General features: G+C 44.4%; 49 protein-coding genes (2 of these 49 running past the window's edge). 18 read left to right on the forward strand and 31 right to left on the reverse strand.

The window, feature by feature from the left end; all coding sequences use genetic code 11:
• Positions 1-849: the 5' portion of an endopeptidase La gene (lon, locus tag D0T92_RS08550; protein WP_404821648.1), read on the reverse strand. 1605 nt of this gene lie to the left of the window's left edge; only the first 849 of its 2454 coding nucleotides appear in the window; its start codon is at positions 847-849; its stop codon lies off the left edge, out of view.
• Positions 850-1053: 204 nt separating this feature from the next.
• On the opposite strand from lon, the gene D0T92_RS08555 reads away from it, so the two are divergent.
• From D0T92_RS08555 to D0T92_RS08580, 6 genes are all read left to right on the forward strand, one after another.
• On the forward strand, positions 1054-1323 hold the full coding sequence (locus D0T92_RS08555; protein WP_404821649.1) for an HP0495 family protein: 270 nt from the start codon (positions 1054-1056) through the stop codon (positions 1321-1323).
• 2 nt (positions 1324-1325) lie between these two features.
• A complete protein-coding gene (lipB, locus tag D0T92_RS08560) occupies positions 1326-1946 on the forward strand; it encodes a lipoyl(octanoyl) transferase LipB (protein ID WP_151051989.1) in 621 nt (206 codons plus the stop codon).
• A complete protein-coding gene (gene lipA, locus D0T92_RS08565; protein ID WP_151051991.1) occupies positions 1943-2917 on the forward strand; it encodes a lipoyl synthase in 975 nt (324 codons plus the stop codon). Before lipB ends, lipA begins: the two co-directional genes overlap by 4 nt.
• A 131-nt stretch (positions 2918-3048) precedes the next feature.
• Positions 3049-4077, forward strand: coding sequence for a nuclease-related domain-containing protein (locus tag D0T92_RS08570; protein WP_151051993.1), 1029 nt, complete (start codon positions 3049-3051; stop codon positions 4075-4077).
• Positions 4078-4200: 123 nt separating this feature from the next.
• Positions 4201-4956 (forward strand): hypothetical protein, encoded by a 756-nt coding sequence (locus tag D0T92_RS08575; RefSeq protein WP_151051995.1) that lies wholly within the window; start codon positions 4201-4203, stop codon positions 4954-4956.
• Between the two features lie 369 nt (positions 4957-5325).
• On the forward strand, positions 5326-5958 hold the full coding sequence (locus D0T92_RS08580) for a glutathione S-transferase family protein (RefSeq protein ID WP_225315094.1): 633 nt from the start codon (positions 5326-5328) through the stop codon (positions 5956-5958).
• Between the two features lie 101 nt (positions 5959-6059).
• On the opposite strand, the gene D0T92_RS08585 is transcribed toward D0T92_RS08580, so the two are convergent.
• The 10 genes from D0T92_RS08585 to D0T92_RS08630 all read right to left on the reverse strand — a co-directional run bounded on the left by D0T92_RS08585 (position 6060) and on the right by D0T92_RS08630 (position 18093).
• Positions 6060-6920, reverse strand: coding sequence for an IS3 family transposase (locus D0T92_RS08585; RefSeq protein WP_151050639.1), 861 nt, complete (start codon positions 6918-6920; stop codon positions 6060-6062).
• Positions 6860-7207, reverse strand: a complete 348-nt coding sequence (locus D0T92_RS08590) for a helix-turn-helix domain-containing protein (protein ID WP_151049971.1) — start codon at positions 7205-7207, stop codon at positions 6860-6862. Before D0T92_RS08590 ends, D0T92_RS08585 begins: the two co-directional genes overlap by 61 nt.
• Positions 7208-7322: 115 nt before the next feature.
• Positions 7323-8468: an iron-containing alcohol dehydrogenase gene (locus D0T92_RS08595; RefSeq protein ID WP_151051997.1), complete on the reverse strand. Its 1146-nt coding sequence runs from the start codon at positions 8466-8468 to the stop codon at positions 7323-7325.
• A 341-nt stretch (positions 8469-8809) separates the two neighbouring features.
• Positions 8810-10117 carry an aminopeptidase P N-terminal domain-containing protein gene (locus tag D0T92_RS08600; RefSeq protein ID WP_225315095.1) on the reverse strand — a complete coding sequence of 436 codons (1308 nt, stop codon included), beginning with the start codon at positions 10115-10117 and terminating at the stop codon, positions 8810-8812.
• 173 nt (positions 10118-10290) lie between these two features.
• Entirely contained in the window at positions 10291-10689 is a 399-nt protein-coding gene (locus tag D0T92_RS08605; RefSeq protein ID WP_151051999.1) for a VanZ family protein, read from the reverse strand.
• Complete coding sequence (locus D0T92_RS08610) at positions 10686-10892, reverse strand: dioxygenase (protein ID WP_151052001.1); 207 nt, start codon at positions 10890-10892, stop codon at positions 10686-10688. The genes D0T92_RS08605 and D0T92_RS08610 overlap by 4 nt, the downstream gene beginning before the upstream one ends.
• A gap of 1077 nt (positions 10893-11969) precedes the next feature.
• Entirely contained in the window at positions 11970-13307 is a 1338-nt protein-coding gene (locus tag D0T92_RS08615; protein ID WP_151052003.1) for a GTPase/DUF3482 domain-containing protein, read from the reverse strand.
• Between the two features lie 49 nt (positions 13308-13356).
• On the reverse strand, positions 13357-15438 hold the full coding sequence (locus D0T92_RS08620; protein ID WP_151052005.1) for a KAP family P-loop NTPase fold protein: 2082 nt from the start codon (positions 15436-15438) through the stop codon (positions 13357-13359).
• A gap of 220 nt (positions 15439-15658) precedes the next feature.
• On the reverse strand, positions 15659-16693 hold the full coding sequence (locus D0T92_RS11420; RefSeq protein WP_225315096.1) for a restriction endonuclease: 1035 nt from the start codon (positions 16691-16693) through the stop codon (positions 15659-15661).
• 50 nt (positions 16694-16743) lie between these two features.
• Entirely contained in the window at positions 16744-18093 is a 1350-nt protein-coding gene (locus D0T92_RS08630) for a DUF2868 domain-containing protein (RefSeq protein ID WP_151052007.1), read from the reverse strand.
• Positions 18094-18222: 129 nt separating this feature from the next.
• On the opposite strand from D0T92_RS08630, the gene D0T92_RS08635 reads away from it, so the two are divergent.
• From D0T92_RS08635 to upp, 3 genes are all read left to right on the forward strand, one after another.
• The gene (locus D0T92_RS08635) at positions 18223-19233 is read left to right on the forward strand and encodes a hypothetical protein (protein ID WP_225315097.1); all 1011 of its coding nucleotides are present in this window, start codon (positions 18223-18225) and stop codon (positions 19231-19233) included.
• Positions 19234-19430: 197 nt separating this feature from the next.
• Entirely contained in the window at positions 19431-20780 is a 1350-nt protein-coding gene (gene gshA / locus D0T92_RS08640) for a glutamate--cysteine ligase (RefSeq protein ID WP_151052009.1), read from the forward strand.
• Positions 20781-20849: 69 nt separating this feature from the next.
• Positions 20850-21476 (forward strand): uracil phosphoribosyltransferase, encoded by a 627-nt coding sequence (gene upp / locus D0T92_RS08645; protein WP_151052011.1) that lies wholly within the window; start codon positions 20850-20852, stop codon positions 21474-21476.
• A gap of 82 nt (positions 21477-21558) precedes the next feature.
• Here the strand turns inward: upp and D0T92_RS08650 are convergent, their stop codons facing one another.
• The 13 genes from D0T92_RS08650 to hppD all read right to left on the reverse strand — a co-directional run bounded on the left by D0T92_RS08650 (position 21559) and on the right by hppD (position 34351).
• The gene (locus tag D0T92_RS08650) at positions 21559-22920 is read right to left on the reverse strand and encodes a PFL family protein (RefSeq protein ID WP_151052013.1); all 1362 of its coding nucleotides are present in this window, start codon (positions 22918-22920) and stop codon (positions 21559-21561) included.
• Between the two features lie 277 nt (positions 22921-23197).
• The gene (locus tag D0T92_RS08655; RefSeq protein ID WP_151052015.1) at positions 23198-23470 is read right to left on the reverse strand and encodes an ACT domain-containing protein; all 273 of its coding nucleotides are present in this window, start codon (positions 23468-23470) and stop codon (positions 23198-23200) included.
• A gap of 140 nt (positions 23471-23610) precedes the next feature.
• A complete protein-coding gene (gene acpS, locus D0T92_RS08660) occupies positions 23611-23988 on the reverse strand; it encodes a holo-ACP synthase (protein WP_151052017.1) in 378 nt (125 codons plus the stop codon).
• 41 nt (positions 23989-24029) lie between these two features.
• On the reverse strand, positions 24030-24761 hold the full coding sequence (pdxJ, locus tag D0T92_RS08665) for a pyridoxine 5'-phosphate synthase (protein WP_151052019.1): 732 nt from the start codon (positions 24759-24761) through the stop codon (positions 24030-24032).
• A 57-nt stretch (positions 24762-24818) separates the two neighbouring features.
• Entirely contained in the window at positions 24819-25565 is a 747-nt protein-coding gene (gene recO, locus D0T92_RS08670) for a DNA repair protein RecO (protein ID WP_151052021.1), read from the reverse strand.
• A 120-nt stretch (positions 25566-25685) separates the two neighbouring features.
• On the reverse strand, positions 25686-26870 hold the full coding sequence (locus tag D0T92_RS08675) for an acetyl-CoA C-acetyltransferase (RefSeq protein ID WP_151052023.1): 1185 nt from the start codon (positions 26868-26870) through the stop codon (positions 25686-25688).
• A gap of 110 nt (positions 26871-26980) precedes the next feature.
• The gene (locus tag D0T92_RS08680; RefSeq protein WP_151052025.1) at positions 26981-27610 is read right to left on the reverse strand and encodes a 3-oxoacid CoA-transferase subunit B; all 630 of its coding nucleotides are present in this window, start codon (positions 27608-27610) and stop codon (positions 26981-26983) included.
• Positions 27611-27612: 2 nt separating this feature from the next.
• The gene (locus D0T92_RS08685; protein ID WP_151052027.1) at positions 27613-28311 is read right to left on the reverse strand and encodes a CoA transferase subunit A; all 699 of its coding nucleotides are present in this window, start codon (positions 28309-28311) and stop codon (positions 27613-27615) included.
• Positions 28312-28480: 169 nt separating this feature from the next.
• Positions 28481-29866: a Na+/H+ antiporter NhaC gene (gene nhaC, locus D0T92_RS08690; protein WP_151052029.1), complete on the reverse strand. Its 1386-nt coding sequence runs from the start codon at positions 29864-29866 to the stop codon at positions 28481-28483.
• Positions 29867-30040: 174 nt separating this feature from the next.
• A complete protein-coding gene (locus D0T92_RS08695; RefSeq protein WP_151052031.1) occupies positions 30041-31042 on the reverse strand; it encodes a fumarylacetoacetate hydrolase family protein in 1002 nt (333 codons plus the stop codon).
• Positions 31043-31160: 118 nt separating this feature from the next.
• Positions 31161-31706, reverse strand: a complete 546-nt coding sequence (locus D0T92_RS08700) for a VOC family protein (protein ID WP_151052033.1) — start codon at positions 31704-31706, stop codon at positions 31161-31163.
• Between the two features lie 52 nt (positions 31707-31758).
• Positions 31759-32985 (reverse strand): MFS transporter, encoded by a 1227-nt coding sequence (locus D0T92_RS08705; RefSeq protein WP_263641681.1) that lies wholly within the window; start codon positions 32983-32985, stop codon positions 31759-31761.
• Positions 32986-33271: 286 nt separating this feature from the next.
• The gene (gene hppD, locus D0T92_RS08710; protein WP_151052037.1) at positions 33272-34351 is read right to left on the reverse strand and encodes a 4-hydroxyphenylpyruvate dioxygenase; all 1080 of its coding nucleotides are present in this window, start codon (positions 34349-34351) and stop codon (positions 33272-33274) included.
• A 182-nt stretch (positions 34352-34533) separates the two neighbouring features.
• Between hppD and D0T92_RS08715 the strand changes: the two genes are divergently transcribed.
• The 3 genes from D0T92_RS08715 to D0T92_RS08725 all read left to right on the forward strand — a co-directional run bounded on the left by D0T92_RS08715 (position 34534) and on the right by D0T92_RS08725 (position 43790).
• A complete protein-coding gene (locus tag D0T92_RS08715) occupies positions 34534-35439 on the forward strand; it encodes a LysR family transcriptional regulator (protein ID WP_151052039.1) in 906 nt (301 codons plus the stop codon).
• Positions 35440-35728: 289 nt separating this feature from the next.
• Positions 35729-39406, forward strand: a complete 3678-nt coding sequence (locus D0T92_RS08720; protein WP_151052042.1) for a nitrate reductase subunit alpha — start codon at positions 35729-35731, stop codon at positions 39404-39406.
• Between the two features lie 199 nt (positions 39407-39605).
• On the forward strand, positions 39606-43790 hold the full coding sequence (locus tag D0T92_RS08725; RefSeq protein ID WP_151052044.1) for an NACHT domain-containing protein: 4185 nt from the start codon (positions 39606-39608) through the stop codon (positions 43788-43790).
• Positions 43791-43894: 104 nt separating this feature from the next.
• Here the strand turns inward: D0T92_RS08725 and D0T92_RS08730 are convergent, their stop codons facing one another.
• The 5 genes from D0T92_RS08730 to argB form a co-directional block, all read right to left on the reverse strand.
• Positions 43895-44416: a PqiC family protein gene (locus D0T92_RS08730; RefSeq protein ID WP_151052046.1), complete on the reverse strand. Its 522-nt coding sequence runs from the start codon at positions 44414-44416 to the stop codon at positions 43895-43897.
• Complete coding sequence (pqiB, locus tag D0T92_RS08735; protein WP_151052048.1) at positions 44416-46074, reverse strand: intermembrane transport protein PqiB; 1659 nt, start codon at positions 46072-46074, stop codon at positions 44416-44418. The genes D0T92_RS08730 and pqiB overlap by 1 nt, the downstream gene beginning before the upstream one ends.
• Positions 46067-47392 carry a paraquat-inducible protein A gene (locus D0T92_RS08740; protein WP_225315098.1) on the reverse strand — a complete coding sequence of 442 codons (1326 nt, stop codon included), beginning with the start codon at positions 47390-47392 and terminating at the stop codon, positions 46067-46069. Before D0T92_RS08740 ends, pqiB begins: the two co-directional genes overlap by 8 nt.
• Before the next feature lie 261 nt (positions 47393-47653).
• Positions 47654-48334 (reverse strand): SIR2 family NAD-dependent protein deacylase, encoded by a 681-nt coding sequence (locus tag D0T92_RS08745; protein WP_151052052.1) that lies wholly within the window; start codon positions 48332-48334, stop codon positions 47654-47656.
• Positions 48335-48457: 123 nt separating this feature from the next.
• Positions 48458-49345, reverse strand: coding sequence for an acetylglutamate kinase (argB, locus tag D0T92_RS08750; RefSeq protein ID WP_151052054.1), 888 nt, complete (start codon positions 49343-49345; stop codon positions 48458-48460).
• Positions 49346-49605: 260 nt separating this feature from the next.
• Between argB and D0T92_RS08755 the strand changes: the two genes are divergently transcribed.
• Complete coding sequence (locus D0T92_RS08755) at positions 49606-51012, forward strand: SLC13 family permease (protein WP_151052056.1); 1407 nt, start codon at positions 49606-49608, stop codon at positions 51010-51012.
• Between the two features lie 211 nt (positions 51013-51223).
• Here D0T92_RS08755 and D0T92_RS08760 read toward each other — a convergent pair whose 3' ends face one another.
• Together D0T92_RS08760 and D0T92_RS08765 are read right to left on the reverse strand one after the other, a co-directional pair.
• A complete protein-coding gene (locus D0T92_RS08760; protein WP_151052058.1) occupies positions 51224-52501 on the reverse strand; it encodes a hypothetical protein in 1278 nt (425 codons plus the stop codon).
• Between the two features lie 257 nt (positions 52502-52758).
• Positions 52759-53661 (reverse strand): LysR family transcriptional regulator, encoded by a 903-nt coding sequence (locus D0T92_RS08765; RefSeq protein WP_151052060.1) that lies wholly within the window; start codon positions 53659-53661, stop codon positions 52759-52761.
• Positions 53662-53970: 309 nt separating this feature from the next.
• Here D0T92_RS08765 and D0T92_RS08770 point away from each other — a divergent pair, with 309 nt between their 5' ends.
• The 5 genes from D0T92_RS08770 to folC form a co-directional block, all read left to right on the forward strand.
• A complete protein-coding gene (locus D0T92_RS08770) occupies positions 53971-54285 on the forward strand; it encodes a DUF485 domain-containing protein (protein WP_151052062.1) in 315 nt (104 codons plus the stop codon).
• 2 nt (positions 54286-54287) lie between these two features.
• Positions 54288-55967: a cation acetate symporter gene (locus D0T92_RS08775; protein ID WP_151052064.1), complete on the forward strand. Its 1680-nt coding sequence runs from the start codon at positions 54288-54290 to the stop codon at positions 55965-55967.
• Between the two features lie 103 nt (positions 55968-56070).
• The gene (locus D0T92_RS08780; RefSeq protein WP_151052066.1) at positions 56071-56430 is read left to right on the forward strand and encodes a hypothetical protein; all 360 of its coding nucleotides are present in this window, start codon (positions 56071-56073) and stop codon (positions 56428-56430) included.
• 2 nt (positions 56431-56432) lie between these two features.
• Positions 56433-56870 carry a protein YgfX gene (locus D0T92_RS08785; protein ID WP_151052068.1) on the forward strand — a complete coding sequence of 146 codons (438 nt, stop codon included), beginning with the start codon at positions 56433-56435 and terminating at the stop codon, positions 56868-56870.
• Positions 56871-56945: 75 nt separating this feature from the next.
• Positions 56946-57671 carry the 5' portion of a bifunctional tetrahydrofolate synthase/dihydrofolate synthase gene (folC, locus tag D0T92_RS08790; RefSeq protein WP_151052070.1) on the forward strand. The gene runs 564 nt beyond the window's last position, so 726 of the gene's 1290 nt are visible here — the first part of the coding sequence; it begins with the start codon at positions 56946-56948; its stop codon lies off the right edge, out of view.

Raw genomic sequence — 57671 nt, forward strand, 5'->3', positions numbered from 1 at the left:
CGGCATCATTTTCAGTTTTTTCAATTCTGAAAGGCATTTCTCTTCCGCCTCTTTGCTCATACCGGCATCGAGAATTTGCTTTTCCAAAGCTTCCAACTCACCGCGCTCGTCTTCTTCGCCCAATTCTTTCTGAATGGCCTTAACCTGCTCGTTCAGATAGTATTCGCGCTGCGATTTTTCCATCTGACGTTTCACACGGCCGCGGATACGTTTTTCCACCTGCATAATATCCAACTCGGCTTCAAGCTGACCCAACAGATATTCCATACGCTCGGCAATGCTGACGGTATCCAGAATTTCCTGACGTTGTTCCAATTTCAATTGCAAATGGGCAGCCACGGTATCCACCAAGCGGCTATTATCATTAATCGCATGAATGGTGCTGACTACTTCGGCAGGAATCTTTTTATTCAGTTTGGCAAACTGATCGAATTGCGAAAGCAGGGTACGGCGCAATGCCTCCATATCGTTGCTGTCCGAATCAATATCTTCGACCATTTCAACATGGGAAAGGAAAAACTCGCCGGTATCTTCAACTTTCAATGCCTGCGCACGGCTGATACCTTCAACCAAAACCTTCACCGTGCCATCCGGCAGTTTCAATACTTGTAAAACCTGTGCTACCGTGCCCATAGTGTGCAAGTCTTCCGGTGCCGGATCCTCATCATTCGGATCATGCTGGGCGAGCAAAAACACACGTTCGTCTTTTTCCATCGCCATATCCAATGCGGCAATAGATTTCGGCCTGCCGACAAACAAGGGCAGTACCATGTGCGGATAAACCACGACATCACGCAGCGGCAAGGTTGCCAATGCGAAATATTCCTTTAAATTTTTATCTGTTGCCATTATTTCATCTCTACTGTTTTAGTCATCGTTGCGTGCTAAGTTGGGCTGAACCATTTTATTTCAAGCCTCGATAACTGCTTTACGGAACACAGCTTTAAGCCCAGGTGCAACAAGGCTGTGTTTGCGTTAGAATAGCGTCTATATTAACAGGCCGAAGGCCGTCTGAATACCTTTCAGACGGCCTCGTTCAAGAAAGAAATTCTTATGTCTGAAGAAAAAAAAACACTGATTGTGTTCCCTTGCCACTTCCCTTTGAAAGTGATGGGGGCGCAACACCCCGAATTTGAAAGTGCCATTTTAAAGGCCGTTCAAACACACGCACCCGATACCCAGCAACACCACATTACCATCCGCCCCAGCAGCAAGGGCAACTATATCGGTGCCACAGTAAAAGTTTATGTAAACGACCAAAAACAACTTGATAATATTTATCAAGCCCTAACTAACCATGAATTAGTTAAAGTTGTGTTTTAACCATGAAAACCGTACAACTAGGGCTGGCCGAATACGAACCGGTTTTTGAAGCCATGAAAGCATTCAATGCCGCCCGAACCGATAACACCGAAGACGAACTATGGATTGTCGAGCATCACCCCGTATTCACACAAGGGCTGGCCGGCAAACCCGAACACCTACTGATTAAAGACGATATCCCCGTCGTACAAATCGACCGCGGCGGGCAGATTACCTACCACGGCCCCGGCCAGCTCGTGGTTTATACCCTTATCGACTTTAAAAGACGCAAAACCAGCGTGCGCCGGATTGTGAGCGCATTGGAAGACAGCATTATCGCCACTTTGGCCGAATACGGCATCGAAGCGGCGGCCGATCCCGCCCGCCCCGGCGTTTATGTTGAAGGCCGTAAAATCGCCTCGCTCGGTTTACGCATTAAAAACGGCTCGGTTTATCACGGCCTCGCACTCAATATCAATATGGATTTAAGCCCGTTTACCCATATTAACCCCTGCGGCTATGCCGGCATGGAAATGGTTCAGATGGCCGACTTCCTCGACCCCTGCCCCACGCTGGCCGAAGTAGCCGAAAAACTAACCGCACACCTTACCAAACAACTTGCTCAGAAAGACAGCGCATCATGAGTGAAATCAAACTAGACAATGCACAAGGCGTAAAACACAAAGGCGCAGCCAAAACCGCCCGTATTCCCATCAAAGTCGTTCCACTCGAAGAAAAGCTTAAAAAGCCCGAATGGATTCGCGCCAAACTGCCCAGCGGCAAGAAATTTTTTGAAATCAAAAATATTCTTCGCGATCAAAAAATGCATACCGTATGCGAAGAAGCCTCCTGCCCCAATATCGGCGAATGCTTCAGCAAAGGCACGGCCACCTTTATGATTATGGGCGATATCTGTACCCGCCGCTGCCCGTTTTGCGACGTAGGCCACGGCCGCCCTAACCCGCTTGATCCCGACGAACCCAAAAATCTGGCCGACTCCGTCGCCGCCATGAATTTGCGTTATGTCGTGATTACCTCCGTTGACCGCGACGACTTGCGCGACGGCGGCGCCCAACACTTTGCCGACTGTATCACCGCCATCCGCGAACGCAGCCCGCAAACCAAAATCGAAATCCTCGTTCCCGACTTTCGCGGCCGCCTTGATATCGCCTTAGATATTTTGGCCAAAACACCGCCCGATGTGATGAACCACAACCTCGAAACCCACCCGCGCCTATACAAACAGGCCCGCCCCGGTTCCGACTACAAACACTCACTCGAGCTCTTGCGCCGTTATAAAGAAATGCAACCCGATATCCCCACCAAATCCGGCATTATGGTCGGCTTAGGCGAAACCGACGAAGAAATACGCGAAATCATGCGGGATATGCGTGCGCATAATATCGAAATGATTACCGTCGGCCAATATCTGCAACCTTCAGACGGCCACCTGCCCGTATTGCGTTATGTTACACCGGCTCAGTTCAAAGCATTCGAACAAGAAGCATATGCCATGGGCTTTACCAACGCCGCCATCGGCGCCATGGTACGCAGCAGCTACCACGCCGACGAACAGGCCACCCATGCCTTACAGGAAAATGTTTTAAACGGATAAATCATCTATTATCAATTATTTAAAATACATAGGCCGTCTGAAAACTTTTCAGACGGCCTATTTACTTTGTAAAAATATTTGATATGATTATAGATTGATAAATAATAAACAAACTAGATTATAAATATATTATGATTATCAAACAGTCTGAAAATCGTACTCACGATATTGAAGTGTTGAATTCCCTATTGGCCTTGCCCGACATCAGCACCACAACCCAAAACCAAATTATCCGTGAAATTAAAAATATTCAATCAGGTGTCAACGGCGAAAAAGAAACTGCCTATCAAATGGCTTTTCATTATGGCGAAACCAAAAACTGGATGGTAATTCACGATTTAAGATTGGAATATAACGGCCAAGTAGCTCAAATCGACCACCTGCTGATTAATCGTTTTTTAGAAATTTATGTTTGCGAAAGCAAGCGCTTTAACGAAGGTATTTCCATTAACGAATACGGCGAATTCTCAGCGTATTATAAAGGACGGCCTTACGGCATCCCCTCACCCATAGAGCAAAACAACCAACATATCCGCTTACTGGAAAAAATACTGGATAGCGACCATATCGAACTACCCACTCGCTTGGGCTTTAAGCTAAAACCCAAATTAATCAGCCTGATTCTGGTAGCCAATTCGGCACGCATTTCACGCCCGAAAAATGCCAAAAAGATTCAAGGTTTAGAGCGAATTATTAAAAATGAGCAGCTATACCAACAAATTAACCGTGATCTCGATCAAGAAAATATAGTCAGTATGGCTACCTCTGTAACCAAAGTAATTTCCAGTGAAACCTTACAAACATTTGCCCAATCATTGGCCGCACTTCACCGCCCTTTAACTATGAATTGGAAAGCCCGCTTCGGTATTACAGATAAACCCGAAGCTACTACACCTGATTCGGAATCAATACAAGTAAACAACGAATCACAACCTACTCCTGAACCTAAAATAATTGTTTCTGAACAGATATCAGACGAAACAACATCACAATCCAAACCTCATACAACCGCAAATACTACTACCACACCTAAGCGGTTATTTTGTGCTGCCTGTAAAAAAACAGTAAGCCCCAAAGTGGCTCATTTTTGTTGGAATAATAAGGCACGGTTTCAGGGTAAGGTTTATTGTTTTGATTGTCAGAAGGATGTTAAAAAATAAATAAATTTATAATTATTTATAAATTTATTTAAAATTGAAAGTTACTCGATGATATAACCATTTATATTTGTGCTTATCTAGTAAATTAGCCAATTAAATACATTTAATTTATATGGTAATTTTATGAAAAATATAACATATGATTTTGAAGGTGACTGGATACAACATGTGAAATCCCAAATTAAAAGTTGGGGATTTCAAGTGAATCAATTTCCTTCTGATGTTAGAGATATTCTGTATCTATATCATAGTATTAAACGGCGGTTAGTTTCTATACAAAAAAGGGAAGTTATTAAATCAGCGAATTTTTTATGTCCTGAAAAAGTTAAGCTAGGATATTTACAATTTTGTGAAGATTGCACACAAGGAAGAGATTTAAATAAATATTTGAGTAAATCTATTCAAGATTTATATACAAATGATGCAATGTTAAATGATTGGGGAATCCACCATTTTCATCTTGGAGAAAAAGAAGATAGTAAAAACACTCATTTTATAGCGCGTACAAAAGAATTACTTTTTGCTATTATTACAAATTCAAAAATTTACTGCATTGGAATATTTAAACATGAGGATTGGACCGACCAATCTATTCTTGATATTATTGAAAATAATTGGCCTTTCCTTATTGAGGCACATAAAATTAAAGGAGAAAATATTACTTTAGCATGGAAACCCAATGATAATGATTTACGTAAGTTGAGAAAAAACAATATAAATACACCTGCACAAACCAGTAATGGAAATGTTTATATTACTCCTGGTGGTGGCATTAATGCATCAGGAGGCTCAACTCAAGCATTCATGCGCAGTGACTATGATATAAGAACAATTAAAGAGGCCAAAAAATATTTAATAAAGAATTGCCTAAATATTTGAATAATATTAATCAATACGCAACTTTTCATTTAGAAATAACACCTATTCAAATACAAGCTTATTCAAAAGAATTAAACATACGCATTCCTTTACTAGAAAAATCTCCTAAAACTATCTTTTTCTTAATTAATAATTTATTTGAAGCACAATTAAATAATAAATAATCTATTATTTTCTTATTATGTCCGTCTGAAAACTATTTAACCATAGACAACAGCCTTATATTCCATCACTAGCAATCAAAAATAAGCATTATTTTTAACAAAACTCTACCCTTGTATTTCTCCCCAAACATCCCCATAAACATCTTAATAATTCAATCCCGCCGACCAACGGCATACCGATTAACCAAAAAATAAAGGTAATATTATGATTAAACTCTATATTCTTCCCGGTGCCTGCTCTTTTGTTCCCCATACTGCGCTGGAATGGGCGAAAGCCGATTATGAACTGAATATTATGCCTCGCGATGAGTTAAAGTCCGAAGCTTATTTAAGTATTAACCCTCAAGGTTCGGTGCCTGCTATTGTGGATGGTGATACGGTGGTTTCTCAAAATATCGCCGTGCAAATGTATATTAATGCGCTTTATCCGAAAGCCAATATTTTCGGCGGCGACAATTCACCCAAACATATCGGTGAAATTATGCACTGGCTAGCTTTTTTAAATTCCGATGTACATAAAGCTTTTGGTTTGATCTTTGCACCGGATAAGTTGGTTTCTGATGAAAAAGCGGTCGCAGAATTAACAGAAAATGCCCGTAATAATATTGTGAAAATGTTGAAACATGCTGATGACCAATTGAGCAAACAAGATTATCTCACCGGCCAAATCAGTACTGCCGATTTGTATCTGTATATTATTTTGCGCTGGTCTAAAAGCTTTGCATTGGATCTATCTGCTTATAAGAGCTTTAATCCGTTTATCAGCCGTGTTGAAGCTGATGCAGGTGTTCAAGAGGCTTTGCGTCAAGAAGGCTTGGAAAAAATTGTATCTTTATAATGCAATAAATACTTTTTAAAATAAGCATATTGCTCATAAATAAGGAGGCCGTCTGAAAAAGTGATCTGACCCCCAAATCTTGGACAAACATAAAAGCCTTTTCAGGCTGCCTTTTCGAGCTGGGTTCTGTATGCCACAGGACTCAGCTTTTTCAATTTCAAACTACATCTGTCATGATTGTAGTATCGTATATAGTCATCTATTGTCTGCATCAGCTCTGTTGTCGAAACTTTGCCTTCCTGATAAAAGCATTCCGTCTTCAGTATCGCAAAGAAGCTTTCCATCGGTGCATTGTCCCAACAATTGCCTTTACGCGACATACTTTTCACTATGCCGTGTTCTGCCAACGTGCGGCGGTAGGCTTCCGTACGGTACAGCACACCTTGATCGGAATGCAGCAGCACTTTATCTGCCTTTGTCAGTTTGCAGACCGCATCATTCAGCATTCTTTCCACCATCTCGCTGTTCGGGCGGCGGCTCATCGCATAAGCGACGATTTCGCGGTTAAATACATCCAATATCGGTGACAGATACAGTTTGCCATTGCTGCACTTGAATTCGGTGGCATCCGTCAGCCATTTCTCATTGGGCTTTTGCGCCTCAAAGCGGCGGTTCAGAATATTATCCGACGGTTCGCCCATTGCCGGATGGCGGTAGGCTTTTTTCGGACGCACTTTGGCTTTCAATTGCAACAGTTTCATCAAACGGATAACCTTTTTCTTATTCCATGACAAAGTGGCGGCAATCCGCCTGTATCCGTAACGCCCTTGATGGCGGGCATAAACTTCGGCAACGGCGGCTTTGTCCTGTTCGTCCGGGTCGGGACGGCCGTGGTGGTAATAAAAGCTGCTTTTGGGCAGTGCAGCACTGTGCAGCAGGTATTTAAGCGGATGTTTTGCCCTCAGTGCTTGGACGGCTTCGCTTTTTTGGCGACCGCTTCTTTCTGCCTGAGGGCTTTTAATTCCTTTAGATAGTCGTTCTCCGCCCGCATATAGCGCAACTCTTCGATTAGTTCCGCCTGTGTTTTTTCGTGGTCGGGTTTATCGACGATAAAGGGGTTTTTGCGTTTGATGATCATAATGGCCTGCGGATGCTCAAGTGCGCGGATGCCGCCTTGGTTGTATGCGGCTATCCAACGGCGTAAATGGGTACGGGAAATATTAAAGTGATCGGCAGTACGCTGTTGGCTGCGTACGCGCTGATAATATTGCACGGCTTGGTATTTAAAGTCTAATGTATATTTGCTCATAAGAAAACTGCACCTTAATGGGTTGGAGGAGTGTCCAACTTTTGGGGTGCAGTTCAAAGTTTCAGACGGCCTGTTATTTATTGCAAAATAAAATATTGCTATTTTTTATCAAGCATTAAGCAGGATCAAAAGCAGCTTCAAAGATGCCGATAATCTGCTCTTTGCTGGCTTGAACCGGATTGGTAAAACCGCAAACATCTTTTAATGCATTATCTGCCAGCGTACCAAAGTCTTCTTGTTTTACACCTAACTCTTTAAGTGATTTCGGAATACCGACAATACCGGCTAATTTGGTAATAGCCGCAATCACATCCAAGCCTGCTAAATCGGGATTGTTTTGGTTTAAGATTTTGCCGACTTCATCCAAGCGTTCCCGTGCGGCATCTTGGTTGAAACGTTCTACATGCGGCAATAATAGTGCATTACATACACCATGCGGTAAATCATAAACCCCACCCAACTGGTGTGCCATGGCGTGCACATAGCCCAAAGAAGCATTATTAAATGCCATACCGGCTAAAAATTGCGCATAGGCCATTTGCTCGCGAGCCTCTTTATTTTTCGGCTCTTTCACCGCAGTGGGCAGATAGCGGGCAATCAATTCAATGGCTTTAACGGCACAGGTATCGGTTATCGGGCTGGCAGCGGTAGAAACATAAGCCTCTACTGCATGGGTCAACGCATCCATCCCTGTAGCAGCCGTCAGCGGTGCCGGCATATTTTCCATTAATGCCGGATCATTCACCGATAAAAGCGGGGTCACGTTTTTATCGACAATCGCCATTTTCACATGGCGGGTTTCATCGGTAATAATGGTGAAACGGGTCATTTCCGAAGCCGTACCGGCCGTAGTATTAATGGCCACCAGCGGCAACTGTGGTTTTTTAGATTTATCCAGTCCTTCATAATCTTCGATTTTGCCGCCGTTTGCCGCCACAATGGCAATACCTTTGGCCGCATCATGCGAAGAGCCGCCACCCAAAGAAATCACAAAATCGGCACCTGCTTCTTTCAATGCAGCCAATCCGTCATTTACATTACCTACCGTCGGATTCGGTTGAACACCGCTAAACACGGCATAGTCCATACCTTTTTCTTTCAACAATCCACCGATCTGGTCGGCCATACCCATTTTAGCCAGCCCGCTATCGGTAACAATCAGTGCCTTTTTCAAATCCAATGCTGCAATAATTTCTATAGCTTGATTCAGTGCACCTTCTCCTAAAACATTTTGTACTGGCATAAAGAATTGCGTAGTCATGATCATATTCCTTTCTTGTAGATTATTTTATAAATTATGATATATACAAATACCGGCACATTACTTTATTAATAATTCACCGGAAAAATTAAATTGCCACAATACAAAAGAAGCGGCAAGCCTTGACATATATTACAACAAAAATTTTACACCAATTTACCAACAAACAACCAATACTATCTTTTCTATAAATTTTTTAAAGTGATTAATCTTGATAGCATGGCTCAAATTTAATCATAAAAATAAATTTCAATAAATAATTAAAAGTCATTAATATAATAAAAAAGGTGCTTTTAAAAAGCACCTTTCAACAATCATTGCCAACTGCTTTCCATTCAAAATCAGCCGCGCATAATCTCTTCAATCCCCGCAACACTTTTCGGCACCGAAGCGGTATAAACCTTACCTCCCGTTTCGGTTACATACACATTGTCTTCGATACGGATACCGATATTGTGGAAAGCTTCGGGAATATCGTCGGCGGCGTTCACATAAATACCCGGCTCAATCGTGGTACACATCCCCGGTTGCAGCAATATCGGTTCGCCGTTTTGCCAGCGGCCGCCCACATCGTGCACATCTAAGCCGACCCAATGCCCCAAGCCGTGCATATAGTAGCGCTGATAAGCTAAAGACTCGATATTACCGTCTACCGTGCCCTGTAATAATTTAAAATCCACCATACCCTGCACCAAGATACGCAAAGTCATCTGATGCAAATCACGCCAGTCGGCACCGGGTTTCACGGCGGCAATAGCAGCTTCATTGGCGGCCAACACCACTTCGTAAAGGTCTTTTTGGGCGGGATTGAATTTGCCATTTACCGGAAACGTGCGGCTGATATCGCCTGCATAACCCTGATATTCCGCGCCCGCGTCAATCAGCAATAAATCGCCGTCGTTCAACACATCTTTATTTTCAACATAATGCAGACAGCAGGCGTTTTTACCACTGGCAACAATGCTGTTATAAGCAGGAAAACGGGCACCATGCCGCATAAACTCATGCAATAATTCCGCTTCGATTTGCAATTCGCTCACACCCGGCCGTGTTTTCTGCATGGCTCGGATATGCGCTTTCGCGCTGATCTCACCGGCTTCTTCCAACAATGCCAACTCATGCCCGTCTTTCACCAAACGCATGGCATCCAGAATTTCTGACACATCACCCAAACTATCGGGTGCATAAGTATTCAACTGAATACGCTGCCCCGCATATTGCCGCACCTTGCTCCATGCCTGCATCAATAAGCGGTCTTGTTCGGGATATACGCCCCATAAGGCATATAAACGGCTTTTATTCAGCAGCAGTTTTTCTAAATCTTCATGCCAACGGCTGATGCTGTATGCCGCATCCAAACCAAATGCCTCATGTGCGGCTTCAGGGCCATAGCGAAAGCCGTCCCATGTTTCGCGCAGCGGATCTTTATCACGGCAATAAAGCGTGGCTGTTTGCGCCGCACCGTCCAACACCAATACCGATTCCGTTTCCGGAAAGCCGGTTAAATAATGAAAATAACTGTCTTGGCGAAACGGGAAAGTGGTGTCATTGCTGCGCCGTTGTTCAGGCGCGGCAAACAATATGGCAATGCCGTCGTTGCCTATTTGTTGAAGTAGTTTGCGGCGACGTTCTATAAAAGGAGTCATCATTTTTAATCTTCTCTCAATCTTTATTTTATTGTTTTACAAACTTCAGGCCGTCTGAAACTAACAGCCATTGATAAGCATGCAGGGCAGAATCAAAATCTTTCAGACGGCCTCATATATGCTTTCTATCATGAGGGCTGTTACTCTGATTATCAAATCCGGCACAGTTTATGGCATTAAGCACCATCATCCGCACGCACCTTCACCAAACCCTTAGCCTTAGCCACCTTATTGGCCAACCATAAGGCTGCCGCCGTTCCCAACATATCAGCAACCGCATCACCCACACTACCCTCACGCGTTTTTGTGAGCAAAGCCTGCTCCACCTCACTGCATACCGCAAAAAATACGGCAAACACCACCAGCGAACGATAAGGAATCGGGCGGTTTTCCACCATAAAGGCTTTGGCACACAACCAGATTTGTGCAAAAAACAAAGCAAAATGCACCACCTTATCGAAATGGGCAAACGGCGGCACACTTCCGTCGGCCTCGCGCAGTAATAAAGCATAGCAGCCACCGAGAAACCAAATCACGGCCGCCCATGCAAAACGGTTTAGCGGTATGGTTTTCATAAACCCTCTTCATCCAGCCATGTTTGGCACACTTCGGCCAAGCGGATAAACTTTCCACCTCTGGCTACCAAAGCCGCCCGCCATTCGGCCACTTCCGCCGCATCGGGCGCTTCGTCCAAGCTGCATTCGTATAAAAAGAAATCCAAAGTTTCCGCCACTGTTCCCGGGGATTCGGTACGGATTAATTCTAAAATCGCAGACATAAGCCACCGATTCCATCGTTTTAAAGTGCTTATTCTATCGCAAAGCACACCTGTCATACAGGCCGCTCATTATCTGCCGATTCAAATAACCGACAACCATTCACAACATAATCAAACAGGCCGTCTGAAAATTTTCAGACAGCCTGTTTGGTTTCTTGCTTCGTTTTATTTATGATTGGCATGATTTATACAAATTTATTGTCATTATATTCCCCGCCCTCAGTATTTATTTTTTCAGACGGCCTTTCAGACGGCCTTTTCAACCCTCATGCAAAGCGAATTTTTCTAAATAGAAATAAAACGAATAAAAAATTATTCGATTTTATACAAAACGAACTTTTAACATAAAAAATCCAAAAAAAATGCACACAATTTAAAAAATTGTGTGCCAAGTCTACAAAGGAGAAATAGAGGAGAAACTATTAACTGAATACTTAACCAGCTAACGGAGCGAATTATGCCCAAGCTTAAAACATCAGTCAATACCTTTATTCATAATGTTTTCCTAAAACATCAATTAGTATTTTTTATGCAACATAATTTAACCAAGCAGATATTTATTTGCTAAAAATTCTCAGGGTAAATGGAAAAATATAGAATGTTCATTTCGCATTCGAAACCGAATATTTAGAAAAATAATTCCATCAGACCAAAATATCAAATCATGTCTACTTCATCCGGCCAGTCGGCCATATGATTCAAGGCCACTTTAATTTTATTGATAAAATTCTTTTTTATTTTCAAAAATTTATTTAACAGATAAAAAAATGCGCACACCCGATAAGGGTATGCGCCAAGTCTACAAAGGAGAAATAGAGGAGAAACTTCAAACTGCACTAAGCAACTTGAAGAAAACAATTATGCACTGAAACATCTAAGCCGTCAAACCTAAAACACTATTTTGTTTATTTATAGTGATAAAAACAACACAAACGCAATATACCTGCTTTCTATTGTGTTTTATTCAGTTTCTTTATTGGTTCAGACAGCATTTTTTATAAACGTTTTAGGCCGTCTGAAACCTTTTCAGACGGCCTAAACTTTAACCAAACCCTATGGCAGCCGCTTTGCTAAGGATTACCCGCCAAGCCGACCCGATAAAGACCGCGCGGCTTCCGAACGCTCGCGGCGGCTGGATTCCGGCGAATGGGTATTCAGCGACGACCATTTGGCCTGACTGCGTGCCTTATTCAATTCGGGCGGCAATTTGGCCGGCTGCCAAGGCGTTTTGCCGCTTAGCATTTCAATCTGCGCCTGCGCCGCATGGCCGCGTTTTTGCAGGGCGTGCAATAAATCCAAAGCGCGGGCGGCCAATAAGGTAACGGTTTCGGGGTCGATATGCAGGGTTTGCCTGCCCGATAATTTATCGCTGATGGTCTGCATATTCGGCAGCACCCCGCCCAATACGCTGCCGATGGCCGTGCCCAAACCGAGCGAACCGCCCAGCGTCATCATATCCACCCCCATGCCGATTAAAGCGCCGGTGGCCGCGCCCGTGCCGATGCGGATACCGTATTCTTTCAGCAATTCCCCATCAAACGGATCCTGATGAAACGCTTTCAGCGCCCAATCGCCCGTGTCGATTTCGCTATGATAAAAACGATAGGTTTGAAACAACTGCCGCTGAAGTTGGCGCTCAAGCTGGCGAACCGAAGCCTGCATGGTTTGCAAAACCGGTTCGGGGTTGTCGTGTTCGTCGATTTCCTGACGGTATGCCGCCACATCAATCAGAAAATGGGCGATATCCAAACGCGCATCGCGGTCGAGTTTCTGCCATTCGCGGCGGCGCATGCCCATTAAATCGTCTAAAATGCCGCGATCGGGCAGCATAGTAGCCAGATTATCCCAAAGCCTGATTTCACCCTCGAAATCAAACGCCACCGTATCGAAACCGCTATGCACATGCAAACCGCGCCGTGCCAGCATGGTTGCCCATTCGTTTAAATCCTGCCCGCCGATAAAATTAAACACCGGCATCACCGGCTTGGCACACCACGATAAAACGGTTAATTCGTCTTTATATTTATTCAACACCGGCTCGCGGGCATCAATCACATACAAAGCCATATCGCTTTGCAATAATTGGCGCAAAACTTTCGCTTCCTGATTAAAATCACCGGCCGCTTCGGGGCTGTCGAGAAACTGCTGCAAACGCTCGACACCGTCCGCACGGTTGGAAGTATGGTCTTCCAGCCAATCCAACACCCCGCCCGCATCTTCCAAACCGGGCGTATCGTATAAACAAACCAAAGCACGGCTGCCGTCGCTAATCACCGCTTCTTCGACATGGCGCGTTGTCGCCGCCGCGTTTTTGACTTCGCCGAACTGACTGTCACGCAACAGCGTACGCAGCAATGAGGTTTTGCCGGTATTGGTGTGGCCGACTACGGCTAGGGATAGAGGTTTCTTTTGCATATTATTTTTTAAAAGTTTTAATTGGCTATTTGTTTAATATGAAATTGGCTTATTTGTACCTTGATGCCCGGTAAGCATAATCATCATCACGCCAACCATTCCGATATTTATTGGCTAATTTCATAATAGGTTCATTTTTAAAAGTATCATCGGAATTTAATAAATCTATCATTTCATGCAAATTATTCTCAGATTTATATAGCTGAATAAGCTGCTCCCAAAATAAATACTCTTTTCTATATGTATAATAACTTCCTGCAATACGGCCCAAGCTTTCAGACTTAGCAAAATTTAATAACTTAAAAAAGATATTTTTAGATTTTAAAATTGGCAGCTCAATATCGGGTATCTTACTTCTTAACCAACTTAATAGAAGTAATAATTCCAACTCATTAACAAGCTCATTCTCACTTGCCCTTTGAATATCTCGATATAATTCTTCTTTTAGTATGTTAACTTTATTTTCGTCTAAAAGTTTATACGCTGATGTTTCTCTATAACTAACTATATTAATAATTTCCAATCTTCCTGACAGATTGGTTTTTTTCATAAGCTCTTTAATTATGTTTAATCTATTATGTTCTGGTATAGAACGAATAAGTCTAAAAACCAATTGCCTTACAATATCTTTAGAGCTAATACCCATAAATGTTCTTGGCCTATCGGGAATCTTTTTTATTATTTCATATAAATAAGGTATTGTTGCTAAGGCATGTTGCTCAGTAAACTCATCTTCAAAACTAATTAAATTATTGATAATATCTTCTAAGTTTTCTTTAGGTACCTCTGCCAAACTATTTTTAAAACGAATCTCATCTGCCATTGTCAACAAAATACGCTGAGCTTGATTGTAATTAGATAGATTTATACTTTCCTGCATCTCAAAATAGAAATCAAAAAATATGCTATCAACTAAGCGCTTTTCTTTTTTACATTTAGAATAAAACTCGGGTGAATAACGCGCTCCTCCTTGTAAATATTGTTCAGACATTGGAAATATATTTTTAATGATTGCATTACATTGCTTATCGTCTTCAACGAATTCTTTGATCCTTAAAGTATTTGTATCAGTTTGCAAATCAACAGTAGTTAATAAATCCCTTAATTCATAGATTTGATGAAATTTATCTGGTCTGAATAAACGAATAGCTTCCAAAGCTAAAATATCTACTGCTTCTATTTTATTTTTTATTTCTTTAAATGCTATACTAACGGCAAGTGCATAACGATTCACATCACGCATATTGTTAATATTTGGCAAAATAATCTCATATAGAATATTTCCCCATCGTTTTTCATCGAATTGGATAGGCAATGCACTTAATACATTATCTAAAGCACTTATTAACTTTTCTTGTATCTGGTTTCGTGAAACTTTAGGAATATCAAAACTAAGCTGCAAAATCTTTTCTAAATATGCCTTACCGTCAATTTGCCCTTGCTCGGATAAAGCCTGTTCAACGCGAAGCTTATCGAATGCCATTAAATAAATCATATTGGGAAAACTGGCCGTTAAGCGCACCAACTTAAAAATTTCCTTGATTTCTTGAGAAGACAGCCTATCCACATCATCTAATATCACAACTATTGGCTTATCTAATTTCTTTAATTCCTGCGTTAGTTTATTGCGAAGACCTGATAAACCTCCCTCTTTAACCGACCAGATAAAAGCAACACTATTCAAGAAAAAAGAAATGCCTTTTCCCAAATTGCCAATAAATGGAATAGCATCAAGCTTATCAAACAAACCTCCATACTTTTTGAATTTTCGGCTTATCTTATGATGGTTTAGTATTCTCAATTGAATCGTTAATTCGGAAAAAAAGCTTTCAACCAAATTATCAACGCTTGAAAACATCCAAGGGTTAAACTCAATAATTTCAGCGTGTTTCAAAATTTCTTCACGCATCATATTGATATAGGAAGTTTTCCCGCTTCCCCACTCCCCTAAAACACCAACCACCAAGCCTTCGCTTGCATCAATATCGAAAATACTGGATGCAAACTGTTTGGCACTCTTATGGCGATTTAAAGCATCGTTTTCAGCGCTTTTAATAGGATTATCAATACTTAACTTTAAAGCTGCGTTTTCAGCACTTTTCATCGAATTGTTATTTTCTCGCTGCTCCATTTTTCCCTCTAACTCCTAAAAATAACCACTTATTTTTGTTTAAAAATCTTTTTCAGACGGCCTCTTACACTAACTGCGCCTACTAACTCACCCTTGCCGATTCTACTACGGTAAACCACATTTGCTTAGGATAGTTTTCAATAATCGTTCAGGCCGTCTGAAATCTTTTCAGACGGCCTCAAATAGCGGGCACACGCCCGCCATCTCTACAAGCTCATTATTATTTCAATAATGAAGGAATTTCCATAATCCCTAATGCTTGTTTGGTTTTTTCTGATAAATGGGGAATGCTTTCATATATCCAATCAACCAACTCTTCCCCTTCCATAATGTTAATATTATGTTGTTCGGCTAATTGTTTGTTCTTGTCCGAAACCTTCGCTGTTGTTATCAGCCATTTCTGGCAATCAACATCATCATCTTTATCTTTATAGGCAATCAGTTGTTTTAAGCCGTGTCCGTTGGTTTCGCCTTTGTGATGTTTGGCCTGTATTAATAAATGGGTTTTAGAAAATCTATTTTTCTTTTCGACCTCAGTATCTATATCTGCAATGCCAGATGCTTGTTTTTTGGCTTCAATATCTATATCTGCAATACCAGATAATTGTTTCTTCGATTTAATCTTTGCCTGATAGCCATCAATCTTAAGCATTTCCCGAATCAATTCTTCCAAGCCGCGGCCACCGGCTTCCAACCATATGCTTCCTTTGCGAATGGATTGAAGTAGTTCTTTTTTAAACTTTTGTTTTGCCAATTCGACTTGCGCTGAAAAATAATTGGAATGTCGGTATACTTCTCCTGTTTTCTCAATCCAATCCATTATTCTGTTGATTTCATCTTTAAATTGATTGAAATTTGCAATGGCGGTACGAACCTTTAATCGGCTTCCTAATTGTCCGCTAAAATCACTACGGGCTATTTTTAAAACACGCCCGTCAACTTTACAAAAGTCTACCGACACCAAATTGCCGGCATTATCTTTTGTCCATTCCCGATTAAATTTTTTCTTTCCTTTAACCTTACCGATACTGACCGACTTACTAGACGGTACAAGCACAATATCCCCCTCCTTCAAGTTAAAAAAACGCTCAATATTTTTTGTTTTCCTGCCGACACCTGTCGGATAATGTTGTTTAAAAGCATCAGACAACGCTTTGGTATCTTGATATTGGGAAAAATCCACTTTCGCCCAACCATATCCTACATAGCCTGCCTTAACCGCACGCCAAGGGCTGCGTATCATAAAAATCTTCATTTTTTATTCCTTGTGAGTAAGTAACGTTTAACAATGTGCTGCTTTATTAATCAGACGGCCTCTTTCCCCAAGCGCGCCTGCTGGCTCACGCGTGCCGGATCCAACCACGGCAGGCCGCGTTCGCCCAAGGCGGTGTGCCATTGGCTTAAATAATCGTTGAGGCCGTCTGAAAAATCTTTTTCTACTAATAATTGCACTACCGCCCCGCCCTGCGCGGCTTCGGCAAGGGCGGTGATTTGGCGCAGGATACCGCGGTCGGGCACGCTGCGGGCGCGGACGCCGATTAATAATTGCGCGGGCTCTTGTTGCAATTCGGCTTTTAATGCGGCTACGGTATCGCGGCTGTCGGCAGTGCCTTTATCGAGCCAATCCTGCCCTAAAATGTGTTTGAACCATGATTTTTCCGGCCATTCGGCATCGAGCATCACCGCCCATTTCGGGGTGTCATCGAGTTTGATTTTCGGGGTAACGGCGGTAACGGTTTCGCTTTGGGTGTCGGCATCGACTACCCGCCGCTGCCATTGCTGGATAATTTGGCGGTAATAAGGTTTGTCGAGCGGCAAGGTGCTTCGGGTGCGACGGGAAAGTATTTTGCACACCAGCCATGCGGCAAAGCGCGGCAGCAGGCCGTAGCAGATAAGGCTGCCAATCAGCAGGCCGCCCCATTGTCGGGATGTGGCGATATCGTTGTTCAGACGGCTGATTAATACGGCATCGGCATCGGGCACGGGAAAGCCGAGTTTGGCCGGCAGCCACGATAAAATATGCACGGCCTGCACAAATGTGGCATCGCTCAATAAGGTGCTTTCCCAATTAAAGGTATATTGGCGCACGCTCAGCAGCAAAACGGCGGCGGCCAACATGCCGATTAGGGTTGCCAGCCATAAGCGGTGAACGGTTAGGCCGAGCGCCCAACGGGTAGCAGGTTTGGCCAATTCGTCGCTATACAGCCGCATAATGGCTTGGTTAACCGGATCTTTGCCGCGTATCCAAAAGGCCGGGTTAGAGAAAAATCCGCCGGCTTTATAGCGCGGCAGGCAGGCGGTGATTATCCACGCCAGCAACATTAAGGTATGCAGCCCCAATACGCCGGCCAATACAAAAAAGAAATTTAAGCCCGATTGCTGCATCAGGGTAACCGTGCCTGCAAAGCCGCTAATCAGCCAAAACAAGGTTGCCGCCAGCAGCAGCCAAGCAAACAGGCTGCGGATACGCGCCAAGCTGTCTTGCAGTTTGTGGTCGCTGTCTATCATTTCCGCGCGGCGGTTGAGTTTGGTTTCGATATTGCCGTCGGCATGGCGCAGGGCTTCGGTAATCGGCTGCGGGTCGGCGGAAAAAATATGGTTGCGTTCTTGCAGCAGGCGGACAAGTTCGGTGAGCTGGCGGGGTGGATTGAGCATGTTGAGCGGGTAAAATAATGAGAAAAAGGAAGTTAGATTTTAACACAGCCCATTGTTTCAGACGGCCTTATGGTAAATATGCAATAAATTTAGTATGCTTACACTAGGGCTTTTTAGGAGACGATAATAATGAAACCAATTTCCTCTTTTCCGCTATGTTTTTTTCTTTGTTTGTTGTCTGTTTCTGCACAAGCAGACGATGTGGCAACAGAAGTGCCAACTGCCGCATCACAAGCCATAGAACCTACCCCGCCTGTACACAATACTTGGACAGACAGACAGCACAGAAATGTCCAAACCACCATCAATCGCTGGGCACACAATATGGATGATTGGTTTGGCACACCCGATCCCGATCATCCTGCTTCTGCCAATCTGCGTATTATGACGGATACCACTTGGAATAAATACGATCGTTTTTCCGTCAAGCCACGTGTTCGAGGCCGTCTGAAACTGCCGGTTTTGCAACAACGCCTGAATGTAGTATTCGGTGATGATTCACTTGACAGCGAATTAGATCATACCGGCCATATTTATGATGAAACTCAACTGATCAACCAAAGAACATTCGACCGCACCCGCAACCGCGAAAGCAACTCATCACTGGCTTTACGCTGGTCGGACATTACCCGATACACCGGCATCGATACCGATGTCGATATCGGTGTCCGCTCAGGCGATGACTTATACCTGCGCTTCCGGGGCACTAAAGATTGGGATTTGAACGACGGTTTCAGCACCCGCCTCGAGCAAACCTACCGCTACGGTATCAAAAGCAGGCATCATGTACGTACTAACTGGGAAATCCGTCAAACTGAAACGGGGGAAACCTTTAATGCCAATAACCTAAACATCGAATACAACCATAAAAAAGATGATGAAGAATGGCTGTGGGGCAACAGCCTATATCGCCAGCACGACCTCGCCGGACACAAACGCTTAAACTACGGTGTCCATGCCGGCGGCAAAATCAAAAATAAAAAGATGAAACTCAACAGCTACGGCCCCTTTGCCGGATGGCGGCAGCCTGTTTGGCGCGACTGGCTGTTTGTGCAAACCGAATTAAACTACCTCAACAACCGCGAAGAAAACCGCCGCCACCATATCGGCACCTTAGTGCGCGTGGAAGCTTTGTTTTAAGCAAAAAATCATATCGGTGCGCTATATGGTTCTTTAGATGAAACATAAAATATCACAACGGTTTAAGCCTGCCGACCTACTCAAATGATAGGCAGACGGCCTATTTTCATAGTAAATATAGGCCGTCTGAAACTTGTATCAAACAGCTAAAAAATCTATTATGCTGCTTTATCGAGTCAAAGTTTCGAAAGTCCGCTATGAACCTGCCCGCTATCTCACCGGCTTATCTGCCGCAACTGCAAGAATTCGAACGTAAAATACTAAGCAATCAAATTAAAATCGAAGCATGGTTCCGCCAAAAATGGTCGGAGCATCAACCACCGTTTTACGGCTCGGTCGATATCCGTAATGCCGGCTATAAAATGGCTTCTATCGATATGAATTTATTTCCCGGTGGTTTCAATAATCTAAACCCCGAATTTATCCAGCTTTCCGTACACGCTGCGCAAGATGCGGTGGAACGCTCATGCCCGCAGGCCAAATCGGTGTTGATTGTGCCTGAAAACCATACCCGCAATACTTTTTATCTGCAAAACGTGTATGCCTTGAGCAATATTTTGCACACTGCCGGTTTTGAAGTGCGCTTAGGCAGCCTGAATCCGGAAATTACCGAACCGACCGAATTTGAAACCGCTTTGGGCAATAAAATCCTACTTGAGCCGCTATTGCGTACACGCGGGCGCGTTCATTTGGCCGACGGCTTTTCACCCTGTTTAGTCTTATTAAACAACGACCTTTCCGCCGGCATTCCCGACATTTTGCGCGATATATCCCAAACCGTTTTACCGCCTCTGCACGGCGGCTGGACAACCCGCCGCAAAACCAGCCATTTTGCCGCTTATGACAAAGTGGCCGAAGACTTTGCCAAACTGATTGATATCGACGTATGGAATATCAATCCCTACTTCGAACAAATCAGCGGCTTGAATTTCCAAGAGCGCGAAGGTGAAGACATATTGGCCGACGCCGTTGAGCGGATGTTGGCCAAAATCCAAGCCAAATATGATGAAAAAGGCATTACCGACAAACCGTTTGTGATTGTGAAAGCCGATGCCGGCACCTACGGCATGGGCGTGATGAGTGTGAAATCCGCCGAAGAAATCCGCGGGCTAAACCGTAAAAACCGCAATAAAATGGCTAAGGTTAAAGAAGGCTTGGAAGTCACCGAAGTGATTGTGCAAGAAGGCATCTACACTTACGAAACACTCAACGGCGCCGTTTCCGAACCCGTTGTTTATATGATGGATCGGTTTGTTATCGGTGGCTTCTTCCGTGTTCATGAAGGCCGCGGTGCTGATGAAAACTTGAATGCAACCGGCATGTCTTTTGTGCCGTTGGCTCAGGCAATCCCAGTGGCCGAACAAGAAGACTCCATTGACGAAGAGCGCTGCAAACGTATTTTTGCCCAATGGGATGCGCTCGGCGTGCCCCAAACCAGTGCCGAAAATCCCGATTGCGAATGCAACCGCCTGTATATTTACGGCGTTATGGCGCGCTTATCACTACTTGCCGCTTCTTTGGAACTCGAACAAACCGCCCCGAAATAAAACCTTATACGGCCTGCCCGAATTTTCAGCAGACCGCTCCCTGTAAAACAGCATTACCGGAAAGACAGTATGAACATTACCATCATCGATCACCCCCTCGTTAAACACAAGCTCACCCTAATGCGCGAGGCCGAATGCAGCACCTATAAATTCCGCACCCTCACCAATGAGTTGGCACGCCTGATGGCCTATGAAGCCAGCCGTGATTTTGAAACCGAAAACTATATTATCGACGGCTGGTGCGGCAAAATCGAAGGCCAACGCATTAAGGGCAAAACCTTAACCGTGGTGCCGATTCTGCGTGCCGGTCTCGGCATGTTAGACGGCGTATTGGATTTGATTCCCACCGCCAAAATCAGCGTAGTCGGCTTGCAACGCGACGAAGAAACACTCAAACCCGTTTCTTATTTTGAAAAATTCGTCGACAGCATGGAATCGCGCCCTGCCCTGATTATCGACCCGATGCTGGCCACCGGCGGCTCGATGGTCGCCACTATCGACCTGTTGAAGCAAAAAGGCTGCCAAAATATTAAAGCCCTTGTGTTGGTGGCCGCGCCGGAAGGGGTGAAAGTGGTAAACGACGCGCACCCCGATGTCACCATCTACGCCGCCGCGCTCGACAGCCATCTCAACGAACAAGGCTATATCATCCCCGGCTTGGGCGATGCCGGCGATAAGATTTTCGGCACCCGCTAAGTTGGTTTGAACGCCATTTATACAGCCATAACCAAAGGCCGTCTGAAAACTTTTCAGACGGCCTTTGGTTATTTGATTAAAATTAGTTTTTCATAGATTGAACCGGCGCGGGAATGCGGCCGCCACGGTTTACAAACACTTCGCACGAGCCTTCTTTCACCGGCATAATCGGCGCATAGCCCAGCAATCCTCCGAATTCGACACTATCGCCGACATCTTTGCCGGGCACCGGAATAATACGCACGGCGGTGGTTTTGCTGTTGATCATACCGATAGCGGCTTCATCGGCAATAATACCGGAAATGGTTGCCGCCGAAGTCGTGCCCGGCACGGCCACCATATCCAAGCCTACGGAACATACGGCCGTCATCGCTTCAAGTTTGTCTAAAGTTAAAATGCCGGATTCGGCAGCAGCAATCATGCCTTCGTCTTCCGAAACGGGAATAAACGCCCCGCTCAAACCGCCAACGGTGCCCGATGCCATCATGCCGCCTTTTTTCACCGCATCGTTCAATAACGCCAGCGCAGCGGTAGTGCCGTGCGTGCCGCACACCGATAAACCCATGCCTTCGAGAATACGGGCAACCGAATCGCCGACGGCGGGGGTCGGTGCCAATGATAAATCGAGAATGCCGAACGGAATATTCAAAAGTTTGGCCGCTTCGTGGCCGATTAATTCGCCGACACGGGTAATCTTGAATGCGGTTTTTTTCACCACTTCGGCCACTTCGGTTAAGGTTTGCGCATTGGAATTTTCCAAAGCGGCTTTCACCACACCCGGGCCGGAAACGCCGACATTAATCACGGCATCGGCTTCGCCCGAACCGTGGAATGCACCTGCCATAAAGGGATTGTCTTCCACCGCATTGCAAAAAACAACGATTTTGGCGCAACCGAAACCTTCCGGTGTGATGGCGGCGGTTTCTTTAATCATTTCGCCTGCCAGTTTAACCGCATCCATATTGATGCCGGCACGGGTGCTGCCGATATTGACCGAACTGCACACAATATCGGTTTTTTTCATGGCTTCGGGTATCGAACGAATCAGCACTTCATCCGACGGCGACATGCCTTTTTGCACCAAAGCTGAAAAGCCGCCGATAAACGATACGCCGATATCTTTGGCGGCTTTATCTAAGGTTTCGGCAATGCTCACATAAGAATCGGCGTGTGTCGCAGCGGCAATTTGGGCAATCGGGGTAACAGAAATACGCTGGTTCACAATCGGTACGCCGTATTTTGCCGAAAGATGGCGTGCGGTTTTCACCAAATCTTTACCGACACGGGTGATTTTATTATAAATATTCTGATTTAATTCGTTGATATCGCTGCTGATACAATCGTGTAGGTCGATACCGATGGTGATGGTACGCACGTCGAAATGCTGGTCGGCCACCATCTGCACGGTTTCTAAAATTTCATCGGATTGAATAATGGTTGTCATAATGCTTAATCCTTATCAGCGAAGTCTGTGCTACCACAAGCCCACGCCAACTCGTTGATATTTCGTTATTTCATATTAAATAAAAATAGTATGCTATTTCTTTTTACTCTTTTTAAGTGATTGCCATTCGGAAGCAAAACAGGCTCCCAAAACTACTGTTATCATAATAATACGTGCAGGACTTCCCGATGCAATCTCAGAATATATAAAGTATAAACCAGGTAAAACCAATATAATTAACCACATTAACTTTCGCATATTCATATTAATGAGACCTTTAAATGCGGTGCATGGCATTAAAAATTTCTTCATCCTGCATACGGATATCCAGTGCCAGCTTTTGGCCCCGATCAGCAAAAAGATCCAACATTTCCTGCCGGGTTTTCGGGCATTTTTCAGTATCCACCAAAATAATCATAGTGAAGAAATCATCCATCAGCTGCTGGCTGATATTGAGGATATTCAATTGATTTTCAGCTAAAATTTTAGATACGTCGTACACAATACCGACACGGTCTTTACCGATAACAGTGATGACTGAATGTTTCATATATTCAAACTTTCGTAACAGATTAATAAATTAATAAAAGGTTTTCAGACGGCCTGCATGATTAAGGCCGTCTGAAAGCGGTCGGTAGCGCAAATCAGCCAAACCGGCCGGTAAAATAAAAAATATCTTTTTATAGCCGTTTATTTTTCGGATACCACAAAAGCGACAACAGTATCTTCTTCATCGCTCATGCTCAAATGCACCTGCTTAATGCCCTGTTTATCCAACCATTTTTGCAATTCCGGCTCATAATGAAACTCGGGTTTGCCTAAAGCATCGTGGCCGATAGTGATATTACGGAAAGTAACCGGGGCGCGTATACCGGTGCCGACGGCTTTGGCAAATGCTTCTTTGGCAGCAAAGCGTTTTGCTAAAAAATTCACCGATTTTCCAGCCTGAGGATATTCCAACATCTCTATCGAGCTGAGCAGGCGTTCTGCAAATGCCATACCGTATTTTTTCTGTAGTCTTGCAATGCGACTGATGGCAACGATGTCGGTACCGATTCCGTAAATCATAACAGCTCCTTTATAGCTGGGTTTTCAGACGGCCTGCCTGTTTAGAAAGGCAGCGAGCGAGCTTTAAACATAATATCTTTCATTTGCCTTATGGCTTCGGGCAAACCGATAAAAATGGCTTGAGCAATCAGCGAATGGCCGATATTCAATTCTTGGATGGATAAAATCCGGGCAATCGGGGTAACGTTGTGAATCGTCAGGCCGTGGCCGGCGTTGACGACCAGCCCTAAATCGCTGCCGAAGTTTGCCCCCTCTTCAATCCGCAGTAATTGTGCCTGATGTTCTTCATGGCTTGCGGCATCGGCATAAGCGCCGGTATGCAGCTCGATAACGGGAGCGCCGACATCGCGGGCGGCCTGTATTTGGGCTTCGTCGGCATCAATAAACAGGGAAACGCGGATACCTGCTTCAGTGAGGATACGGGTAAACTCGGCGACTTTATCCTGTTGCGCCAAAACATCCAGCCCACCTTCAGTCGTTACCTCTTCGCGTTTTTCCGGCACGATACAAACGTCTTCGGGCATCACCTGCAAGGCGTTTTCCAGCATTTCTTCGGTTAACGCCATTTCCAGATTCATGCGTGTGCGGATGGCGTTTCTAATCGCGAAAACATCTTCGTCGCGAATATGGCGGCGGTCTTCGCGCAAATGTAGGGTAATCAGGTCGGCACCATGTGTTTCGGCTGTTAAAGCCGCCTCAAGCGGGCTGGGATAAGCCGTACCGCGCGCATTGCGCAAGGTGGCGACATGGTCGATATTCACACCCAATAACATTTCTGTTTCCTTTCTTGATTTGTTTTCAGACGGCCTCTTTCACTTAAACCGATTGAATCAGGCCGTCTGAAACTGCTGCATCTGTTGTAGCACTTGGCGGGATTTAATCCCCTCCGGCAGGCGGAAATCCAACAGCATCCGCGTTAGTTTCAAAGCCTGCTGCAAACTTTCCGTGTTTTCAAAAACGCCACTATGCAATTGGATTAAATCGGCACCGCGCATCGCCAAGCCCTGCACTTCATGCGGTGGCAAACCGTTGGCATCGTCTAAAGGCAGCGGGGCGTGTTCGGGGCGTAGCCAATATTGCCGTTCGGCCAAAACCGGCTGCCCGTGTTCGTCTTGCGTTAAATCGGGGGCAAAGCCGAGTTCGGTTAACAGCCGCCATTCGAAACTGCGCAATGCGGCGGCATGGTGGCTTTCTTCGGCAATGGTCTGCATCACCCTGCTTAATGCATCATACAATTCGGGGTGCGGATCTTCGCGGGCAGTCAGTTTATACACCAATTCGTTTACATACAGGCCGCTGAACAATGCCTTGCCTTGCGGCTGGCGCCATCCGCCCGTCCACTCCGCCCTATGCAGGGTTTTCAACTCTTGCGAACCATACCACGATGCACTCATCGGCACAAACGGCACCAACACGCCGCGCAATTCGCTTTGCCGTTTGCGGGCGCTGCGCGCCAACAGAGCAACGCGGCCATAACGGCGGCTGAAAACTTCAAGCCACAAACTGCTTTCGCGCCACGGTTTGGCGGTCAGTAAAAAAGCAGGTTCGTGATTAACGCGGTGGGCTTGTGAACTCATAAGGTTTGCTAGAAAAAATGTCTTCGGATTATAACCCGTATCCCGTGCGAAACAACAAAGGCCGTCTGAAATTTTATGATTCAGACGGCCTATCGTATCAACGGATAAAATATTAAACGTTTATGCCGTCCGCTCTACCGCTACGGCCAAGCCCATACCGCCGCCGACGCATAAAGTGGCAATGCCTTTTTTCTTATTGCTGCGCTGCATCTCATGCAACAGCGTTACCAAAATACGGCAGCCTGATGCGCCGATAGGATGGCCGAGCGCAATCGCTCCGCCGTTGACATTGGTTTTTTCGGGCGGCAGGTTGGTTTCCGCCATCACCCCCAAAGCTTGGGCGGCAAAGGCTTCGTTGGCTTCAAATAAATCCACCTCTTCGGTTTGCCAGCCTGCTTTTTTCAATACGGTTTTGATCGCATCAACCGGACCCAAGCCCATGATTTCGGGTTCGATACCGGTAGCGGAATAAGCGCGGATAACCGCCAACGGGGTTAAGCCGAGTTCGGCCGCTTTTTCCGCCGTCATCATCACCACGGCGGCGGCTCCGTCGTTAATACCCGAAGCATTACCGGCGGTTACCGTACCGTCTTTTTTAAAGGCCGGACGCAGCGCAGCCAGTTTTTCGGCGGTGGTGTCGGCTTTGATGTATTCGTCTTTATCGACCACCAGCGGATCGCCTTTGCGGCGGGGCACGGATACGGGGGTAATCTCACCGTCGAATTTGCCCGCCGCTTGTGCGGCCGCGGCTTTTTGTTGCGACGATAAGGCAAATTTGTCTTGCGCTTCGCGGCTGATATTCAGGCGTTCGGCAACATTTTCCGCCGTGATGCCCATGTGGTATTGGTTGTAAACATCGGTTAAACCGTCGGCCACCATGCTGTCGGCCAAGCTGGCCGGGCCCATTTTTACGCCTTGGCGCATATTAATGGTATGCGGGCTTTGCGACATAGATTCCTGACCGCCCGCCACCACGATTTCGGCATCGCCGCAGGCAATCGCCTGAGCCGCCATTTGCACGGCTTTCAAACCCGAACCGCAGACAACGTTCACGGTTGTCGCCGGAATCCGTACCGGCAGTCCGGCCAATATAGCAGCCTGACGTGCCGGGTTTTGGCCGACACCGGCGGTTAACACATTGCCCATAATCACTTCATCGACCTGTTCGGGTTTCAGGCCGGTTTGCTGCAATACATCACGAATCACCGCCGCGCCCAATTCCGGTGCGCGCAGTGGGGAAAGTCCGCCCAAGAAGCTGCCGACCGGAGTACGCTTGGCGGCAACAATCACAATATTACGGTTCATTCACATTCCTTTCCGATTATGTTTCCAAGCTTCTTATATATTCAGACGGCCTGAAAACAGAAAGATTTTGTATAAAGGCCGTCTGAAACGGTTTCAGACGGCCACACTGCTTAAGCCAATACTTTTACGCCGGTGGCTGCCTGCAATTCATCGAAGCTGACGCCGTCGGCCAATTCCACCAGTTTAAGGCCGTCTGGAGTGACGTCCAGCACGCCTAAATTGGTGATAATACGGTGGACGACTTTTTTACCGGTTAGCGGCAGTTCGCATTCGGGTTTGATTTTGAATGCGCCGTTTTTAGCGGTGTGGTCCATCAACACAATCACACGTTGCACACCGGCGACCAAATCCATCGCGCCGCCCATGCCTTTCACCATTTTGCCCGGAATCATCCAGTTGGCTAAGTCGCCTTGGCCAGATACTTCCATTGCGCCCAAAATGGCCAGATTCACTTTGCCGCCGCGTATCATTGCAAAAGATTGCGAGCTACTGAAAAAGCTGGCGCCGGTTTGTTCGGTAACGGTTTGTTTGCCTGCGTTAATCAGGTCGGCATCCACTTCGTCTTCAGTGGGAAACGCGCCGATACCGAGTAATCCGTTTTCAGATTGCAACACCACATTCACACCGTCGGGAATATAGTTGGCCACCAAGGTCGGCAGGCCGATGCCGAGATTGACGTAAAAACCGTCTTGCAATTCTTTGGCGGCACGTTGCGCCATTTGTTCTCTCGTCCAAGCCATAATTATGCCTCCCTCACGGTGCGTTGTTCGATGCGTTTTTCAGGATTTGCGTTCACGATAATGCGGTGAACGTAGATGCCGGGCAGGTGGATATGGTCGGGGTCAAGCTCACCGGTTTCTACCAATTCTTCTACTTCCACCACCGTGATTTTACCGGCGGTAGCCACATCGGGGTTAAAGTTGCGCGCGGTTTTGCGGAAGATGAGATTGCCCGCTTTGTCGGCTTTCCATGCTTTCACCAGCGACACATCGGCTACCAATGCTTTTTCCAACAGATATTCTTCGCCATCAAATATGCGGGTTTCTTTGCCTTCGGCTACTTGCGTACCCACCCCTGTTTTAGTAAAAAAGGCGGGAATACCGGCACCGCCGGCGCGCAATTTCTCGGCCAATGTGCCTTGCGGCGTTAATTCCACTTCCAACTCGCCGGATAAAAATTGGCGTTCGAATTCTTTGTTTTCACCCACATAGGAAGCAATCATTTTTTTAACTTGGCGGGTAGCCAATAACAGGCCTAGCCCGAAATCGTCCACACCCGCATTATTGCTGATACAAGTCAGATCTTTCACGCCACTGTCACGCAATGCGGCAATCAGCGCTTCAGGGATACCGCAGAGGCCGAAACCGCCCACCGCAATGGTTTGGCCGTCTGAAACAATGCCTTTCAAGGCTGAGACGGCATCGGGATAATGTTTGTCCATATTTTCTCCTTTGCTTAAAGCATACATAATTCGTACATAACAGGCCGTCTGAAAACTATTCAGACAGTCTTATCTATTTTATTTTCCATCGGAATCGGCACGGTTTTTTTATCAGGCCGTCTGAAACTGCTATCGGTTGCAGTTTCATACCGACTATTGCCTATGCTCTTTATTTATCCTCCGCCTGACTGAGCGTCACACCGGTAAACCCGAATATCAGGGTGAGAATCAGACACAAATAACAGAAAAAAGCATAAGGCAGGTAAGACAATACCGGCACATCCAATACGCTGCTGATAAACACCCCGCACACACTCCACGGCACCAACGGATTCATGACCGTACCCGCATCTTCAATGGTGCGGGCGATATTGCGCGGGTGCAGCCCCAAACGCTCATAAACCGGTTTAAAGGTATTACCGGACAATAACAAGCTCAAATATTGTTCGCCGATTAAAACGTTTACGCTTAAAGAAGTGGCGGCGACGGTAAAGGTTGCCCGTCCGGCACTGGTTAACAAATGGGCAATACCCGACATCAGCGCCGGTAAAATACCCAGCGCATTCAATAAACCGCCCAAGCTGAGTGCTAGAATCACAATGGTTTGGGTAAAGAACATGCTGTTTACACCACCACGCGAAACCAGTTTGGCCACTTCGCCGATTTCAAGATCTTCGGCAGGTTTATAGCCGCTGAAAAAATAGCCGCCCAACTGATCAATACTGATAGAACTGTGGAAATAGGTAATGATGAGAGAAACGATAATGGTAATAATGATGGCATAAATGGCATTGATTTTTCTCAACACCAGCAGCAATAAAACGGCAAACGGCAATAAAGCATAGCCGTGAATCAGGCTGGTTGCCTCAAGGTTGGCACGGTATTCCTGAATACCCGTAATATCAGTCTGTGCCGTATTGCCAGACAACATCCAGAAAAAAACTGCTGTTAAAATCCATGCCGGCAGCGTGGTGTACATCATATTGCGGATGTGTTCAAACAGATCAATGCCGACAATAGAGGCAGCGATACTGGTAGTATCCGAGAGCGGCGACATTTTATCGCCGAAAAACGCCCCCGACACCACCGCACCGGCAACAATGGCCGGATTGGCATCAAAAGCTTCACCCATACCGAGAAAGGCAACGCCCAAGGTCGCACAGGTGGTCAAACTACTGCCGATAGACACGCCGACAATGGAAGTCAGCACAAAAGCCGAGAAATAAAACAATTTTGGAGAAATCAAATCAAAACCGTAATACATCAGAGTCGGAATCGAACCAGACATCATCATCGCCGACACCAGCAAGCCGATAAAGAAAAATAGATAAATCGCACCGATGCCCGACATCACCCCCGAAGCCATGCCCTCTTGCATATCTTGAAAGCTAATACCTTTAAATTTGCCGAAAGCCAACAGCCCGCACACCACCAAAATCACAGACAAATGCGGTATCCATTCAAAACCAATCATGGTTATGCCCATTACGGCCACAATCAGCAATGCCGCTATAACGGCCTCACGGGGACGAATCGTCAATAAAGGCTCGCGCATGATATTTCTCCTACTATTATTTTTCTAGCTGTTTATTCGATTTCATATTATTTCACAATCCATATTTCCTAATAAACGGGCAGAATATGACAAAATGCTATCTCAAAACAAATATAAAAACCGACAAGCCGTCTGAATACACTAATCGGTTTTCAGACGGCCTATGCACTGATATTAATACTGGGTGTTTACCCGATTGATAATGGTACCGAAAATATTATTGCCGGCATCATCCAGCATTTCAATGGCAACAACATCACCATGTTGCATAAACGATGTTTGCGGTTGGCTTTTTTCAATGGTTTCATACATGCGCAACTCAGCCAAACAGCAATAGCCGACACCGCCATTGTCAACAGATGAACCATAAAGGTTGTCTTGTTTATTAGAAACGGTACCCGAGCCGACAATCGTACCGGCAACGGCATTACGGGTTTTCACCACATGAGAAAGCAGTCGGCCGAAATCGAAAGTCATGTCTTGGCCGGCATTTGGGAAACCAAACGGCTTATTATTCAAGGTAACGCGCAACGGCAGATGGACTTTATTGTCTTTCCAAGCATCGCCCAACTCATCCGGTGTTACCGCTACCGGACTGAACGCACTGGCCGGTTTACTTTGGAAGAAACCGAAGCCTTTAGCCAATTCGGCTGGAATCAAACCACGTAGAGAAACGTCATTTACCAACATCACCAAACGAATTTCTTTTGCCGCTTCTTCAGGGGTAGCTCCTTGTTTCAAGTCACCGCTGATCACAACCACTTCAGCTTCAAAATCAATACCCCATTCAGGCTTGGCCAGCACTTCGTCACGCGGGCCGATAAAGCTGTCCGAGCCGCCCTGATACATCAGCGGATCATCATAGAAAGACTCGGGCACTTCAGAATTACGCGCTTTACGCACCAATTCCACATGGTTCAAATAAGCCGAACCGTCTGCCCACTGATAAGCACGCGGCAGCGGTGAATGGCAGGCTTCCGGATTGAAAGCTTCGCCTTTTGACGTATCGGCATTTAATTCATCATAAACTTTTTGCAATTGCGGTTTGGCCTTTTCCCAATCATCCAAAGCCGCTTGAAGCGTAGTAATTTCCGGCAATGTATAACGGCTCAAATCGCGGCTGACAACAACCAAACGCCCGTCGCGACCGCCTTGTTTTAAAGTAGCTAGTTTCATTTATTTTCCTTTCAATTCCATTTTTAATTTCATTATTGATTGCGGCTTAGCCGCTATATTCAAAATCGGTTTCAAACGGCATAACACCGTTTGAAACATTATTTATATCCAATATCCATCATACTTCAGGCGGTTCCGTACCATCATGAATCCAACGGGCATGTTGCGGTGCACGTTTGGTTTCCGCCCACTCATTAATCATATCCCATTTCACTTTATCCAAAGCACGGTTCATTTTGGGCGTACTGATATCGCAAGCCAATTCGATACGGTGGCCGCTGGGATCAAAGAAATAAATAGATTGGAACAGCGTATGGTTCACCGGGCCCAATACATCTATACCACCGGCTTCCAATCTTTCTTTGGTCGCCAGCAGGGTATCCATATCAGCTACTTTCAAAGCCAAATGCTGAGTCCATAACGGCGTATTGGGATCACGCCCCATTTCCGGCTGAGTCGGCAATTCGAAAAAAGCCAAAATATTACCGCCGCCCACATCTAAAAAGATATGCATATACGGATCAGGTTCACCGGTAGAAGGAACTTTATTTTCGGCAATCGCCAACACGAAATCCATATCCAAGTGTTTTTTATACCATTCAACGGTTTCTTTGGCGTCTTTACAGCGATATGCCACGTGATGTATGCCTTGGGTAATACTCATCACACTTCTCCTTTTGTGATAACAATAAAAATTGTAATTGTTTATAGGAAAATCAGGAGGTATGTTTGATACCTAAATATTTCTGTAATAAGAAAACAAGTACAATAAAAACGGAAGGAACAGCAACGATATAGAATAATTGGTGAGGTTCCAAATTCTCATTCTGCATCAACCATCCGCCCAATACCGGACCGATAATCGAACCGATACGTCCTGCGGCCAAACTCCAACCTACACCTGTGGTTCTGAATTCGGTAGGATAAAAATCGGCCGCCATCGCATTAATTGCAGGTTGTCCGCCGATAACAGTAAAGCCGATAATAAAGACAACGATAAAAAACAACCAGATCATATTGACCGTACCGCCCAGTAAAGCAATACCGGCGGCCGCAACCAAATAACAGGGCACCAAAATTCTGTGGAAGCCGACTCTATCAATCCAGAGACCCATTAAAATCGTACCGACCGTACCACCCAATTGCAGCGTTGCACCCAGCAACACGGCTGACTCCAAAGACATACCGGTCAACTTGGCCAAAGTCGGCAGCCAGCTTGATAAGAAATACAACGCAATCATGTTTAATAGGCTAATAGTCCAGATACTGAATGTGAAGCGGTGGCGGCCATGCTCAAACAAAGCCTTAACCGGCATACTGCCTTGAGGTTTGACTGCCTCGAAACGCTGCGGCAACTCCTCACCGGGATAGAAAGCAGCCAATGAACTATGAATTTTAGGGCTTTCCGGACGATGCAACACCATATATTGGAGTGACTCCGGAATATATTTCAGCATAAAAATCACCAAAATAGCCGGGAAAATACCGCCTATCAAAAATACTGATTGCCAACCAAAATGGGGAATCAGGAAAGCAGCAAGAAAACCACCCAACATAGCGCCGACCGTAAATCCGCAGGAGATAAACATCATCACCGAAACCCGTTGTTTCTGCGGTGTAATCTCACCGCATAATGCCATGGCATTCGGCATAATGGCACCAAGCCCCAAACCTGTGATAAAACGCAAGATAATCAATTGCTCAATGTTTTGCACAAAGGCCGTGATAATCATACAAATCGCAAAGAATAAAGTCGACCACAACAACACCGGGCGACGCCCTAGTTTATCCGATAGATAACTGAACACCAGCGAACCGATAAACAAACCAAACAATCCGGCACCGAATACAGTACCCAATTGAGCTTTTTCAATTTGCCATTCTTGTAAAATCGCAGGCGCAGCATAACTGATAGATTGCACATCAAAGCCATCTAATATCATCAAGATACCGCATATAATCAAGACAATATATTGGCGTTTTCCAAGGGGATACTTATTAATTACATCAGATATATGAGGAAGAGCGGACATATTATTTCTCCTTTTTATCTCAATATTTAATTTTGATTTTGGTTTTATTTATTATGTAATCAAAATATCTGACAGTTTATTGTGGCTATAAGTTTAAAAATCAGGGATATTGAAAATAACCGACCGTCAACATCCTGCTTTATCCAAAAGTCTTTCAAACCATAGCCACAAACTGTCTTTTATCATACTAAGAAAATCAAACTGCTAACGCACCACGACGGATTTGATCGCGTTCGAGTGACTCAAACAAGGCTTTAAAGTTACCTTCGCCGAAGCCTTCGCGATAATCTCCTTTACGCTGGATAAACTCGAAAAATACCGGACCCAGCAAGGTTTCTGAAAAAATCTGCAACAACAACCGCGGCTCGTCACCTTCAGTTGTACCGTCTAGCAGAATACCGCGCGCCTGCAATTCAGACACCGGCTCACCGTGTCCGGGTAGGCGTTCGTCCAGCATTTCATAATAAGCATCCACCGGTGCACTCATCAACGGAATACCCGACGCACGCAAGCGGTCGATGGTATCCGGCAGATTATCACTGAGCAACGCAATGTGCTGAATGCCTTCACCGCCAAACTGCATCAGATATTCTTCAATCTGACCGCCGCCTTGTTTGGCTTCTTCATTTAACGGAATACGGATTAAGCCGTCCGGCGCGGTCATGGCGCGGCTGGTGAGGCCGGTATATTCGCCTTTAATGTCGAAATAACGGATTTCTTTGAAATTAAATAATTTTTCGTAGAAGCCCGCCCAAAAGTCCATGCGGCCTCGATAAACATTGTGAGTGAGGTGATCGACGATTTTCAAACCGTGTCCGACAGGGTTGCGGTCAACATCGGGAAGAAATTCAAAATCGATATCATAAATAGAACGACCTTCTTCAAAACGGTCGATAAGATAAAGCGGTGCACCGCCGATGCCTTTGATGGCAGGCAAACGTAATTCCATCACCGAAGTCGGAATTTCAATCGGCTGCGCACCCAATTCCAAAGCCCGCTTATAAGCAAGATGTGCGTCACGCACACGGAAAGCCATACCGCATGCCGACGGGCCGTGCTCGGCAGCAAAATACGCCGCATGGCTTTTCGGTTCGCGATTAACAATAAAGTTAATACCGCCCTGACGATACAGCAAAACATCTTTCGAACGGTGTTTAGCCACCAATGTAAAGCCCATTTTTTCAAACAAAGGCTCTAAAACATCCGCTTTGGGCGAAGCGAATTCAACAAATTCAAACCCACACAAACCCATGGGATTTTCAAACAAATCGGCCATTATATTTCTCCTTATGGCAAAATTAGTTATATCAAGTATATATTCGACAAGATAAATTTTTTATTATGCTTTCCAGCATTAAGCGAATTATTCTATACGAAACCAGTATATCTAATTAATCATAAAGCGGCTATTATTTATTAGGCAATCAGTTTTTTACAATCTATTTATTAGAAAATTTTATGAATATAACCTTGCGTCAATTAAAAGCATTTATCGCCGTTGCCGAATACGGCAGCTTCACCCGTGCGGCAGAATCCTTATATCTCAGTCAATCCGCACTCAGCGGCCTGATTAAAGAATTGGAAAAAAATTGGGAAGTTATCCTCTTCGACCGTACCACCCGCAAACTGCATCTTTCCAGCTATGGCAACAAACTGCTGCCGCAAGTTCGCCGTATTCTCAACGAAGTAGAAGCCTTAGATATCGAATTGCAAAACCTGAAAAACTTTCACAAAGGACAGGTTCATCTGGCTGTTTCCCAACAACTGGCCGCCTCCGCCCTACCCGCCGTGCTGGCCGGATTTCAAGAGCAATATCCCGATATCCAAGCCAACCTTATCGACTGCAACGTCGAACAGGTATTACAGCGCGTTAAAGACGGTGAAGTCGATTTCGGCTTAGGCCCCGAACGCACCCACGGCAGCGATATCGAATCCGACTTCCTATTCTGCCTACCCTTTTTTCTGGTGGTCAGACCTGAACACCGATTGGCTAAGAAAAACATTATCAATTGGAAAGACTTAACCGACGAAGCTCTGATTACCCTCAGCAGCCCCTTTACCGACAGACTGGCCGCCAACCTGCCCCCACAAGCCGCCAACTATGTTAATCAGCCCAGATATCGGGTTAATTTTCTTTCTACCGCATTGGGCATGACTAAGGCAGGTTTAGGCATTACCATGTGTTTGCCTTATGCCGCCGATTGGGTGCGGCAACACGGCCTGGTGATGCGGCCGTTAGGACGTCCGCAGGTGAAACGCAGCTTTTATCTCTATCGGCTAAAACACCGTGCCGCTTCTCCGGCAGCACAAACATTCAGCCAATTCCTACACACTTATATTGAAAAAGCCTTGATTAACTTTTAAATAAACTAACTAAAACGTTTCGGCTCAAACAACTTCAGGCCGTCTGAAAAAATATTCAGACGGCCTGCTTAAACTCATCCTACTATGACTCCCCACCTCATACTTCTAAAGAACTAGTCTGATAATTAAAAAGCGGTTTTCCCATCCGCCTTTTGCTGTTGTCTTCAAGCCCTTTCGGTGCATATTTTCTACGCAACAACTGCTTTATATTTCAAAGTGTCAAAAAATATTTTCAGACGGCCTCAAGCCGTCGGGCAAATAAGCAATAATAAAGCATAAGGAACCAGTCATGAGCCATTTCTTAGACCGCCTGAAGTTTCTCAGCAAAACCCACGAACCCTTTGCCAACGGGCATGGCGTGGTTACCCTAGAAGACCGCAAATGGGAAAACGCCTACCGCAGCCGTTGGCAGCACGATAAAATTGTGCGTTCTACCCACGGAGTGAACTGTACCGGCTCGTGCAGTTGGAAAGTTTATGTCAAAAACGGCCTGATTACTTGGGAAACCCAACAAACCGACTACCCGCGCACCCGCCCCGACCTGCCCAACCACGAACCCCGCGGCTGCCCGCGCGGTGCGTCATACAGTTGGTATGTTTATTCCGCCCAACGCGTCAAATACCCGATGATGCGCGGCGTATTGGCCGAAATGTGGCGCGAAGCACGCAAAACCCTGTCTCCGATTGAGGCATGGGCTTCTATTGTCGAAGACAAAAACCGCGCCCAAGCCTACAAAACCCAGCGCGGCTTAGGCGGATTTGTGCGCTCGAATTGGGACGAAGCCAATGAAATCATCGCCGCCGCCAATGCCTACACCATTAAAAACTACGGCCCCGACCGCGTTATCGGCTTTTCACCGATTCCCGCCATGTCTATGGTCAGCTATGCGGCGGGTACGCGCTATCTTTCCCTGCTCGGCGGCGTATGCCTGTCGTTTTACGACTGGTATTGCGACTTGCCGCCTGCCAGCCCGCAGGTTTGGGGCGAACAAACCGACGTAGCCGAATCGGCCGACTGGTATAACGCCAACTATCTGCTGGTGTGGGGTTCCAACGTACCGCAGACACGTACGCCCGACGCCCACTTCTACACCGAAGTGCGCTACAAAGGCACCAAAACCGTTGCCGTTTCTTCCGACTACGGCGAAATGGCCAAATTCGGCGATATCTGGCTGGCACCCAAACAAGGCACTGATGCCGCCTTGGCTATGGCGATGGGGCATGTGATTCTGAAAGAGTTCCACCTCGACAACCCTTCCCCTTATTTTACCGACTATGTGCGCCGCCTAACCGATATGCCGATGCTGGTGCGCCTGAATGCCGAAGGCAGCGGCTATGCACCGCAATACTTCCTACGCGCATCCGAGCTTGGCGGATTCGACGCAGAACAAAACGCCGATTGGAAAACATTGGTTTGGGACGAACTTTCAGACGGCCTATGCCTGCCCAACGGCTCTATCGGTTTCCGCTGGGACGGTAGCCAAAAATGGAATTTGGAAACCCATGCCCAAGAAAAAGACATTCAAGCCGCTTTATCCTTAAAAGAGCGTGCCGATGAAATTGTCGATGTCGGCTTTACCTACTTCGGCGGCGAGCACGACGATATCCTCTACCGCAAAGTGCCCGCCAAACGCATTCCCCTATCTAACGGCGAAACCGCTTTGGTCGCTACCGTATTCGACCTGATGGTTGCCAACTACGGCATCGACAACGGCTTGGGCGGCGACAATATCGCCAAAGACTATTTCGATGACCAGCCCTATACCCCCGCATGGCAGGAAAAACACACCGGCGTCAAACCCGAATTAGTGATTCGGGTTGCCCGCGAGTTTGCCCAAAACGCCCACGACACCGAAGGCCGCAGCATGGTGATTGTCGGTGCCGGCTTAAACCACTGGTATCATATGGATATGGCCTACCGCGGCATTATTAATATGTTGATGATGTGCGGCTGTATCGGCAAATCCGGCGGCGGTTGGTGCCATTATGTCGGCCAAGAAAAACTGCGTCCGCAATCCGGTTGGATTCCGCTGGCTTTCGCCACCGACTGGCACCGCCCACCCCGCCAAATGAACGGTACATCCTTTTTCTATGCCCACACCAGCCAATGGCGGCATGAAAAAGTACATGCCGATGAAATCCTTGCCGCCAATGCCGACGGCAGCATGGGCGGATTATCCATGATCGACTACAACGCCAAAGCCGAACGCATGGGCTGGCTGCCCAGCGCACCGCAGTTAAGTGCCAACCCGTTGGATATTGCCGATCAGGCTGCCGCCGCCGGCAGTGATGCCGGTGCCTATATTGCAGGCCGTCTGAAAGATGGTTCGCTGGATATGGCCTGCAATGATCCCGACAACCCGCAAAACTTCCCGCGCAACCTGTTTGTATGGCGCTCCAACCTGCTCGGTTCGTCTGCCAAAGGCCACGAGTATTTCCTGAAATACCTGTTGGGCACGCAAAACGCCGTATTAAACGACGAAAATGAAGACGAATGCATCAAGCCGTCTGAAATCAATGTGCGCCCTGCCGCCGAAGGCAAGCTCGACTTACTCACCGTGCTCGATTTCCGCATGTCCACCACCTGCCTGTATGGCGATATCGTTTTACCGACCGCGACATGGTATGAAAAAGACGACTTAAACACATCGGATATGCACCCGTTTATCCACCCCCTCAGCGAAGCCGTGCAACCCTTATGGCAAAGCAAAAGCGACTGGGAAATCTATAAAGGCTTTGCCAAAAAATTCAGCGAAATCGCCAAAGGCTACCTCGGCGTACGCAAAGATATCGTGTTAACCCCATTAATGCACGACAGCCCGCAAGAGCTCGGCCAACCGTTCGACCCCAAAGACTGGAAACACGGCGAATGCGACCCCGTACCCGGCAAAACCATGCCTGCCGTTAGCGTAGTCGAACGCGATTACGGCGCGGTTTACGACAAATTCACCTCAGTCGGCCCCCTACTTGAAAAAGTCAACAACAACGGCAAAGGCTTGGCATGGAAAACCGAGCCCGAAGTAGAATTTTTACGCAAACTCAACGGTGTACGCAGCGAAGGCGCAGGCAAAGGCCAGCCGAGAATCGACAGCGCCATTGATGCCGCCGAAATGATTCTGACTTTGGCACCCGAAACCAACGGCCACGTTGCCCTTAAAGCTTGGCAATCACTCAGCAAGGTTACCGGCCGCGACCATTCGCACCTGATTCAATCGAGCGAACACACCCAAATCCGCTTCCGCGATATCGTCGCCCAACCGCGCAAAATCGTTACCTCACCGATTTGGTCAGGCGTGGAAAGCGAAGAAGTGTGTTACAACGCCGGCTATACCAACGTGCACGAACTGATTCCGTGGCGCACCCTCACCGGTCGCCAACAGTTCTACCAAGACCATAAATGGATGCGCGATTTCGGCGAACACCTATGCGTATACAAGCCCGCCGTCGATTTCAAAACCACCCGCAAACTTTTGGGCAAACACCCCAACGGCAACAAAGAAATCACCCTGAATTTCTTAACACCGCACCAAAAATGGGGCATCCACAGCACCTATTCCGAAAACCTGCGCATGCTCACCCTCTCACGCGGCGGCCCGCATGTGTGGCTTTCCGAAGCCGATGCCAAACGGGCGGGCATTGTCGATAACGACTGGGTAGAAGTATTCAACGCCAACGGCACTATTGCCTGCCGCGCCGTGGTCAGCCAACGCATACCCGAAACCATGATCCTGATGTATCACGCACAGGAAAAAATCGTCCACACCCCTGCGGGCGAAGTTTCGAAAAAACGCGGCGGTATCCACAATTCCGTTACCCGCGCCATTCTGAAGCCCACCCACATGATTGGCGGCTACGCCCAACTGGCCTACGGCTTCAACTACTACGGCACCGTCGGCTCCAACCGCGACGAATGGGTGATTGTGCGTAAAATGAATAAAGTGGACTGGATGGACACTCCGGTGAAGTAAACACCACTTTTAAAACCCCTGCCTGATATTGCTTCGGGCAGGGGTTTTCTTTATTGCAGGCCAATATAAAAGGCCGTCTGAAAAACCTAATATAAACAATCCGACAAAAGTTTACGATAAGTATTTTATTGGATAATTTGATAAAATTATAAACAAAATCGAAACTATTCAATATTAGTTAAGTAAGCTTGGAGATTATATGCCAATTAATTGGGGAGAAATCAAACCATTTCAAAATTCACAAAATAATGCTTTTGAGGAATTAGTATGCCAGTTAGCTCGAGAGGAGTTTGGTCAATCAGGACATTTCACTCGAATTGCCGCTCCGGACGGTGGTGTAGAAGCAATATGTGAGCTAGAAGATGGTAATTTATATGGTTGGCAAGCTAAATACTTTATAAATTCTTTCACCAGTAGCCAATGGCGCCAAATCCAAGACTCATTTGAAGAAGCATTAGAAAATTATCCTAATTTAATTAGATACTATATCTGTGTGCCAATTGATAGAAATAATGCTTCTGTTCAAGGAAGAAAATCTTTTTTAACCAAGTGGCATGAGCATATACAACAATGGCAACAAATTGCTGAATCTAGGGGAAGAAGCATTGAGTTTATTTTTTGGGGCAACTCAGAATTAACAGATCTTCTTTCTAAACCGCAAAACGCAGGTAAACGTTATTTTTGGTTCCAAGAGCAAGAACTATCAGATCAATGGTTTGAGCAATATAACAATCAAGCCATTGCAAATTTAGGAGCCCGATATACGCCTGAAATCAATATTGATTTACCCATTGCCCTTAAATTTGAAGCTTTGGCAAGAAGCCAATCTTTTAAAAAACAATATACTCATCGCTTCCACCAATTATTAATTGATATCCAAAAACATTTTTCTTCATTTCAAGCTTTAGCTAAAGAAATACAAGATGAAGATAAACTTTTATCTATATTGGGAGAAGTGATTGAAAGCTGTAAACAATCATTAAACTTAACCAAATATACAGATGAAATTATTCCCATAGATTTATTATTAGCAAAAATTAAATCAGCTATTAAACAAATCAATTTAAATATTAAATATGATAACGATGATAAAAGCCAAGAGGATATAAACTCATTTCTAAAAGATATTAGAACTAACTTCTTTTACTTAAAAAATATATTAGAATCTGATGAAATTCAATTATTTAATGGGGAAGTTTTATGGTTAAGAGGTGAAGCAGGAGTTGGAAAATCTCATTTAATGGGTGATATGATTTCCCAACGTATGCAAGATAGTCAATATTCTATTTTACTATTAGGACAAGACTTTACCGAAAATTCGAATATATGGAATCAAATCCTATCCAAGCAATTGAATTTACCAAATTTAAGCCCTAAAGATTTTCTAACTGCTCTTGACAGTATTGCTCAGGCACAAAAAGAGCGCTTCATTCTTGCTATTGATGCATTAAATGAAGGCGCAGGAAAAAATTTATGGCCAAATCAATTAAACGGTTTTATTCAATTAATCCAAGAGTATCCTAGAATTGGATTGGTGCTGAGCGTTCGTAGTACCTATGAAAAAATTATAAATAAAAATTTAAGCAAATCTATCCAAAAAGTGCTATGCATTATTGATCATGAAGGCTTTGCTGGCCATGAGTTTGATGCAATTCCGGTATTTTTCGAATATTACGGTTTAAACCAACCCACTATTCCTTTACTAAATTCGGAGTTTAGCAATCCACTATATCTCAAATTATTTTGTGAAAGCCTAAATAAACAAGGTTACACCTCTGTACCCAAAGGATATCAAGGAATTACCCAAATCATTGATAGCTATATCAATGGAATAGAGAAAAAAATTGCTTATCGGCTTGAGGAAGATGAAAGCTTACAGCTAGTAAAAAGAGCCATTAATATCATTATCGAATTAGATTTATCAGGGGCTGACCTAAACTATCTATCGGTAAAAAAAGAGATTGCAAAAACGCTACAAGATTATATTGCAGAGGCAGATGCTAAAAAATTTATAGACTACTTAATTCAAGAAGGCGTATTGAATAAAAATATCCCATATTCGCACGAACAAGAATATATCTATTTTACTTATGAAAGAATTGGGGAGTATCAAAAAGCATTATATTTTCTACAAAAAATTAATAGCCTAAATGACTTAATACAATGGTTTCAAACAACAAAAGGGCAAGAAATTCTTAACCAATTTAATTTATATAAAGGGTTATGGGAAGCATTTAGTGTTTTATTACCCGAACGGTTAAATATCGAATTATTTGAAGTAATTTCATTTGAAAATAATAATTATGAATTATTAAATATAATAATTCATAATTTATTATGGAGAATTCCCAAACATATTGATTTACAAAAAATAAATAAATTTCTTAACGATAATCATCAATATTTTGATCCATATCTATGGCCATATTCATGGATAGAAATGCTTTATCAATTAGCAGCAGAACCTAACCATCCATTAAATAGCATGTATTTACATGAGAATCTATTTAATTTATCAATGGCAGATAGAGATGCACAATGGACTACATGCATTTCTCATGAGTTTGATAATAACTCTCCAATCAGTAGATTATTAAACTGGTGCAAAAATTATAGCCATCAACCCAATTTAACTGAAGAGAGCTTATTATTAATTGCCATAGCGATAAGTTGGTTACTAACTTCCACTAACATCAAGCAAAGAAATCAGGCCATACAAGCATTAGCAGATTTATTATGGAATAGATTAAATATTGCTTATCAACTATTGCAAAAGTTTGAGGCAGTAAACGATCCTTATGTATTAGAAGGCATTTTGTCTGCTACCTATGGAGCTATTTTATATTCTGATAATTTAAATAGCCTGAAAAAATTAGCAGATGAGGTTTATACCCAGATTTTTAATATTTCAAAAAACCAAGAAGTTTTGCCGAATGTACTCATTAGGGATTATGCACGACATATTATTGATTATTCACTATCCAAAAACCAAAATAGTTACTCTTCAGAAGAAAAATACTCTATTCAAGAACATATTACGCCTCCTTACAATAGTTCTTTCCCAACAACACTTCCCAGTACAGAAGAAATTGATAACAAATATTCTTCTGATGAAGAACAAAGAATTATTCGTTCAATGACTACTGAATACGGAAGAGGGGTAAATAGATACGGTGATTTTGGGCGTTATACATTTGAGCATAGTTTTTCTCTCTGGAGGGGAAATCCCTCTATCCATACTGATTTATTAAGTAATTATGCCTGCCACTTAATTTTTGAAGATTTTGGTTATGATTGCACTAAACATGCTAATTTTGACAAATCTCTCAGAAATATCACCGGAGAGCAAAATAAAATAAAAAGAATTGGTAAAAAATACCAATGGCTAGCCCTTTATGAAACTTTAGCAAGAGTAATGGATAACTTTCAAATATATGATGATAAAGGTAATGAATTGCGCTGGGTCACAGATTTAAACCAATTTTATCTACCTAAAGCCAATATTCAACCGATACCTATTTTACAAAAACAATTTGATGAACAAACCCAGCAAGTTCCTTTACAGGATATAAAAGGATATTATGGAGAAGAAATACCAGATTGGTGGGATGGCGAAGCACAAGATTGGGTTATAAATAGTGAAGCCTTACCCAATATCCCGGCCATAATAGAAACCCAAATTGATGATGAGGATTGGGTGTTTTTAGAAAAATATGATTATCTTAATCATCCGGAAAAATTTGCAGAATATGATACTCAGCGTAAAACTCTATGGTTTCAAATTAGAAGTTATCTCATTCCAAAACGAGATCTAAATCGTGCCAAAAAATGGTTAGAAACACAAAATTTTATGGGGCGTTGGATGCCAGAAGGAAAAAAATACGATAATAATAACTTACAAGAATTTTTCAAAATCAGTCCTCCCCAATCAGTAGATAAAATTAATTGGCAAACAATTAATCACAATCGTGATATAAATGTTTTACCCACAGTGGATCAACATTACCAAAGATCTACATATGAAAATAATGGATACACCATTTATGCACCATGTTATTTTCTTTATCAAAGTATGAATATGAATTTAAGTAATAAACAAGGGTATTTTGTTGACCAGCAAAATGATTTGGTTTGCTTTAACCCGTTGATTTCTAATAAACCTAAAGCCATGCTTTTGATAAAAAAAGCGCCTTTTATAAAATTTTTAAAAGAAAATGATTTAGCTGTATTTTGGACTTGTTTGGGAGAAAAATTAATTCATAAATCAGAATGGGATTTCCATAATAAAAGGTTAGATTTTTCAGGTTTATATTATTTTGACAGAAGTCAAAGGGAATCTATCAAAGGCCAAATTAAAACAGAATCTTTTGAGCCTAAAAAATAGGAATTAATTTAAGTGAATTAAATATATTTAAATAATTTTCTGAATATTTATGGCCGTCTGAAACATTATCTTTCAGACGGCCTTTTCAATACTCATTACTTGGCTTAATAAAGCATGGCATCTGCCGCTTTATCCAAACCTTGGTTTAATGACTCCACCATCGCGGTATAACCATCGCCGTTTTGCACCGTTTCCACATGGAACGGGCGGCTCTGCCCGTCCGGCCATAAAGCATAGCCGCTCACTAAAGTTTTACCAGCAAAACTCCCTTGAAAAGCCTCTATATAAACTTTCATCACCTGCATACTGCTGCTGCGGCTTGCCGGTATGAAAGTATAACGGCTGTTCAAACGGTTGAGTTTATTACTCAAACCCGAAGCCAAGGCATCATCCAACGAACCCGCCCATAAATGATTACGGGCAAAATTCACATGATAGGTATCGGTTTGATACACCAAACCACCATTATTTAAAGGTTCGGCCAAAAAGACTTTTACAGCAATTTCACTACGGCCGTTGCCCGGATGTTGGTACTGGCTGTCCGGCAAGGTGAAATATTGCGTGGGGGCGGTTGTGCTGCATGCACTTAATGCGGCCAATGCACCGACTAACAACAATTTACGCATCAACGGCTTCCTTTCGGTATCGGGTCTTTAACATTACTGTTGAAAATTAATGAATTGGGTTTCTCTTTTAATTGGTTTAAAACAGGTTGTGCATCTTTCAGCGTTTTATCAATGCTGTTCAACGTGTTTTGTACATCACCATATAAAGGCGATTGCGGCGAAACCCCTTTCAAGGTTTGGCGCAGTTCGCTCAATGTTTGACTTAATTCTTGAGGAACATTTTGCGTTTGCGGCTTATTGATTAAAGCATTTGCTGATTTTAAGGTTGCTTTTAGCTCGCCCAACGAACTGTTCAACTCCCCAACGGTTTTTTCCAGCGGTAATTTATTGAATTTCTCAAGCAAATTGCCTAATTGTGCCTGCAATTGATCCAAGCCGCTATTACGGGTGGCAATCACAACATTACCATTATATCGGGCAAACGGTTTGAGCTTACTGCCTGAAGCAGGCGTATCGTCCAGCTCAATCATTTTACTACCCGTAATCAAGTTATTGCTTGCAATGGCTGCTGTCAGCCCTTTATTTAAGGCCATCTGAAAATGGCTCTGCCAATATTCTTTGCTTTGCGCGTCGGCATTTATCTCTATGCGCTCCGGCTCAATACGGATACGCACCGGAATCCAACCGTTTTCAAATAATTTCAGGCTATCTCCATCGGCAAAATAAGGAACGTCTGCTACTGCACCGATATTGATGCCTTTATATTCCACCGGCGCCCCTGGTGCCAAACCACGTACACTTTGCTTAAAGAAAGCCGTGTAATACAACGAACGTTCAGTCGGTAGATTTTCAATATCGGTGCGGCTGTTATATAGCTCGAATGTATCACCGTTTACAGCCGGATCACCTTTATTACCATTTATTGGCGATGAAAACACAATCGCACCGGAAAGCAATGCCGGAATCGGTGCCGATTTAATATTTACACCGCTGCCGGTGGTTTCGATATTGATACCATTTTGTAACCAGAATTGGCTGTTTTGTCCGACCAATTTATCATTAGGGCTTTCGATAAAAATGGTATAGCTTACTGTTTCATCTTTTGGCGTAAATTCAGCACTTTCTACTACGCCGACACTAAAATCTTCATATAAAACCGGACTACCCACCCCCAGCATCTTGTCATTCATACCAATCAGCTTGAGACGCAAACCATTTTGGCCGATAGCCGTCATCGGTGGGATATCCAATACCTTAAACTCATATTTTGTTTCTTCGCTTTTACCCGGCGTAAAAGCAATATAAGAGCCGGAAACCAATGTATTCAAACCTGATATACCGCTTTCATCAATACGCGGTTTGACTACCCAGAACTGCGTATCTTCACGCATCATATCTTTGGCATCAGCCGTGAGCCTAACGGTTACCTCTACTCCATCACGATCTTCCCGTAAACGGATACGCCTCACCCGTCCGACTTCAACACTCAATACTTTCACTACGGTATTATTCACTTCAATACCATCAGCACTGTCCATCAAAAGGGTAACTTCCGGGCCGGTATTGCGGATTTCTTTCATCAACAGCCAACCTCCGGCAATCAGTGCAATCAAAGGCACCAGCCAGATAATGGAGTTAAAAGCATTGGTTTTCTTTACCACAGCAGGAACAGGTTTGTATTCCAACTGTTTATTAGGTTGTTTATTATCGTTAGTCATATGTATATTGTGTATCAGACACGTTTTCAGACGGCCTGTCGGTTATTGTTTTAGAATAGCGGGACTTATCCCATAATAATCGCGGATCAAAGAAATAGGCGGAAAGCATAGTCAGTATCACAACCAAACAAAAATAAACCGCCGCTTGTCCGGGCACGACCCTTGCCATATATGAATGGAAAGAACTCATTAAAATAATGATGACAAATATATCAATCATCGACCATTTACCGACCGAATCGGTAAAATGATAAATCTTCAACATAGTTTTACTGTTGGCAGGCAAACCATAATGTGCACTGAGGTTTAATACAATCAATAAAACAATTTTTGCTCCCGGCACGAGAATACTGGCACTAAAAATAATAGCGGCAATCAGCTTATCGCCCTCTTCCCACATATAAACAATGCCGTTAAAAATGGTATTGGCCTGCACAACCGTCGGATTGGAAGAAATCATAATCGGCAGCAGATTGGCCGGGATATACAATAACACCGCAGCCACTAAAAACGCCGTCGACATACTCAAGCTTTTGGGGCGACGGTGGTATAAATCTGCACCGCACACGCCGCAAGTTGCTTCTGTTTTTTCTCTAAAATATAAACAACGACTACAACAAACACGCTCTTCCGAGGGTGCTTCAATCGCATTGCGGCCTAAAATCTGATTAATTTTATAATAAACCCAATGCTCCGAAATGGATACCGAAGTCCGAATCAACATCAACGCCAGCGCCAACATCAGATAAAAAGCTGCGCCAAGCGACACTTCCGCCACCGATGACAGCTTGATATAAGCAACCAAAGTCGAAATAAAAAAAACATCAACCATAATAAAATGGCGCAACCGCACCAATGTACGCGTTGCATAACTCAACCCCGGGAATACTTTATCAAACAACAAAGCCAAATAAACATACAGGCAAAACAATAGAAAAACCAACGGCGAACCAAAGGTCAATACAAACATCACCTCGGCCAAAAAACCGAAATCCGACACAATCAACTGTTTCATCATCGATGGCAACGACAATATAGATGTAATGCCCGCTAAGGTAACAGTTACAAAGGTCATGCTATACACAAACACCATCAAAATCAGTGATGCCGTTGCATAAGCCAACGGGGCAATATAGGGATTTTTTCCGACGTCGACAATTTCATGGCCGCAACGGGGGCAATGCGCTTCCTGCCCGCGCTTTAAACGCGGTAACGATATGCGCTGCCCGCATTCCGGGCAATCCACCGTATGTGCAGGTAAATCGGCATTTAAGCTGGGCGGGTAAGCCCGCCATCGGTAATGATTGATAAATTTCACTTTTTTCAGACGGCCTCACAAACAAGCCAAAGATAAAACACGCCCAACAGTCGCATAAATAGCATAAAAAAACAAGTTTTTTCACAAAATTGCAACGCTTGACTATCAACGGAATAAATTCAAGCAAACGCCTATTTGAAACAAAGACAGGCAGAAAAATCAAAAGTTTCCCTGCATACACCGAGCAAACAGCCATATCAATATTGGCTGGCAACAGGCATTATTTATCCTTCTAAAATATTCAAGCCTATAACAAAACTACTACGCACGCCGAATCAATTCTTCCACCAAAGTCGGCACGCCATCTTTCGCTTTTTTTGGTACCACTTCCACCATACGTCCGGCTTGGCGGGGATTGGGATCAACCAAATAACATTCCGCCTGCGGCGGTGCAAACTCCAAGAGCGAAGCTGCCGGATAAACCTGTAACGACGTACCAACCACCATCACAACATCCGCATCCCGCACCTGCTCGACTGCGTGCGGGAAAGCCGGCACCTCTTCGCCGAACCAGACAATATGAGGGCGGAGCGGATGGCCTTTGCCATCTGTATCCGAACGCTTCAAATCACCCGTCCATACCAATATTTCATTTTCATCAACACAACTGCGCACCTTATTTAATTCGCCATGCAAATGCAGCACATGACTGCTGCCGGCACGCTCATGCAAATCATCAACATTTTGCGTAATAATCTGTACGTGATAATAGCTTTCCAAACGAACCAATGCCTCATGAGCGGCATTCGGCATAGCTTGATTGGCCTGCTGGCGCCGCATATTGTAAAAATCCAGTACCAAATCAGGATTACGGGCAAATGCTTCGGGGGTACACACATCGGTGACTTTATAACCCTCCCACAAACCACCTGCATCACGAAATGTTTTTAATCCGCTATCGGCACTGATGCCGGCACCACTGAGTACCACACACTTCTTCATTGATAACCTCATCTTCCAAATAATCTCTTATTTCTTTTTATTAAGGCCGTCTGAAATCTTTTTCAGACGGCCTTAATCATGCCATATTTTTTAAACAGGATATGTTAATGTTTGTCTGACCAATCAACCCTCGTTACCAAGAATCATCGAGCCGATACCCGAATCGGTAAAGATTTCCAATAGCAACGCATTCGGTACCCGGCCGTCAATAATATGTGTCGCTCTAACGCCATTCACCGCAGCCTCCACAGCCGAACTGATTTTCGGCAACATACCGCCGTATAGCGTGCCGTCGGCCACCAACTCGTCAATACGTTTCGGTGTCAGGTTGGTCAACAGATTGCCTTCTTTATCCATTACACCGGTAATATTGGTCATCATCAGCAATTTTTCGGCATTCAACTCTTCCGCCAACCTGCCCGCCACCACATCGGCATTAATATTGAATGCCTCACCGTTGCGGCCCACACCGATAGGCGCCACCACCGGAATACAATCGTAACCGATAATGCCTTTAATCAGAGAGCAATCAATACTTTCCACCACCCCCACTTGGCCGATATCCACACCGTTTCGCTCGGGCGTGTTGATAAACAGTTTTTTGGCTTTGATAAAATGACCGTCTTTACCGGTTACCCCCACCGCTTTACCACCGTGCAGATTGAGCAACGACACAATTTCTTTATTCACATGGCCGCCCAACACCATCTCGACAATATCCATGGTTTCTTCGTCGGTCACACGCATTCCCTGCACGAATGTGCCCTCTTTGCCGACCTTATTGAGCATTTCATTAATCTGCGGCCCGCCGCCGTGCACAATCACCGGATTGATACCGACCAGCTTCAGCAACACGACATCTTTGGCAAACCCTTCTTTTAAAAAAGGATCGGTCATGGCATTGCCGCCATATTTAATCACAATGGTTTTACCCGAAAACCGGCGGATATACGGTAAAGCCTCGGATAAAATACCGGCTTTTTCAGCCGGTGAAATATGTTTGTTGCTCATCTCATTTCCCTTGAAATTATTCGCATGTTTCAGACGGCCTATGTTAAATCATCAACATAGCAAAAACAACCTACAAGCAGCCTTCTCTTTTAACTTCATAACCCGCAATCAACACATACAAAAAATGCTGTTTATTTACATATTCTTTACAGCTACATCGGGTTACACTTATACTGCCGACGCGATTCAATAATCGCGTATCAATCTACCGTAAAGCAACTAATATGCTTTACTTTGACCAACCCGACAGGACCGACAGTATGAATACTGACAACCAAAACCGCCCAGAAAACGTCGAGCTGCTTAGTGCACAAGCGCCGATTACCGATTTCCGCGGGCTGATTATCACAATCATTGCCGCCATCATATGTTTCGGCATTTATCATATCCTGCCCTATGAGCCAAATGCCAATAAAGGTATTGCCGTATTGCTGTTTGTAGCCATTATGTGGTTTACCGAAGCCGTTCACATTACCGTTACTGCTTTAATGGTACCCATTTTAGCTTCACTACTCGGCTTTCCCGATATGAATATTAAGACAGCCATGAGCAACTTTGCCGATCCGACCATCTATATTTTCTTCGGCGGTTTCGCACTGGCTACCGCACTGCACATGCAGCGGCTTGACCGTAAAATTGCCGTATGGTTACTGAGCCTTTCCGGTGGCAATATGAAAGCAGCTGTACTGATGCTGTTTATCGTGACTGCCTTCTTATCCATGTGGATCAGTAATACCGCCACCGCCGCCATGATGATGCCGTTAGCTTTGGGCATGATGGATCACTTAGACAGGGAAAAAGAGCGCAAAACCTTTGTGTTTGTTTTGCTCGGTATCGCTTATTGCGCCAGCATTGGCGGTTTGGGTACTATTGTCGGTTCACCACCTAACAACATCGCTGCCAAAGCTTTGGAGCTAGACTTTTTGGGCTGGATGAAAATGGGATTACCCATGATGCTATTGATTATGCCGCTGATGCTGTTTGCTCTATACGTTATCCTGAAACCCAATTTAAACGAACGTGTAGAAGTTAAAAGCGAACATATTCCCTGGACTTTGCACCGTGTGATTGCCATGCTGATTTTTATTGCAGCAGCAGTTTCGTGGATATTCAGTTCAAAAATTAAAGCCGCATTCGATATCCCCAACCCCGATACTGTTATCGCCCTCACTGCTGCCGTTGCCGTAGTGGTTTTCGGTGTTGCCCGCTGGCGCGAAGTCGCACGCAATACCGACTGGGGTGTATTGATGTTATTCGGTGGCGGTATCGCCCTGAGCAATCTGCTTAAGGTGTCCGGCGCATCTCTGGCACTTGGCCAGCAAATTGCCACCGCTTTTGTATTAACCCACCCGCTGGTGGTTATCTTTGCCGTAGCCGCCTTTATTATCTTCCTTACCGAATTTACCAGTAATACCGCTTCCGCCGCGCTATTGGTGCCTATCTTTGCCAGCATTGCCACCCAAATGGGGCTGCCGAAAGAAGTTTTAGTATTCGTTATCGGTATCGGTGCTTCCTGTGCCTTTATGCTGCCTGTGGCCACGCCGCCGAATGCCATAGTATTCGGCACCGGGCTCATTATGCAGAAAGAAATGATGCGGGTAGGTGTATTGCTCAATATCTTGTGCGTTATCGTAGTTGCCTTGTGGGCTTATGCCTTTTATGTATAACCCGGCTTAATTTCGGATATCACACTTCAGAATACTTACTATGATATAAATTAAATAAAAAAGGCCGTCTGAAATATAACAAATAAATATTTCATCTGGCACAACCTAAAAACCGCACCTTATATTTCAAAACATAAGGTGCGGTTTTACTTATATACCTTTCTGAAAAATCATTATTTCAGAAAGGCATATTATTTACTCGAACGAGTAATTATTTGATTATTTCTTCTTTAATCACGTTTGGTGTATCCGGAGATACAATATCATCGGCTTGATCTTCTTCTATATCAATGCGTGATTTGAATATTTTTACCAACTCAGAAAAGGTAACGACTTTTTCTTGATCGGGATGAAATGTAAACACAGGCTTACCAAAGCGATTGAATTGCATCAATATTTCGATATTAACCGCTTTTTCCTCACCATTTGTCTGCAAATAAGAACGACGGGCAACCATACGGCCTTTACGATCTAAATACAGACTTTCAATCATAGGGCTGCCAAACATTTTTTCAAACAATTCAAAATCATTGCTTTCATTATCCGTATCTTTTTCTACTTTCTGCCCAAGTGCCATCGCAACAAACTTACGTACCTTTTGGTATCCCTCTTCAGTCGCCCCCTCTTCAAAATCTTCCTGTTGCATACGGGTAAGCTCACTATCGAAATCCCGATAAAGAGCGTTATTGAATATATTTAAGTTTTCACTATTCCATATAACATCAATGCGGTATTTGGCACCTGCCTGTTTACCAAACTCATCCACATCAACTAATTTATAAGCACTGGGCGGAATGGCTTTATATGCAGTATGGCTTGATTTAATAAATGCTTTAACAGTTGATCGCAGAGGTATCTCTTTTTTATCCATGTCTTTCCAGGCAAACTGGATACCATTCCCTGCTAACTTCTTAGTTAATTCTTTATTCTCTAAAAAAAGATCTAAAAACATCGGAATAGTAGCCGGCAAATCAACCGTTACCGTCATATTTTTTCCATCGAAGAGTACTGGCAATTGCATTTTGCTGTACTCGTTTTTATTATCGTTCACAATCTCAGAAATAAACTCCATTTTTTCGGTACGCAAATCTACAGCACCTTTCATATTGAACTGCACATTTTGAAAATATTGCGTCAATACGGGATGTTTCTGCGCAAAGTCTGCCGCTTTTTTACCAAGTCCCCCTTCTATCTTCACATCAGATGCTTCCAGATCACTGAAAACGTCTGCAGTCTTTGCTTCAATTACCTGTTTGTTATGCTGGTTTTGATATTTTTGTTCTGCTGCAGCAGCAACTTCGGGAGCCAGCCCTTTATCTTTATCGCTCAAGAAAAAGCGTGCATGCCCTTCAAAATTATAGCTGTAATCTTTAGTGAGGCTTCGTTCTACCGAAATATTCACCATTTCTTGCGGTGTTTTATTATTTAAATTACTACACGCACTCAAGCCCAAAATCGCTACAGTAACTGCTAATAAAGTTTTCTTCATATTTTTTACCCTTTATTAAATTGGTTTAATTTTTTCAAAGAAAAATTAATTATGCATTAATTATAATTTTTTAGCAAAACTTCCTTATAATCCATAAAGTTATATATATTTTTTTATAAAACAATCAAAAAGGTTGATATCTTTACAAAACAACCCTTTAGCTGGCAGCTAAAGGGTTGTTTTGTAAAAACCTTGGCTTATTCGGTTTGTTGAAAGAAATTATTATTCCGGTTTAACTTCCTAAAAATATATTATATTTATTTTATTGCTTCACCAACTGTCATCTGCCAAACATCCTGAACACACTCTGTTAATAAATTCAATACGGGATCAGAGTCAGACTCGTTTAAATAAATAAAATGTAAAGGTAATTTTTGCCGATATTCGTCTAAGATCACAATCGGTTTACCATCAGCCCGCGCGGACTGGGCTTTTTGCTCCGGCACCATGGCAATACCGACTCTTTCACAAACCAAATCAATAATAGTCTGCGGATAATCACAAATAATCTGATGCTTAGGAGAAATCTTGTATTTGCGCCAAAATTGCTGCATATGCTTACGGCTACCAGATACACCGGACATTTCAATCCAAGCGTATTGCGCTAAGCTTTCGGGCAATTTGGCACGGATTGGCTGTTCATCATCAGCATGGCAAATTAACGAATAATGAATATCGCCCAGAAAAATACTCATCAGACTGCGCTGCACCACCGGACCGAGAAAAAAACCGCCATGCAGTTTTCTATCTAACACCCGCTGCTCAATTTCACCACTCATACCATACTGAATATGCAATAAAATATCTGGATTCTGCTCAAGAACACGAGCGGTTAAACGGGTAATTTTGTCAGGTGAAACCGGATGAATCAGGCCAATGTCGGCATGCGTAACATAATGCTCACCCAAGGTTTTAGCAAAACACTCCAGCTTATAGTGATGTTGGAGCAATATTTCAGCTTCAGGCAAGAAAACCTCTCCTGCCGAGGTCAATACCATACCGCTGGTGGTACGTTTAAACAAAGTAACATCTAAGCGCTTTTCCAAAGCCTTGATTTGTGCCGATACGGCCGGTTGGGACAAATGCAGACGTTCTGCCGCCTGAGTAAGATTGCCCATATAGGCAACTTCGGTAAATGTTTTCAGTTGCGTATAATCCATTGATATTTTCTCTACTCAATTTTTATTACCATGTAGCTTTATTACTATATAAATAACTTCCACAGGCCATAGCCAAAAGCCTGAAGCAACCTGTATCCATTATCTTTTTATCTTTAATTTTTAACATATTTACAGCTTTTTAGAAAGCTTATTTTTCAAAATAAATTTATTTAAAAATCAATAATTTTATATCTCACCATAAGAAAAACAGATGGTATCCATCAAAAAATAAAATTAGCCATTGCAACTTTTTTTAATTTAAATCGTCTTCGATTAGACCTTAAAGGTTTTGTAAAGGAGAAGAAAAAAATGGATAAGCAAACAGCACAAAAAGTGCTTCAACATCCAAAATTCAAACAAATGGCCAAATTAAAAGCCATAATCGGCTGGAGTTTTTCCGCCATTATTTTCACCATGTATGTCATTTACATTTGGCTGATCGGAACACAACCCGAACTATTCGGCCAACCTGTATCCGAAGGCAGTATCACTACTTGGGGTATTTATGCCGGCATATTTGTTATCGTGCTTTCATTCATCACTACCGGGATTTATGTCAGCATTGCTAACGGTAAGTTTGAATCGATGACCCGTGATGTTGTACGTGAAGTTCAGGGAGAGTAAGCATGAATCAAAAATTATTCATAACCGTTTTAACCTTTCTGGCTTCAAGCAGCGTTTGGGCCGACGCTTTTACCGGCGAAGTGGAAAAACAACCACTAAATATTGCTGCGATTATTATGTTTTTGATTTTTGTCGGCGGCACATTATTCATTACCAAATGGGCGGCCAAACAAAATAAATCAACCAAAGACTTCTATACCGCCGGCGGTGGCATTTCCGGTTTCCAAAACGGATTGGCGATTGCCGGTGACTATATGTCTGCCGCATCATTCTTGGGTATTTCCGCTATGGTATACACCACCGGTTACGACGGCTTGATCTACTCTACCGGTTTCTTGGTGGGCTGGCCGATTGTATTGTTCCTGATTGCAGAACGTCTGCGCAACCTCGGTAAATTTACCTTTTCCGATGTGGTTGCCTACCGCTTAAAACAAGGCCCGGTACGCGTATTTGCAGCCAGCGGTTCGCTCTTGGTGGTGATTTTGTATCTGATTGCCCAAGTTGTTGGTGCAGGTAAACTGATTCAGCTGCTGTTTGGCATGAACTACACCTCAGCCGTGATTATCGTCGGTGTATTGATGGTCGCTTATGTATTATTCGGCGGTATGCTGGCTACTACATGGGTTCAAATTATTAAAGCGGTTCTGCTGCTTTCCGGTGCTACTTTTATGGCCTTTATGATTATCAAAGCCAGTGGTTTCAGTTTTGAAAATATGTTCCAAAAAGCCACTGAAATCCACGATAACGGAAGTGCCATTATGGCGCCGGGGGGATTGGTCTCCAACCCAGTTGACGCACTGTCTCTAGGCTTGGCATTAATGTTCGGTACCGCCGGTTTACCCCATATTCTGATGCGTTTCTTTACCGTACCCGATGCCAAAGAAGCACGTAAATCCGTTTTTGTAGCCACCGGCTTTATCGGTTATTTCTATCTATTAACTTTCATTATCGGTTTCGGTGCGATTATTTTTGTGACCAAAGACAATCCGCAATTCTTCACTAATATGGTTAGAGATGGTAAATCCGTTGTTGAAATGATTGGCGGCAGCAATATGGCAGCCATTCACTTATCCGGTGCATTGGGCGGCAACCTATTCTTAGGCTTTATTTCAGCCGTTGCCTTCGCCACCATTTTGGCGGTGGTTGCCGGTTTGACACTTTCCGGTGCATCAGCCGTAAGCCACGACTTGTATTCTTCCGTTATCCGTCAGGGTAAAGCCACTCAAGAAGAAGAAATGCGTGTATCCCGTATGGCCACCGTAGCATTAGGTGTTCTGGCCATCATTTTGGGTATTGCCTTTGAAAGACAAAACGTAGCGTTTATGGTGGGCTTGGCATTTGCACTGGCCGCTTCTGCCAACTTCCCGATTCTTGCCCTGTCAATGTTCTGGAAAGGTCTGACCACGCGTGGTGCGGTTCTCGGCGGTTTCTTAGGTTTGATTCTGGCTGCCGTACTGATTGTGCTTGGCCCGACCGTTTGGGTGTCTGTATTGCATCATGAAGAAGCCATCTTCCCATACAGAAACCCCGCACTGTTCTCGATTCCGCTGGCCTTTATCGCTGCCTGGTTCTTCTCGGTAACCGATAAATCCAAACAAGCCGAACTGGACAAAGCAGGTTTCGAAGCACAATATGTACGTTCTATGACCGGTATCGGTGCATCCGATGCCAGCGACCACTAAACGTTAATATTTGAATCATCAGGCCGTCTGAAAACCATTTTCAGACGGCCTTAATTTTGGGTACAATGCCGGATAAATCCTACCCTTGAAACAAGGAATTTTTATGTATTTTGTAGACCGCACTGCCGTCGTGCTAAAGCCGACCGCCCAATTTTTAGCTTGGCTGAAAAGTACCGATGACGACATGCCCGACTTAACACTCGAACAGTTGCGTACCAATTGTTCGGTTTTTCTGGTTCCCCAATTTGACGAACCGGAAGCCGTTGTCACCTATTTCGACGACCGCTACCGTGAAATTTTCGAGGCCGAAATCGCTGGTTGGGACATTCCCAAAAAACAATGGCCGCAAGATATGAGCTTGAAAGCATTTTGGGAATATTTTGAAATCGAAATCCACGATATGGTATTGGATATGGAAGAAGCCGATATGGTTATCAGCCCCGTATTCGATAATATGATGTAACCATGCAGGCTTTTCAGACGGCCTTTAAACCATCGCGCACTGCCCTTATCATCACAGCCGTATTGCATCTTTGGGCATTATTAACCTGCATTTTTGCGTTTTACGGCTGGATGCAGATTGCCGGCTTGGTTTTATTATCGGCCAGTCTGATATGGGCATGGCGGAAACAAACCCTGAAACAACCTGAAGCCATACACCAAATTGCCGTTAGCAGACTCGGACAAGCAGCCGTATTTATCGGCGAAGAACAAATTGCTTTTGATGCTGTTCTTTGCGATAGCAGTCTGATTTCCCGTTATGCCTTATTTTTAAAATGGCACTTAGGCGACCGTATACTTTGGCAATTTATCCTGCCCGACATGATCGATAAAGAAAGCTACCGCCGCCTGCTGGTGTGGGCACGTTGGGGGCAACCGTTATCTACTAGGCCGTCTGAATAAAATACTATCAATCAGCACTTTAAAAAAACTACAACCGCCCCTATCTGCCCACCGCTTCCAACAGACACCATCATTATGAAAACACTCAACGACTGGCTTTCACATCTTGAAACCGCACACAGCAACGGCTTAATCGATATGGGTTTATCCCGTGTCGGCGAAGTTAAAAACAAAATGAACCTTCAGCCGCAATGCCCTGTAATTGCCGTAGCCGGCACCAATGGCAAAGGCTCTGTTTGTGCGTTTCTATCGCAGATTTACCATCAGGCCGGTTTTAAAGTCGGCACGTTAACCAGCCCGCATTTATTAAAATTCAACGAACGCATCGCCATCAATACCGAACCCGTTTCCGATGAAGCCATCACTGCCTCATTCGAACGAATCGAAGCGGCACGCGGCGATATTTCGCTGACTTATTTCGAATTCAACACCCTTGCCGCCGTTGATATTTTTATGCGCGAACAAGTCGACCTGATGATTCTCGAAGTTGGCTTGGGCGGTCGTTTGGATGCGGTGAATATTTTTGATGCCGATTGTGCCATCGTTACCAGTATCGATTTGGACCACCAATCCTTTTTAGGCAATACCATAGAAGAAGTTGCCTATGAAAAAGCCGGTATTTTCCGTGCAGGCAAACCTGCCATCTGCGGTCAAAATCCGCCACCCGAATCATTACGCCGCCATGCCGAAGAAACAGGCGCCGTTTTACTCGTCGGCAAACGTGATTTCAGCTTCACCCGATTAGAACAACAGCAATGGTCGTTCCGCTTTCATCCGCAAGCGACTGATGAACTATTTTCA

This window comes from Neisseria zalophi (assembly GCF_008807015.1).
GTDB lineage: Bacteria > Pseudomonadota > Gammaproteobacteria > Burkholderiales > Neisseriaceae > Neisseria > Neisseria zalophi.

Coding starts and splice junctions, on each gene's coding strand:
- D0T92_RS08555 (WP_404821649.1), top strand. CDS start 1,054: ATGTCTGAAGAAAAAAAAACACTGATTGTGTTCCCTTGCCACTTCCCT.
- lipB (WP_151051989.1), top strand. CDS start 1,326: ATGAAAACCGTACAACTAGGGCTGGCCGAATACGAACCGGTTTTTGAA.
- lipA (WP_151051991.1), top strand. CDS start 1,943: ATGAGTGAAATCAAACTAGACAATGCACAAGGCGTAAAACACAAAGGC.
- D0T92_RS08570 (WP_151051993.1), top strand. CDS start 3,049: ATGATTATCAAACAGTCTGAAAATCGTACTCACGATATTGAAGTGTTG.
- D0T92_RS08575 (WP_151051995.1), top strand. CDS start 4,201: ATGAAAAATATAACATATGATTTTGAAGGTGACTGGATACAACATGTG.
- D0T92_RS08580 (WP_225315094.1), top strand. CDS start 5,326: ATGATTAAACTCTATATTCTTCCCGGTGCCTGCTCTTTTGTTCCCCAT.
- D0T92_RS08590 (WP_151049971.1), bottom strand. CDS start 7,207: ATGAGCAAATATACATTAGACTTTAAATACCAAGCCGTGCAATATTAT.
- D0T92_RS08595 (WP_151051997.1), bottom strand. CDS start 8,468: ATGACTACGCAATTCTTTATGCCAGTACAAAATGTTTTAGGAGAAGGT.
- D0T92_RS08600 (WP_225315095.1), bottom strand. CDS start 10,117: ATGATGACTCCTTTTATAGAACGTCGCCGCAAACTACTTCAACAAATA.
- D0T92_RS08605 (WP_151051999.1), bottom strand. CDS start 10,689: ATGAAAACCATACCGCTAAACCGTTTTGCATGGGCGGCCGTGATTTGG.
- D0T92_RS08610 (WP_151052001.1), bottom strand. CDS start 10,892: ATGTCTGCGATTTTAGAATTAATCCGTACCGAATCCCCGGGAACAGTG.
- D0T92_RS08615 (WP_151052003.1), bottom strand. CDS start 13,307: ATGCAAAAGAAACCTCTATCCCTAGCCGTAGTCGGCCACACCAATACC.
- D0T92_RS08620 (WP_151052005.1), bottom strand. CDS start 15,438: ATGGAGCAGCGAGAAAATAACAATTCGATGAAAAGTGCTGAAAACGCA.
- D0T92_RS11420 (WP_225315096.1), bottom strand. CDS start 16,693: ATGAAGATTTTTATGATACGCAGCCCTTGGCGTGCGGTTAAGGCAGGC.
- D0T92_RS08630 (WP_151052007.1), bottom strand. CDS start 18,093: ATGCTCAATCCACCCCGCCAGCTCACCGAACTTGTCCGCCTGCTGCAA.
- D0T92_RS08635 (WP_225315097.1), top strand. CDS start 18,223: ATGAAACCAATTTCCTCTTTTCCGCTATGTTTTTTTCTTTGTTTGTTG.
- gshA (WP_151052009.1), top strand. CDS start 19,431: ATGAACCTGCCCGCTATCTCACCGGCTTATCTGCCGCAACTGCAAGAA.
- upp (WP_151052011.1), top strand. CDS start 20,850: ATGAACATTACCATCATCGATCACCCCCTCGTTAAACACAAGCTCACC.
- D0T92_RS08650 (WP_151052013.1), bottom strand. CDS start 22,920: ATGACAACCATTATTCAATCCGATGAAATTTTAGAAACCGTGCAGATG.
- D0T92_RS08655 (WP_151052015.1), bottom strand. CDS start 23,470: ATGAAACATTCAGTCATCACTGTTATCGGTAAAGACCGTGTCGGTATT.
- acpS (WP_151052017.1), bottom strand. CDS start 23,988: ATGATTTACGGAATCGGTACCGACATCGTTGCCATCAGTCGCATTGCA.
- pdxJ (WP_151052019.1), bottom strand. CDS start 24,761: ATGTTATTGGGTGTGAATATCGACCATGTCGCCACCTTGCGCAATGCG.
- recO (WP_151052021.1), bottom strand. CDS start 25,565: ATGAGTTCACAAGCCCACCGCGTTAATCACGAACCTGCTTTTTTACTG.
- D0T92_RS08675 (WP_151052023.1), bottom strand. CDS start 26,870: ATGAACCGTAATATTGTGATTGTTGCCGCCAAGCGTACTCCGGTCGGC.
- D0T92_RS08680 (WP_151052025.1), bottom strand. CDS start 27,610: ATGGCTTGGACGAGAGAACAAATGGCGCAACGTGCCGCCAAAGAATTG.
- D0T92_RS08685 (WP_151052027.1), bottom strand. CDS start 28,311: ATGGACAAACATTATCCCGATGCCGTCTCAGCCTTGAAAGGCATTGTT.
- nhaC (WP_151052029.1), bottom strand. CDS start 29,866: ATGCGCGAGCCTTTATTGACGATTCGTCCCCGTGAGGCCGTTATAGCG.
- D0T92_RS08695 (WP_151052031.1), bottom strand. CDS start 31,042: ATGAAACTAGCTACTTTAAAACAAGGCGGTCGCGACGGGCGTTTGGTT.
- D0T92_RS08700 (WP_151052033.1), bottom strand. CDS start 31,706: ATGAGTATTACCCAAGGCATACATCACGTGGCATATCGCTGTAAAGAC.
- D0T92_RS08705 (WP_263641681.1), bottom strand. CDS start 32,985: ATGATATTAGATGGCTTTGATGTGCAATCTATCAGTTATGCTGCGCCT.
- hppD (WP_151052037.1), bottom strand. CDS start 34,351: ATGGCCGATTTGTTTGAAAATCCCATGGGTTTGTGTGGGTTTGAATTT.
- D0T92_RS08715 (WP_151052039.1), top strand. CDS start 34,534: ATGAATATAACCTTGCGTCAATTAAAAGCATTTATCGCCGTTGCCGAA.
- D0T92_RS08720 (WP_151052042.1), top strand. CDS start 35,729: ATGAGCCATTTCTTAGACCGCCTGAAGTTTCTCAGCAAAACCCACGAA.
- D0T92_RS08725 (WP_151052044.1), top strand. CDS start 39,606: ATGCCAATTAATTGGGGAGAAATCAAACCATTTCAAAATTCACAAAAT.
- D0T92_RS08730 (WP_151052046.1), bottom strand. CDS start 44,416: ATGCGTAAATTGTTGTTAGTCGGTGCATTGGCCGCATTAAGTGCATGC.
- pqiB (WP_151052048.1), bottom strand. CDS start 46,074: ATGACTAACGATAATAAACAACCTAATAAACAGTTGGAATACAAACCT.
- D0T92_RS08745 (WP_151052052.1), bottom strand. CDS start 48,334: ATGAAGAAGTGTGTGGTACTCAGTGGTGCCGGCATCAGTGCCGATAGC.
- argB (WP_151052054.1), bottom strand. CDS start 49,345: ATGAGCAACAAACATATTTCACCGGCTGAAAAAGCCGGTATTTTATCC.
- D0T92_RS08755 (WP_151052056.1), top strand. CDS start 49,606: ATGAATACTGACAACCAAAACCGCCCAGAAAACGTCGAGCTGCTTAGT.
- D0T92_RS08760 (WP_151052058.1), bottom strand. CDS start 52,501: ATGAAGAAAACTTTATTAGCAGTTACTGTAGCGATTTTGGGCTTGAGT.
- D0T92_RS08765 (WP_151052060.1), bottom strand. CDS start 53,661: ATGGATTATACGCAACTGAAAACATTTACCGAAGTTGCCTATATGGGC.
- D0T92_RS08770 (WP_151052062.1), top strand. CDS start 53,971: ATGGATAAGCAAACAGCACAAAAAGTGCTTCAACATCCAAAATTCAAA.
- D0T92_RS08775 (WP_151052064.1), top strand. CDS start 54,288: ATGAATCAAAAATTATTCATAACCGTTTTAACCTTTCTGGCTTCAAGC.
- D0T92_RS08780 (WP_151052066.1), top strand. CDS start 56,071: ATGTATTTTGTAGACCGCACTGCCGTCGTGCTAAAGCCGACCGCCCAA.
- D0T92_RS08785 (WP_151052068.1), top strand. CDS start 56,433: ATGCAGGCTTTTCAGACGGCCTTTAAACCATCGCGCACTGCCCTTATC.